Origin of the sequence: Mesorhizobium sp. BR1-1-3, from assembly GCF_020165455.1 — a bacterium.
Lineage (GTDB): Bacteria > Pseudomonadota > Alphaproteobacteria > Rhizobiales > Rhizobiaceae > Mesorhizobium > Mesorhizobium ciceri.
This window is the reverse complement of the sequence record NZ_JAIUIC010000007.1, coordinates 226576-283058: the sequence shown is the minus strand read 5'-3', so window position 1 is coordinate 283058 and position 56483 is coordinate 226576. Positions and strand designations below refer to the sequence as shown.

Annotated in this window: 54 protein-coding genes, 1 tRNA gene and 1 pseudogene (2 of these 56 only partly in view); 25 read left to right on the top strand and 31 right to left on the bottom strand. The window is 62.1% G+C overall.

The window, feature by feature from the left end; translation table 11 throughout:
• The 3 genes from LB559_RS18380 to LB559_RS18370 all read right to left on the bottom strand — a co-directional run.
• A protein-coding gene (locus LB559_RS18380; RefSeq protein WP_224674669.1) for an ABC transporter permease crosses the window boundary here: on the bottom strand, positions 1-142 show its start. The gene continues 653 nt to the left of window position 1, outside the view; only the first 142 of its 795 coding nucleotides appear in the window; the start codon lies at positions 140-142; its stop codon lies off the left edge, out of view.
• The gene (locus LB559_RS18375) at positions 135-977 is read right to left on the bottom strand and encodes an ABC transporter permease (RefSeq protein ID WP_027163033.1); all 843 of its coding nucleotides are present in this window, start codon (positions 975-977) and stop codon (positions 135-137) included. Before LB559_RS18375 ends, LB559_RS18380 begins: the two co-directional genes overlap by 8 nt.
• 103 nt (positions 978-1080) lie before the next feature.
• Positions 1081-2145 (bottom strand): spermidine/putrescine ABC transporter substrate-binding protein, encoded by a 1065-nt coding sequence (locus LB559_RS18370; RefSeq protein WP_224674668.1) that lies wholly within the window; start codon positions 2143-2145, stop codon positions 1081-1083.
• A 238-nt stretch (positions 2146-2383) separates the two neighbouring features.
• On the opposite strand from LB559_RS18370, the gene LB559_RS18365 reads away from it, so the two are divergent.
• From LB559_RS18365 to LB559_RS18350, 4 genes are read left to right on the top strand one after another with little or no spacing between them, the layout of a single operon-like run.
• Positions 2384-3322: a GntR family transcriptional regulator gene (locus LB559_RS18365; RefSeq protein WP_063169494.1), complete on the top strand. Its 939-nt coding sequence runs from the start codon at positions 2384-2386 to the stop codon at positions 3320-3322.
• A gap of 10 nt (positions 3323-3332) precedes the next feature.
• The gene (locus LB559_RS18360) at positions 3333-4616 is read left to right on the top strand and encodes a nucleotide disphospho-sugar-binding domain-containing protein (RefSeq protein WP_013528948.1); all 1284 of its coding nucleotides are present in this window, start codon (positions 3333-3335) and stop codon (positions 4614-4616) included.
• Positions 4617-4622: 6 nt separating this feature from the next.
• A complete protein-coding gene (locus LB559_RS18355) occupies positions 4623-6002 on the top strand; it encodes a glutamine synthetase family protein (protein ID WP_224674667.1) in 1380 nt (459 codons plus the stop codon).
• Between the two features lie 2 nt (positions 6003-6004).
• Positions 6005-7306, top strand: a complete 1302-nt coding sequence (locus LB559_RS18350; protein WP_224674666.1) for an NAD(P)/FAD-dependent oxidoreductase — start codon at positions 6005-6007, stop codon at positions 7304-7306.
• Positions 7307-7537: 231 nt separating this feature from the next.
• On the opposite strand, the gene LB559_RS18345 is transcribed toward LB559_RS18350, so the two are convergent.
• Positions 7538-8308, bottom strand: coding sequence for an IclR family transcriptional regulator C-terminal domain-containing protein (locus tag LB559_RS18345; RefSeq protein ID WP_127366787.1), 771 nt, complete (start codon positions 8306-8308; stop codon positions 7538-7540).
• Positions 8309-8427: 119 nt separating this feature from the next.
• Here LB559_RS18345 and LB559_RS18340 point away from each other — a divergent pair, with 119 nt between their 5' ends.
• The 7 genes from LB559_RS18340 to LB559_RS18310 all read left to right on the top strand — a co-directional run bounded on the left by LB559_RS18340 (position 8428) and on the right by LB559_RS18310 (position 16208).
• The gene (locus LB559_RS18340; protein ID WP_013528952.1) at positions 8428-9285 is read left to right on the top strand and encodes a CoA transferase subunit A; all 858 of its coding nucleotides are present in this window, start codon (positions 8428-8430) and stop codon (positions 9283-9285) included.
• On the top strand, positions 9282-10082 hold the full coding sequence (locus LB559_RS18335; RefSeq protein WP_224674665.1) for a CoA-transferase subunit beta: 801 nt from the start codon (positions 9282-9284) through the stop codon (positions 10080-10082). The genes LB559_RS18340 and LB559_RS18335 overlap by 4 nt, the downstream gene beginning before the upstream one ends.
• A 1-nt stretch (position 10083) precedes the next feature.
• The gene (gene pcaF, locus LB559_RS18330) at positions 10084-11289 is read left to right on the top strand and encodes a 3-oxoadipyl-CoA thiolase (protein WP_127371709.1); all 1206 of its coding nucleotides are present in this window, start codon (positions 10084-10086) and stop codon (positions 11287-11289) included.
• 143 nt (positions 11290-11432) lie between these two features.
• A complete protein-coding gene (locus tag LB559_RS18325) occupies positions 11433-12464 on the top strand; it encodes a BMP family protein (protein WP_224674664.1) in 1032 nt (343 codons plus the stop codon).
• A 236-nt stretch (positions 12465-12700) separates the two neighbouring features.
• Positions 12701-14212 carry an ABC transporter ATP-binding protein gene (locus LB559_RS18320; RefSeq protein ID WP_224674663.1) on the top strand — a complete coding sequence of 504 codons (1512 nt, stop codon included), beginning with the start codon at positions 12701-12703 and terminating at the stop codon, positions 14210-14212.
• Positions 14212-15267 (top strand): ABC transporter permease, encoded by a 1056-nt coding sequence (locus LB559_RS18315; protein WP_024504732.1) that lies wholly within the window; start codon positions 14212-14214, stop codon positions 15265-15267. The genes LB559_RS18320 and LB559_RS18315 overlap by 1 nt, the downstream gene beginning before the upstream one ends.
• Complete coding sequence (locus LB559_RS18310) at positions 15264-16208, top strand: ABC transporter permease (RefSeq protein WP_013528958.1); 945 nt, start codon at positions 15264-15266, stop codon at positions 16206-16208. The genes LB559_RS18315 and LB559_RS18310 overlap by 4 nt, the downstream gene beginning before the upstream one ends.
• Before the next feature lie 69 nt (positions 16209-16277).
• Here the strand turns inward: LB559_RS18310 and LB559_RS18305 are convergent, their stop codons facing one another.
• Positions 16278-17045: an SDR family NAD(P)-dependent oxidoreductase gene (locus LB559_RS18305; RefSeq protein ID WP_224674662.1), complete on the bottom strand. Its 768-nt coding sequence runs from the start codon at positions 17043-17045 to the stop codon at positions 16278-16280.
• A 288-nt stretch (positions 17046-17333) separates the two neighbouring features.
• On the opposite strand from LB559_RS18305, the gene LB559_RS18300 reads away from it, so the two are divergent.
• Both LB559_RS18300 and LB559_RS18295 read left to right on the top strand, forming a co-directional pair.
• Positions 17334-17489 (top strand): hypothetical protein, encoded by a 156-nt coding sequence (locus tag LB559_RS18300; RefSeq protein WP_013528960.1) that lies wholly within the window; start codon positions 17334-17336, stop codon positions 17487-17489.
• A 110-nt stretch (positions 17490-17599) separates the two neighbouring features.
• A complete protein-coding gene (locus LB559_RS18295) occupies positions 17600-18541 on the top strand; it encodes an LLM class flavin-dependent oxidoreductase (RefSeq protein WP_224674661.1) in 942 nt (313 codons plus the stop codon).
• A 6-nt stretch (positions 18542-18547) separates the two neighbouring features.
• Here the strand turns inward: LB559_RS18295 and LB559_RS18290 are convergent, their stop codons facing one another.
• The 5 genes from LB559_RS18290 to LB559_RS18270 all read right to left on the bottom strand — a co-directional run bounded on the left by LB559_RS18290 (position 18548) and on the right by LB559_RS18270 (position 26174).
• Positions 18548-19234, bottom strand: coding sequence for a cysteine hydrolase family protein (locus tag LB559_RS18290; protein WP_224674660.1), 687 nt, complete (start codon positions 19232-19234; stop codon positions 18548-18550).
• Between the two features lie 36 nt (positions 19235-19270).
• On the bottom strand, positions 19271-20995 hold the full coding sequence (locus LB559_RS18285; RefSeq protein ID WP_224674659.1) for an ABC transporter ATP-binding protein: 1725 nt from the start codon (positions 20993-20995) through the stop codon (positions 19271-19273).
• A 109-nt stretch (positions 20996-21104) separates the two neighbouring features.
• Entirely contained in the window at positions 21105-23108 is a 2004-nt protein-coding gene (fhuB, locus tag LB559_RS18280) for a Fe(3+)-hydroxamate ABC transporter permease FhuB (RefSeq protein ID WP_224674658.1), read from the bottom strand.
• Positions 23105-23965 (bottom strand): ABC transporter substrate-binding protein, encoded by an 861-nt coding sequence (locus LB559_RS18275; protein ID WP_224674657.1) that lies wholly within the window; start codon positions 23963-23965, stop codon positions 23105-23107. Before LB559_RS18275 ends, fhuB begins: the two co-directional genes overlap by 4 nt.
• 25 nt (positions 23966-23990) lie before the next feature.
• Positions 23991-26174: a TonB-dependent siderophore receptor gene (locus LB559_RS18270; RefSeq protein ID WP_224674656.1), complete on the bottom strand. Its 2184-nt coding sequence runs from the start codon at positions 26172-26174 to the stop codon at positions 23991-23993.
• Positions 26175-26386: 212 nt separating this feature from the next.
• Between LB559_RS18270 and LB559_RS18265 the strand changes: the two genes are divergently transcribed.
• The 4 genes from LB559_RS18265 to LB559_RS18250 all read left to right on the top strand — a co-directional run bounded on the left by LB559_RS18265 (position 26387) and on the right by LB559_RS18250 (position 29628).
• Positions 26387-27178 (top strand): ATP-binding cassette domain-containing protein, encoded by a 792-nt coding sequence (locus tag LB559_RS18265; RefSeq protein WP_164753497.1) that lies wholly within the window; start codon positions 26387-26389, stop codon positions 27176-27178.
• Between the two features lie 65 nt (positions 27179-27243).
• Positions 27244-28215, top strand: coding sequence for a tonB-system energizer ExbB (gene exbB / locus LB559_RS18260; RefSeq protein WP_027163014.1), 972 nt, complete (start codon positions 27244-27246; stop codon positions 28213-28215).
• Positions 28216-28219: 4 nt separating this feature from the next.
• The gene (gene exbD / locus LB559_RS18255; protein ID WP_013528969.1) at positions 28220-28687 is read left to right on the top strand and encodes a TonB system transport protein ExbD; all 468 of its coding nucleotides are present in this window, start codon (positions 28220-28222) and stop codon (positions 28685-28687) included.
• On the top strand, positions 28684-29628 hold the full coding sequence (locus LB559_RS18250; protein WP_224674655.1) for a TonB family protein: 945 nt from the start codon (positions 28684-28686) through the stop codon (positions 29626-29628). The genes exbD and LB559_RS18250 overlap by 4 nt, the downstream gene beginning before the upstream one ends.
• Positions 29629-29653: 25 nt before the next feature.
• Here LB559_RS18250 and LB559_RS18245 read toward each other — a convergent pair whose 3' ends face one another.
• The 9 genes from LB559_RS18245 to LB559_RS18205 all read right to left on the bottom strand — a co-directional run bounded on the left by LB559_RS18245 (position 29654) and on the right by LB559_RS18205 (position 39645).
• Positions 29654-29974, bottom strand: coding sequence for a hypothetical protein (locus LB559_RS18245; RefSeq protein ID WP_063173312.1), 321 nt, complete (start codon positions 29972-29974; stop codon positions 29654-29656).
• Between the two features lie 121 nt (positions 29975-30095).
• Positions 30096-30353 carry a LuxR family transcriptional regulator gene (locus LB559_RS18240; RefSeq protein WP_013528972.1) on the bottom strand — a complete coding sequence of 86 codons (258 nt, stop codon included), beginning with the start codon at positions 30351-30353 and terminating at the stop codon, positions 30096-30098.
• 4 nt (positions 30354-30357) lie between these two features.
• A complete protein-coding gene (locus LB559_RS18235) occupies positions 30358-30612 on the bottom strand; it encodes a hypothetical protein (protein WP_013528973.1) in 255 nt (84 codons plus the stop codon).
• 66 nt (positions 30613-30678) lie between these two features.
• On the bottom strand, positions 30679-31641 hold the full coding sequence (locus tag LB559_RS18230) for a SagB/ThcOx family dehydrogenase (protein WP_224674654.1): 963 nt from the start codon (positions 31639-31641) through the stop codon (positions 30679-30681).
• Between the two features lie 530 nt (positions 31642-32171).
• Positions 32172-32921 (bottom strand): helix-turn-helix domain-containing protein, encoded by a 750-nt coding sequence (locus LB559_RS18225; RefSeq protein WP_013528976.1) that lies wholly within the window; start codon positions 32919-32921, stop codon positions 32172-32174.
• Positions 32922-33524: 603 nt separating this feature from the next.
• Entirely contained in the window at positions 33525-36443 is a 2919-nt protein-coding gene (locus LB559_RS18220; protein ID WP_224674653.1) for a class I SAM-dependent DNA methyltransferase, read from the bottom strand.
• Between the two features lie 54 nt (positions 36444-36497).
• Complete coding sequence (locus tag LB559_RS18215) at positions 36498-37586, bottom strand: DUF262 domain-containing protein (RefSeq protein WP_224674652.1); 1089 nt, start codon at positions 37584-37586, stop codon at positions 36498-36500.
• Position 37587: 1 nt separating this feature from the next.
• Positions 37588-38208, bottom strand: coding sequence for a hypothetical protein (locus LB559_RS18210; RefSeq protein ID WP_224674651.1), 621 nt, complete (start codon positions 38206-38208; stop codon positions 37588-37590).
• A 1179-nt stretch (positions 38209-39387) separates the two neighbouring features.
• Positions 39388-39645 (bottom strand): hypothetical protein, encoded by a 258-nt coding sequence (locus LB559_RS18205; RefSeq protein ID WP_224674650.1) that lies wholly within the window; start codon positions 39643-39645, stop codon positions 39388-39390.
• Between the two features lie 189 nt (positions 39646-39834).
• Between LB559_RS18205 and LB559_RS18200 the strand changes: the two genes are divergently transcribed.
• Entirely contained in the window at positions 39835-40467 is a 633-nt protein-coding gene (locus LB559_RS18200; RefSeq protein ID WP_224674649.1) for a recombinase family protein, read from the top strand.
• Positions 40468-40607: 140 nt separating this feature from the next.
• On the opposite strand, the gene LB559_RS18195 is transcribed toward LB559_RS18200, so the two are convergent.
• Positions 40608-41234 carry a hypothetical protein gene (locus LB559_RS18195; protein WP_224674648.1) on the bottom strand — a complete coding sequence of 209 codons (627 nt, stop codon included), beginning with the start codon at positions 41232-41234 and terminating at the stop codon, positions 40608-40610.
• A 123-nt stretch (positions 41235-41357) separates the two neighbouring features.
• On the opposite strand from LB559_RS18195, the gene LB559_RS18190 reads away from it, so the two are divergent.
• Entirely contained in the window at positions 41358-41606 is a 249-nt protein-coding gene (locus LB559_RS18190) for a helix-turn-helix domain-containing protein (protein ID WP_224674647.1), read from the top strand.
• A 3-nt stretch (positions 41607-41609) separates the two neighbouring features.
• Here LB559_RS18190 and LB559_RS18185 read toward each other — a convergent pair whose 3' ends face one another.
• The 3 genes and pseudogenes from LB559_RS18185 to LB559_RS18180 all read right to left on the bottom strand — a co-directional run bounded on the left by LB559_RS18185 (position 41610) and on the right by LB559_RS18180 (position 43368).
• Complete coding sequence (locus LB559_RS18185) at positions 41610-43022, bottom strand: site-specific integrase (RefSeq protein WP_224674646.1); 1413 nt, start codon at positions 43020-43022, stop codon at positions 41610-41612.
• A 57-nt stretch (positions 43023-43079) separates the two neighbouring features.
• Positions 43080-43220: pseudogene (locus tag LB559_RS33185) on the bottom strand (DUF6538 domain-containing protein); the annotation flags it as partial.
• Positions 43221-43292: 72 nt separating this feature from the next.
• Positions 43293-43368 (bottom strand) — tRNA-Ala (locus LB559_RS18180).
• Between the two features lie 160 nt (positions 43369-43528).
• On the opposite strand from LB559_RS18180, the gene LB559_RS18175 reads away from it, so the two are divergent.
• A complete protein-coding gene (locus LB559_RS18175) occupies positions 43529-43819 on the top strand; it encodes a YggT family protein (protein ID WP_013528977.1) in 291 nt (96 codons plus the stop codon).
• A 13-nt stretch (positions 43820-43832) separates the two neighbouring features.
• Entirely contained in the window at positions 43833-44144 is a 312-nt protein-coding gene (locus LB559_RS18170; protein WP_127367801.1) for a DUF167 family protein, read from the top strand.
• 15 nt (positions 44145-44159) lie between these two features.
• On the opposite strand, the gene LB559_RS18165 is transcribed toward LB559_RS18170, so the two are convergent.
• The 3 genes from LB559_RS18165 to LB559_RS18155 are packed head-to-tail and all read right to left on the bottom strand — an operon-like array spanning position 44160 to position 46910.
• Positions 44160-45041: a MurR/RpiR family transcriptional regulator gene (locus LB559_RS18165; protein WP_013528979.1), complete on the bottom strand. Its 882-nt coding sequence runs from the start codon at positions 45039-45041 to the stop codon at positions 44160-44162.
• A gap of 10 nt (positions 45042-45051) precedes the next feature.
• The gene (locus tag LB559_RS18160) at positions 45052-46119 is read right to left on the bottom strand and encodes an ABC transporter ATP-binding protein (protein WP_127367716.1); all 1068 of its coding nucleotides are present in this window, start codon (positions 46117-46119) and stop codon (positions 45052-45054) included.
• Positions 46120-46121: 2 nt separating this feature from the next.
• On the bottom strand, positions 46122-46910 hold the full coding sequence (locus LB559_RS18155) for an SDR family oxidoreductase (RefSeq protein WP_027163007.1): 789 nt from the start codon (positions 46908-46910) through the stop codon (positions 46122-46124).
• A 183-nt stretch (positions 46911-47093) separates the two neighbouring features.
• Between LB559_RS18155 and LB559_RS18150 the strand changes: the two genes are divergently transcribed.
• The 4 genes from LB559_RS18150 to LB559_RS18135 all read left to right on the top strand — a co-directional run bounded on the left by LB559_RS18150 (position 47094) and on the right by LB559_RS18135 (position 52011).
• Entirely contained in the window at positions 47094-48326 is a 1233-nt protein-coding gene (locus LB559_RS18150) for an ABC transporter substrate-binding protein (RefSeq protein ID WP_013528982.1), read from the top strand.
• Between the two features lie 464 nt (positions 48327-48790).
• On the top strand, positions 48791-49660 hold the full coding sequence (locus tag LB559_RS18145; protein WP_024504714.1) for a carbohydrate ABC transporter permease: 870 nt from the start codon (positions 48791-48793) through the stop codon (positions 49658-49660).
• Complete coding sequence (locus LB559_RS18140; RefSeq protein ID WP_013528984.1) at positions 49657-50481, top strand: carbohydrate ABC transporter permease; 825 nt, start codon at positions 49657-49659, stop codon at positions 50479-50481. The genes LB559_RS18145 and LB559_RS18140 overlap by 4 nt, the downstream gene beginning before the upstream one ends.
• 24 nt (positions 50482-50505) lie before the next feature.
• Complete coding sequence (locus LB559_RS18135) at positions 50506-52011, top strand: M81 family metallopeptidase (RefSeq protein ID WP_224674645.1); 1506 nt, start codon at positions 50506-50508, stop codon at positions 52009-52011.
• Here the strand turns inward: LB559_RS18135 and LB559_RS18130 are convergent, their stop codons facing one another.
• From LB559_RS18130 to pdxY, 5 genes are all read right to left on the bottom strand, one after another.
• Positions 52012-54066 (bottom strand): M3 family metallopeptidase, encoded by a 2055-nt coding sequence (locus LB559_RS18130; RefSeq protein ID WP_224674644.1) that lies wholly within the window; start codon positions 54064-54066, stop codon positions 52012-52014.
• A gap of 96 nt (positions 54067-54162) precedes the next feature.
• Positions 54163-54597, bottom strand: a complete 435-nt coding sequence (locus LB559_RS18125) for a hypothetical protein (RefSeq protein WP_013528987.1) — start codon at positions 54595-54597, stop codon at positions 54163-54165.
• On the bottom strand, positions 54594-55238 hold the full coding sequence (locus tag LB559_RS18120) for a carbonic anhydrase (protein ID WP_023811712.1): 645 nt from the start codon (positions 55236-55238) through the stop codon (positions 54594-54596). Before LB559_RS18120 ends, LB559_RS18125 begins: the two co-directional genes overlap by 4 nt.
• A 148-nt stretch (positions 55239-55386) precedes the next feature.
• On the bottom strand, positions 55387-56157 hold the full coding sequence (locus LB559_RS18115) for a DUF429 domain-containing protein (RefSeq protein ID WP_127389866.1): 771 nt from the start codon (positions 56155-56157) through the stop codon (positions 55387-55389).
• On the bottom strand, positions 56154-56483 hold the 3' portion of the coding sequence (gene pdxY, locus LB559_RS18110) for a pyridoxal kinase PdxY (protein WP_063169475.1). 555 nt of this gene lie beyond the right edge of the window; 330 of the gene's 885 nt are visible here — the last part of the coding sequence; its start codon lies off the right edge, out of view — the gene reads right to left on this strand; its stop codon occupies positions 56154-56156. The genes LB559_RS18115 and pdxY overlap by 4 nt, the downstream gene beginning before the upstream one ends.

Genomic DNA, 56483 nt, shown 5'->3' with positions numbered 1-56483 from the left:
AGAATCCCGACCATGCCGTCGGCAACCCGCCTTCGTTGAAGGACAGCGCCACCAGCACGGCGATCGGGATGTAGAGGAAAGCGAAGACCAGGCTGAGCACGAGCCAGAGCGTGCGCCGCGTGGCAGGGGAGCGCTCAGCCATCGGTGTCTCCGCCGGCTTGCGTGACGTGACCCGAGGCGCGATTGGCGGCCAGCGCTTGCGCCATCAGTACCAGAAGCATGATGGCAATCAGCGCCATCGCCAGTGCCGCCCCGAAAGGCCAGTCGTTGGCGGTCAGGAACTGGTCGTAGACGAGGTTGCCGATCATCTGGAAGCGGCCGCCGCCGAGCAGCGCGGGCGTGACGAAATTACCGATCGACAGCACGAAGACGAAGACCGCGCCGGCGGCGATGCCCGGTACGGTCAGCGGCAGGATGACACGACGGAACGTGGTGGCTGCCGAAGCGCCGAGATCACGCGAGGCCTCGGCGAGTTCCGGGTTGAGCCGCGACAGCGGCGCGTAGCAGGCGAGGATGACGAAGGGCAGGTAGTTATAGACCAGGCCGGCGATGACGGCGCCTTCGGTGTAGAGCATCGACGGCGGCTCGCCGGTGTAGCCGAACCAGCGCAGCAGCTGGGTAATCAGGCCTTCGCGGTTGAGCAGCACGATCCAGGCATAGGTGCGGATCAGATAGTTGGACCAGAACGGCAGCACGGCGAAGAACAGGAACACTGGCTGCCACCGGCGCGGTGCCGCCGATATCGCGTAGGCGGCGGCATAGCCGATCACCACCGCGATCAGGGTCGCGGTGCCGGCGATGCGCGCCGAATTGAGAAAGATGCCGGCATAGAGCGGGTCGAAGACCAGGCCGAAATTCTCCAGCGTGAAGGTGTATTCGATGCCGCCATAGATGCCACGCCGGAAGAAGGCGAGCGCCAGTACCAGCGCGCACGGCACCACCATCAAGGCCGCGAGCCAGGCCAGCGCCGGGGCCATCAGCAAGGAGGAACGAAGTCTGGTTGAGGACACGATTGGGTACCGCATTCAGCGGCCGACGGCGGAAACCCGCCGTCGGCCGTGGTCTCTGATGTGCCGCCGCTTACTGCGCAGCCTTGATCTCGCTGACGATCTTCGAATAGTCGCGCTGGGCGTCGCCGACGTCACGCAACTGCTCGAACTTGACGAGATCGGCCACCGGCATCGCCATGTTGGGGAATTTTGCCAGAAAATCGGCCGGCAGGCTTTCCATGGCCGGCTTGTTCGGCACCTTGTAGTCGATGTTCTGCGCCGCCCAGGCGTGGTTCTTGGCGTCGAGCATGAAGTTGATGAACTGGAAGGCGGCGTCCTTGTTGGCGGAGGCCTTCATCACCACCATCGTGTCGACCCAGAGGTCCGAACCTTCCTTGGGAATGACGTATTTGATCTCCGGCTTTTCGGCGATGCCGTAATTGCACCAGCCGTCCCAGGCCTGCACCATCAGTGCCTCGCCGGACACCAGCTTGGAATAGAAGGTGGTGTCGTCATAGGCGAGCAGGGTCTTCTTGGCCGAGATCAGCAGATCCTTGACCTCGGCCATCTTGGCCGGATCGGTTTCGTTGACCGAATAGCCCTTGTCGAGCTGGCCGGCGGCCAGCAGCCAGCGGTCGGTCGCCAGCATGGTGGTCTTGCCCTTCAATTCGTCGGAGGGCGCGAGCAGGTCGCTCCAGCTGGCCGGCGCGACCTTCATCAGATCCGAGCGATAGCAGAGGCCGGTGGTGCCCCAGGTGTAGGGCACCGAGAAGGCATTGCCGACATCGTGCGGCAGCTTGGCTGCTTCCGGATAGAGGTTGGCGAGGTTGGGGATCTTGGCGTGGTCGATCGGCTCGGTGAGGCCGAGCTTGTTCAGCACCTCGGCGAAGGGTGAGGAGACAAAAACCACGTCATAGCCCTTGCCGCCGGCGGCGATCAGCTTGCCCATGATCTCTTCATTGGTGGCATGCACCACCACTTCGCCCGAAACGCCGGTTGCGGTCTTGAAGGCGGCCATGGCGTCGGGTGCCATGTAGCCGTCCCAGTTGGAAATGACGAGGTCGGCAGCCATCGCCGGTGCGGACAGCGCCAAGGCCATGCCAAGTGCGATCGAAGATGTTTTCAGCGCACGGCGCCGCAGGCTGGTAGCGGTCATGACAGACTCCCATTCGGTTGATCGTCGAATTTCATTCGCCGGACCAACGCTTGCGACCCTTGCCGCTGCCTCGATCCTGTTCCCTCGGTCTTTTTCTCGCCGATTATGTTGACAGTACTATTGCAGAAAAAAGTACGTCAATCCATAATTTGTCAAACGACCGAGGAAACTGGCCGATTGCGTCCGTTCGGGCGATCGGTCAAAGCAATGCGGTCATCCGTTTTCCGCTGGACCAGCCATGCAAGCCGCAGCCAGACGACCCCGCACCAACCATCTTGATCTGGCGCAGCGCATCCTGGATGTCGCGCGCCAGCGCGGCTTCGAGCCCGGTGCACGCTTGCCCGAGCAGCAGATCGCGTCGCTGTGCAATGTCTCGCGCACGCCGGTGCGGGCGGCACTCGGCCTGCTCGCGGAACGGGGCGTCGTGCGTTGGGAGGCGGAATCCGGTTATCATCTGGCCATCGACCTCACCGCGCAGGCTTCGGTCGCCACGGAATTGCCCGCTGCCGAGGAGGACGAGTTGGCCGAGGCGATCCTGCGCGACCGCTCGGCGCGGCGACTGGACCAGACGGTGACCGTCGCGGGATTGATGCGGCGCTACAGTGCCGAGCGCAAGACGGTATTAAAAGCGTTGAACAAACTGACCGAAGAGAATCTGCTGGATCGTGCGCCTGGCCAGTCCTGGCTGTTTCGGCGCACGCCCGACGATCCGGAAGCGCAAGGCGACAGCTACGAGTTCCGCTTGCTGCTCGAGCCCGCGGCCATCCTGACGCCCGGCTTCAGGCTGGACGGCGCGCGGGCGGCGACGTTGCGCCAGGCTATGGAAGCGCTGGTGACGCTGCCGGACGCCGCCTTCGACACACGCGAGTTCCAGCGATTGGACATCGATTTTCACGGCATGCTCGCCGAGGGCAGCGCCAACCGCTTCATCGCCGACGCGCTCGCCGATCACCTCAGGCTGCGCCGGCTGCCGGGCATCTATGCCGGCGTCAACGTCTTCCGATTGCGGCAATCGCTGCGCGAACACCTTGTCATACTCGACCATCTTGAAAGCCTGCAGTATGAGGTGGCTGCCGATCTGCTTCGCATTCATCTGCGGCTCTCCCGCAACCAGCGACCGCAAGCGGCCAGCCGCGGGGCTCCCGCGCTGTTCGGCACGATCAGCCGGCCGGAATGACGAGGATTAATTGACGCGTAAAGCCAGCCCGACCATCGCGCTGTTTCCCGAAGCAAGCTTCGGCGCGGCGTTGAATTGCGTCGGCATCGCGCAGGCGCTGCGTGCGAAAGGCGCCCGGCCCGTCTTCATCTGCCATGCCGGTTTCTCCGGCGTCTTTGCCGATTATGGTTTTCAGGAATACCAGCTGCCAACCGACGAGCCGCTGAGCGAGAGCCAACGCCAGAGCTACTGGCAGGCTTTCGTGCGCCGGCACCTGCCGCATTTCAGGCTGAGCCCGATCGACCAGCTTGAGACCTATGTCGCTCCGACCTGGCAAGCCATCGTCGACACCGCGGTCAATGCCGAGGCGCCGCTGCGCCAATTGCTGGCACGGCTCAAGCCGGATGCCGTGGTGCTCGACAATGTCATCATGTTCCCGGCGATCGCCGCCGCCGGCTGTCCGTGGGTGCGCGTCGTCTCCTGCGCCGAGACCGAGCTGCCGGACGCCAATGTGCCGCCCTATCTGTCGGGGCTTGGCGTGGACGACCCGCAACGCGCGGCGTTCGAGGCCAGGTATCTGGCGGCTTGCGCGCCGGCGCATGACCGCTTCAACCGCTTCCGGGCGGATGCCGGACTGGGGCCGCTGCCGAAGGGTCAGTTCCTCGAGACGTCGCCCGATCTCAACCTGCTGCTGACGCCGACGATCGTGCGCCGCGAGCGTGCCGAGCCGCTCGACCCCGCGCGCTTCGTCTATCTCGAGGGCTGCGTGCGTTCGGAAGGGCCGTTCGAGGTGCCGGTGTTCCCGCGCAATGGCGGGCCGCTGGTCTATGTCAGCTTCGGCAGCCTGGGCGCCATGGATGTCGGCCTGATCGAGCGCATGCTGGTGGTGTTCGACAGGCTGCCGGCCCGCTTTATCGTCAATGCCGGCGGCCTGCGCGACGCCTATCGCGCAGTGCCCGACAATGTCTATCTCGACGCCTGGTTTCCGCAGCCCTCGGTGGTGGCGAAGTCGGACCTGTTCATCCATCACGGCGGCAACAACAGTTTTTGCGAAGCGCTGCGCTTCGGCGTGCCGTCACTGATCATGCCCTATTGCTGGGATGGACACGACAACGCGCAACGCGCCGAAGAGACCGGCACCGGCGACCATATCGGCCGTGACGGCTGGACCGAAGGAGTGTTGGAGAAAGCCATTCTCGGCCTGCTGGCCGACGATGCCATGCGCGCCCGCCTCAAGGACAATGCAGCCCAAATGGCGCTGAAACCCGGAACGGATGCGGCCGCGCAAGCCATACTCTCTCTGATACGGATTTGAACGAAAATGCCTGACAACAACACGAACATCTCGCTCTCCAGCGGCAACGATGCCAAGGCCTGGCTGGCCCGGCACGGCATCAACGAAGTCGAGTGCCTGGTGCCCGACATGAACGGCGTCCTGCGCGGCAAGGCCTTGCCGACGGCCAAATTCCTCCAGGCGCTTGAAGACCGCGCGCTCTATCTGCCGAGCAGCGCTTTCCTGGTCAGCATCGACGGCCGCTATTCCGGCTCGATCGACGAGGGTTTTGCCTATTCGGATCCGGACATGCGCATGGTGCCTGATGTATCGACGCTCTGCCTGGCGCCGGGTGCCGCTCCCGGCAAGGCCTATGTCTTTGCCGATGCCTTCCATATGGACGGCCGGCCCTGGATGGCCTCGCCGCGCCATGTGCTGCGCGCCGTGCTCGATCTCTACGCCAAGCGCGGCTGGCGGGCGGTGGTGGCGCCCGAGGTGGAATTCTATCTCACCGCGCCCAATCCGGATCCGGACCGTCCGCTGACCGCCCCGGTCGGCGCCAATGGCCGCGCCGAGACCGTGCAGCATCCCTACGATATGGCGGGGCTCGAGGAGTTCGAGCCGGTGATCCGCCGCATTTACGATTATTCGGCGGCGGCCGGCCTGCCGCTCGACACGTTGATCCATGAGTCGGGAACCGCGCAGTTGGAGATCAACTTCCTGCATGGCGATGCGCTGCCGCTGGCCGACAAGGTGCTGCTGTTCAAGCGGCTGACGCGCCAGGCCGCGCAGCAAAGCGGCATGCACGCCACCTTCATGGCCAAGCCGATCGCCGCACAGGCCGGCAGCTCGATGCATCTGCACATGTCGGTCATCGACGAGGCCGGCAGGACTTTGTTTGCCGGCAGCGACGATGCCGACACCGCAATGTTTGGCCACTTCATCGGCGGCCTGCAGAAATATGTCCCCGAAATCATGCCGCTGTTCGCGCCCAACGTGAACTCGTTCCGCCGCATCAGGCCGAACCACAGCGCGCCGGCCAACATCGAATGGTCGCATGACAACCGCTCCTGCGGCCTGCGCGTGCCGGCCGGCGGCCGCGCCGCGCGGCGGGTGGAGAACCGGCTTCCGGGCGCGGATTCCAATCCTTACCTGGCGATTGCCGGCTCGCTGCTTGCCGGCTATCTCGGCGTGGAGCAGAAACTGGCGCGCTCGCCCGAGGCGTCGGGCAATGCCTACAAGATCAAGAGCACGCTGCCGAAGACGATGGAGGAGGCGCTCGATCGTTTCGAGGCTTGCGGCCCGGTGCGGGAACTGCTCGGCGAGGATTTCTTCCAGACCTATCTGCGCGTCAAGAGCGTCGAGCTCGACCTGTTCCAGGGCGTGGTGACGAGCTGGGAACGCGACCACCTGCTGCTGAAGGTGTGATCATGGCTTCCAGTTCAACGGGCTTCAATTCGGGCCTCGATATCGCAAAATCCTATTATGTCGCCACCGCCAATCCGGCGCCGGACCATCCGGCGCTGGTCGGCGACGTCGACACCGACCTGGTGGTCGTCGGCGGCGGCTGCACCGGCCTGTCGGCCGCCCTTCACGCCGCCGAGCGCGGGTTGAAGGTGGTCCTGCTCGAAGGCGGCAAGATCGGCTGGGGGGCGTCGGGCCGCAATGGCGGCCAGATGATCCCCGGCCTGCGCAAGGGCGCCAAGGGACTGGTCAAGCTCTACGGGCCTGAGCGGGCAAAGGTGCTGTTCGATCTTGCCTTCGAGGCGCGCGGGCTGGTGCTCGACATCATCGAGCGCCATGCCATCGATTGCGATCTCAGGCTGACCGGCCATCTGGTCGGCGCGGTCAACGGTTCCGACCTCAAGGATCTCGAGGAAGAGGTCGAGTGCCTGGCCACGGTGATGAAGTTCCCGCACGCCGAAATCCTGTCGGCGGCGGAAGCCCGAGCCAAGGTCGACACACCCTATCATGGCGCGATGTATGAGCCGCTCGGCGGCCACATGCATCCGCTGAACTACACGCTCGGCCTTGCCCGCGCGGCGATTGCTGCCGGCGTCGTCATCCATGAGAATTCGGTGGCGGTGAAGCTGGAGCGTGAGCCTTCGATCCGGATCTCGACGGCAAAGGGATCGGTGCATGCAAAACATGTCGTGCTGGCCGGTGACGCTCTGCTCGATGGGCTGGAGCCGCGCGTCAACAGCCGCATTATGCCGGTCGGCAACTACATCGTCGCCACCGAGCCGCTGGAGGGCAAGCGCAATGTCATCCCGGCCAATGTCGCGGTGTCCGACACACGCTTCGTCGTCAACTATTACCGGATGTCGGCGGACGGCCGGCTGCTGTTCGGCGGCGGCGAGCGCTACACGCCGTCACCGCCGGCCGATATCGCCGGCTTCGTGCGGCCGCATATGGAGGCCACCTTTCCGCAACTTCAGAGCTGCCGCATCGATCATGCCTGGGGCGGGCTGGTGTCGGTGACGACATCCAGGCTGCCGCATGTCGGGCACTATGGCGAGGTCTATTTCGCGCATGGCTATTCCGGCAAGGGCGTCATCCTGTCGACGCTGTCGGGCAAGCTCCTGGCCGAGGCGATCGCCGGCGACGCCTCGCGGCTCGATCTGTTCTCGGCGCTGACCCCAATGCCATTCCCCGGCGGCACGGCGCTGCGCGGTCCGCTCTACGTGCTCGGCATGCTGTGGTACGCGATGCGAGATCGCATCAAGCATTGAGGGTCGGCGGAGCGGTGCCGGGCGCTGGCGATCCTTGGCGCCCCCCTCTGTCCTGCCGGACATCTCCCCCTCAAGGGGGGAGATTGGCAGATTGGTGGCTTCGCCCATTCCTGCGTCGTTGGAGATTGGCGAAAGCCGGCGTGACGTCCGATCTCCCCCCAAGAGGGGGAGATGTCCGGCAGGACAGAGGGGGGCGCTGTCCCGCTGAGGTTGAAGGTTGGCAGCGGCCTCTTAGACGACAAAGAAATCCTCGATGCGCTGCCTGGCCTCCAGCAGCACCGGCAGAATCTCCCGTTCCATCTCCGCGACCGAAAACCGCGCCGACTGCGTCGAGACGTTGATGGCCGCGACCGTGCGTTCTGCGCGGTCGCGGATCGGCACGGCGATCGAGCGCAGGCCGAGTTCCAGTTCCTCGTCGACGATGGCAAAGCCGTCCGCTTTCGCCTTGCCGATGGCGTTGGCTAACAAACGCCTGTCGGTGATCGTCTTCGGCGTGCGTCTCTCGATCGTCGCCTGGCCGAGGAATGCGTCCAATTCCTGAGGCGTCAGACCGGCAAGCAGGATGCGTCCCATCGAAGTGCAATAGGCCGGCAGCCTGGTGCCGACATCGAGCGACACGCTGAGGATGCGGCGGCCGGGAATGCGGGCGACATAGACGACATCGGCACCCGACAGGATCGCCGCCGAACAGGCCTCGTTCAGCTGTGCGGCGACAGCGCGCATGATGGGTGCGGCGAAGGCCCAGAGCGAGGCGCCGCCGAGCCAGGTGCGAGCGATCGTCAGCAAGCGTGGCGACAGCGAGAACACGCGGCCGGCTTGCGTTGCATAGCCGGTGGCGGTGAGCGTCAGCAGAAAGCGGCGGGCGCCGGCGCGGGTCAGGCCCGCTTCCTCGGCCATTTCGGTCAGCGTCATGCCCGAGGGATGCCGAGCCAGGATCTCCATGACGGCAAGGCCGCGCTCGAGCGAGCCGACATGATCACGGGAAGCGGCTTCTTCGTCCATCTCAACTCCGCGGAACGACATCGACGCCAGGATTGACTCCGCGCCCTCGCCCAGCGTAGAGAGTATCGCATACAAAACATATATTCGCAATACGAACTTTTGAACCCGGAGCCGATGCGATGGTCAAGTTCCTGCCGCTCAAACAGGCCGTTGCGGAGAATTTGAACGATGATGACACGGTCGCCTTCGAGGGTTTCACCCATCTGATCCCGACGGCGGCGGCGCATGAGGCGATCCGTCAGGGTTTTCGCGACCTGACCCTGGTCCGCATGACGCCGGACCTGATCTACGACCAGATGATCGGTATGGGCATGGCGAAGAAAATCGTCTTCTCCTATGTCGGCAATCCCGGCGTCGGCCTGCTGCGGCGCGCCCGCGACGCCATCGAGAACGGTTTCCCCAGATCGATCGAGATCGAGGAGCACAGCCATGCCGGCATGGCCAATGCCTATGAGGCGGGCGCGGCCGGTCTGCCCTGCGCGGTGTTTCGCGGCTATCGCGGTGCTGGCCTCGCGGCGGTCAATCCGAACATCAAGTCTGTCACCTGTCCGTTCACCGGCGAGGTGCTGGCGGCTGTTCCTTCGATCAGGCCTGACGTCACCTTCATCCATGCGCAGAAGGCCGACAGACAAGGCAATGTGCTGGTCGAAGGCATCATCGGCATCCAGAAGGAAGCGGTGCTGGCGGCCAAGCGAGCGGTGGTGACGGTGGAGGAAGTGGTCGACAATTTCGACGATCTGCACCCCAATCTGACCGTGCTGCCGCGCTGGACGATCGCGGCGATATCCGTCGTGCCCGGCGGCTCGCATCCGTCCTATGCGCATGGCTATTATGCACGTGACAATGCGGCCTATCTGGAATGGGACGAGATCGCTGCCGACCGTGAAAAATTCCAGGCGTGGATGCAGGCCAATGTCTTGGAGAAGAGCGCCGGCGATTTCGCGGCCCGGGTCGAGCATTTGAGGAAAGCGGCATGAGCGACAATCCATTGGGTTTCACCCCCAACGAGATGATGACGATCGCCGCCAGCAGGGCGCTCAGGAATGACGATGTCTGCTTCGTCGGCATCGGCGCACCGTCCGCGGCCTGCAATGTGGCGCGGCTGACACATGCGCCTGACATCACGCTGATCTACGAGAGCGGCACGATCGGCACCGCGCCCGACGTGCTGCCGCTGTCGATCGGCGACGGCGAATTGTGCGAGACCGCCGTCACCACCGTCGCGGTGCCGGAGATGTTCCGCTACTGGCTGCAGGGCGGCCGCATCTCGATCGGTTTTTTGGGGGCGGCGCAGCTCGACAAGTTCGGCAACATCAACACCACGGTCATTGGCGACTATTTCCATCCCAAGACCAGGCTGCCCGGCGGCGGCGGCGCGCCGGAGATCGCGACCTCGTCGAAGCAGATCTACATCACAATGGCGCAGACCAAGCGCGGCATGGTCGAGAAGATCGACTTCTTCACCTCCTTCGGCCATGGCGAGGGCGGCGACCATCGCAAGCGGCTTGGCATCGACACATCAGGTCCGACCTTGCTGATCACCGATCTCGCCATCTGGAAGCCGGATCCGGTGACCAAGGAATTCACCGTCGTGTCGTTGCATCCGGGCATCACGCGCCAGCAGGTGCAGGAGACCTGTGGCTGGGTGGTAAAGTTCGCGGAGGCGCTTGACGAAACACCGGCGCCAAGCGAACTCGAATTGAAGACATTGCGCGACCTGCAGGCCCGCACCAAGGCGGCGCATGAGGGAACCGGAAAAGCAAAGGCTGCATGACATGGCCGAGGCCTATATCTGCGACTACATCCGCACGCCGATCGGCCGCTTCGGTGGCTCGCTGTCTTCGGTGCGATCAGACGATCTTGGCGCGATACCGCTGAGGGCGCTGGCCGAGCGCAATCCGGGCATCGACTGGCAGGCGATCGACGATGTCGTCTATGGCTGCGCCAACCAGGCCGGCGAGGACAATCGCAACGTAGCGCGCATGGCGCTGCTGCTGGCCGGGCTGCCAAAGGAGGTCCCGGGCTCCACCGTCAATCGCCTGTGCGGCTCCGGCATGGATGCGCTGACCATTGCCGCCCGAGCCATCAAGGCCGGCGAGGCGGAGCTGATGATCGCGGGCGGCGTCGAATCGATGAGCCGGGCACCCTTCGTCATGCCCAAGGCCGACACGGCGTTCTCGCGCAATGCCGAGATTTACGACACCACCATCGGCTGGCGCTTCGTCAACCCGCTGATGAAGAAGCAGTATGGCGTCGATTCCATGCCGGAAACCGGCGAGAACGTTGCCGAGGATTTTTCGGTGTCGCGGGCCGACCAGGACGCCTTCGCAGTGCGCAGCCAGAACAAGGCCGTCGCCGCACAAGCCAATGGAAGATTGGCGAAGGAGATCACCCCAGTGACCATCCTGCAGCGCAAGGGCGATGCGCTCATTGTCAGCAAGGATGAACACCCCCGCGCGGGCTCAACGGTCGAGGCGCTGGCCAAGCTGCCGACGCCGTTCCGGCAGGGCGGCACGGTGACGGCCGGCAACGCCTCCGGCGTCAATGATGGCGCGGCGGTGCTGATCGTTGCCTCCGAGGCGGCGGTGAAAAAGTATGGGCTGACGCCGATCGCCCGCATCGTCGGCGGAGCCGCCGCAGGTGTGGCGCCGCGCATCATGGGCATCGGCCCGGTGCCGGCGACGCAAAAACTCTGCGCGCGGCTTGGCCTGACGCCAAAACAGTTCGACGTCATCGAGCTCAACGAAGCCTTTGCCTCGCAAGGCATCGCCGTGCTGCGCCAGCTCGGCATTGCCGAGGACGCCGAACACGTCAACCCGAATGGCGGCGCCATCGCGCTCGGCCATCCCCTGGGCATGTCGGGCGCCCGCATATCCGGCACGGCGGCGCTGGAGCTTCGCGAGCGCGGCGGCCGGTATGCGCTTGCCACCATGTGCATCGGCGTCGGCCAGGGCATCGCGATCGCACTGGAACGGGTCTGATCGGCAAGTCTCTCCGGCTGACTTCGAGAATCCGGTGCGGTCAAATTTGACCACGTGGACAAAAGTCCGGACCCGTTCCATAGTTCCTCGTCTGATTTTTAGAACAGCCGGCTCGACACGGCTGTCGAACAGAGGGGAATGCAATGGAAAACCGAAAGAACAGATTTCAATCCGCACGCGAAGGGCTTTCGCGACGCAATGTGCTGGAGTTGGGCGCGCTTGGCCTGGCTGCGGCAGTGCTGCCGGGTGCAGCCTTCGGCAAGGACAAGAAACTGAAGGTGGCGGCGATCTTCGCCACGCCGATCGAGGAGCCATGGGACAACCAGATCCATGTCGCCCTGCAGAAAGCCGAGAAGGAACTCGGCATCGAATACAAATGGTCGGAGAAGGTGCAGACCGCCGATTTCAGCCGCGTCATGCGCGAATACGCGCAAGGCGGCTACCAGCTGGTGCTGGGTGATGCCTTCGCCGCCGAGCGTGAATCGCGCCGCACCGCCAAGCAGTTCCCGAAGACCGCCTGGCTGTTCGGCTCCGGTGCTGGGCCCGCAGAACCGAATTTTGGCGTGTTCGACAACTGGATTCACGAACCCGCCTATCTCTCAGGCATGATCGCCGGCAAGGTGTCGAAGTCGGGCACGATCGGCGCTGTCGCGGCGATGGGCATTCCGGAAGTGAACCGGCTGGTCAACGCCTTCTTCGCCGGTGCCAAGGAGGTCAACCCGAACATCAAGAAGAAGGTCGCCTTCATCGGCTCTTTCTTCGATCCGCCCAAGGCCAAGGAAGCGGCGGTCGCGCAGATCGACGCCGGTGTCGACGTCATCTATGCCGAGCGCTTCGGTGTCATCGAAGCGGCGGTCGACAAGAAGATCCTTGCCATCTCCAACATGTCCGACCAATCGAGTCTCGGCCCGGATACGGTCATCACCGGCCCGGTCTGGGACATGTATCCGACGGTCGAACAGGCGATCAAGCTGGTCAAGGCCGGCGTCTTCACCGCGCAGGACTATGGCGACTTCTCGCGCATGGCCAAGGGCGGCTCGCATCTGGCGCCTTACCACAAGTTCGACAAGACGCTGCCGGCTGATGTGAAGGAGCTGGTCGAAAAGAAGAAAGCCGAGATCCTCGAAGGCAATTTCCGCGTCGACGTGGACGAGAACACGCCGGTTTCGGATTGAGTTCTGGTTTGAGGGGCTGGCGCTAGGCGCCCCCCTCTGTCCTGCCGGACATCTCCCCCTCAAGGAGGGAGATTAGCAGTTTCGGCGACGCGCTGTTCTTTCAAGAAAATTGGCGAAAGCCGATATGACATCCAATCTCCCCCTTGAGGGGGAGATGGCCGGCAGGCCAGAGGGGGGTGCAGCGTATTCCTCTCAATCAAAGCTGAATCGCAAAGCCCGTCCGTTCAGGAGCCCCCTTGTCCGCCCCCCTCATCGAAATGCGCGGCATCACCAAGAGCTTCGGCGCCGTCAAGGCGAACGAGGCCGTTGATCTCAGCGTCGCGCCCGGCGAAATCCTCGGGTTGCTGGGCGAGAACGGCGCCGGCAAGACGACGCTGATGAATGTGCTGTTCGGCGCCTATGCGCCCGACGCCGGCGAGATTCTCATCCAGGGCAGGCCGGTGCGGATCACAAGTTCCGCCGATGCGCTAGCCGCCGGCATCGGCATGGTGCACCAGCATTTTCATCTGGCGCCAAGGCTGACGGTGCTGGAGAACCTGCTGATAGGCATTCCCGGCAAGACAGGGCGGATCGACCGCGCCGGCGGGCTGGCGCGGCTGGCCGAGATCGGCCGCCAGCATGGGCTGACGCTTGATCCCGATCTTCCGGTCTCGGCGCTGTCGGTCGGCGAGCAGCAGCGGCTCGAAATCGTCAAGGCACTGTTTCGCGGCGCCAGGCTCTTGATCCTCGACGAGCCGACGGCGGTGCTGGCGCCGAGCGAGGTCGACGGGCTGTTTTCGGCGTTGCGGTCGATGGCGGCGCAAGGGCTCGGCATCATCTTCATCTCGCACAAGCTCAACGAGGTGCGGGCACTGACGCATCGCTGCACCGTGCTGCGGCATGGGCGCGTCGCCGGCCGCGTCGACGATCCCGCCAACACGACATCGTCCGCAATGGCGCAACTGATGTGCGGCCATGAGATCGTGCCGCCGGCGCGGGGACCATCGACGCCGGGTGCCGCTGTGCTCACCCTCAATGGCATTTCCACCTCGCGTCATTCGGGTACGGCGCTGCGCGACGTGTCGCTTGCCGTGCGTGCAGGCGAAATCCTCGGCATTGCCGGCGTGTCGGGCAATGGCCAGCGCGCGCTGGCGGAGGTCATCTCCGGCGTGCGCGTACCTGACGCCGGCCGGATGACGATCGCCGGCCACAAAGTCTCACGCTTTTCGCCCCGCGAGGTGCAGGCGCTCGGTCTCGGCCGTATCCCGGAAGACCGTATGACGACGGGGCTGGTTACCAACCTGCCGCTCGCGGATTCGATGGTGTTGCCGCGCATCGGCACCGCCGCGTTCAGCAGCAGAGGCCTGCTCAAGCCGGATGCGATCCGCGCCTTCGCGGAAGAGCAGATCAAGGCCTATGATATCAGGTGCCCTGGGCCGATGACCCGCGCGGGAGCGCTGTCCGGCGGCAATCTGCAGAAGGCCCTTCTGGCGCGCGAACTCGCTTTCGACCCGAAGGTTCTGATCGTCTCGCAACCGACGCGCGGGCTCGATATCGGCGCGGCGCGTTTCATCCACGAAAAGTTCCTCGACATGCGGGCCAAGGGCTGCGGCATCATCGTCATCGGCGAGGATCTGGAAGAGCTGCTGGTGCTCTGCGATCGCATCGCGGTGATGTATGAGGGCCGCATTGTCGGCACGCTCGACAGCGCCGATGCAACGATCGCACAGCTCGGCCTGATGATGACCGGGGCGGAGGGGCACAGCTGATGTTTCGCCTGGAAGTCCGCACCTCTACGCCGGCCTGGTTCAACCTCGCTTTGCCGCTGCTGGCTATCGGCGCGACGCTTGTCCTGTGCAGTGGCCTGATCGCGCTGGCCGGCGCCGGCGTGCTCAATGCGTATGGCGTGATGTTCACGGCCTCGCTGGGCGACAGCTATGCGATCACCGAAACGATGGTGCGCGCCGCGCCGATGATCTTCACCGGACTGGCGGTGGCGGTCGCCTTCCGGGCAAAATTCTGGAACATCGGCGCCGAGGGTCAATTGCTGGCCGGCGCGGTGGCCAGCTGCTTTGTCGGCGCCATCCCGATGCCGGGACCGCTCGCCATGGTGTTGATGGCGGTCGCAGGCGCTGCGGCCGGGGCCGCGGTCGCGCTGGTGCCGGCGACCCTCAGGGTAAAATTCAAGGTCGACGATGTCGTCAGTTCGCTGCTGCTCAACTCGGTCATCTACTACGCGCTGATGGCGCTGATCGAAGGACCGTGGAAGGACTCCTTCAGCGGCTATCCGATCTCGCCGCCGATAGAGGATTCGGCCAATTTCCCTGTGCTGATCGAAGGTACAAGGCTGCATCTCGGCGTTATCGTGGCGCTGCTGGCGGCACCGCTGATCTGGTTCCTGATCGTGCGCACCACGCTCGGCTTCAGGATAAGGGTCACCGGCGAAAACCCGGAAGCGGCCAGATATGGCGGCATCCATGTCGAGCGCGTGCTGATCTCGACAGCGCTGCTGTCCGGCGCGCTGGCCGGACTGGCCGGCGTCGGCGAGGTCGGCGGCGTGCATTTCCAGGTGATGAGCGACATCTCGCCGGGCTACGGCTATTCCGGCATCGTCGTTGCCATGCTGGCGCGGCTCAACCCGCTTGGCGTCGTGCCGGCGGCGATCTTCCTTGCCGCCGTGATGACCGGCGCCGAGGCGATGTCGCGGGCGACCGGCGTGCCGGCCTTCCTCAGCGATGTCATCCAGGGCACTGCACTGCTCGCCATGCTGGTGGCGCTGCTGTTCACCGCCTATCGCATCCGCCGCGTCGGGGTTGCCCGATGAGCGCGGTGTTCGAACAGATCTTCCAGGTCGGTTTTCTGGCCGCGATCATTCGTATCGCCACGCCGCTGGCTTTTGCAACGCTGGGCGAAATGTTCTCGGAACGGGCCGGCGTGCTCAATCTCGGCATCGAAGGCATCATGCTTTTGTCGGCGATGACAGGCTTCACCGCTGCCAGCCTCAGCGGCAGCCTGTGGCTCGGCGTGCTGGCGGCGGTGCTGACCGGCATGCTGATGGGTGCGCTGCATGCGTTGTTCACGGTGGTGCTCGGCCTCAGCCAGCATGTCTGCGGCATCGGCGTGACGCTGTTCTCGTCGGGCCTTGCCTATTTCCTCTACCGGCTGATCTTCGGCCAGCAGTCTGTGCCGCCCAACATCAATGGTTTTCAGACGCTGCCGATCCCGATCCTGTCCGACATTCCGGTGCTCGGGCCGGCGGTGTTCAACCAGTTCGCGCTGGTCTACATGGCGATCCTGGCCATTCCCTTGGCCGCTTTCATACTCTACCGCACGCCATGGGGCCTGTCGGTGCGCATGGTCGGTGAAAATCCGCGTGCCGCGGATTCGGCCGGTGTCAGTGTCATCGCCACACGCTTCCAGGCGGTTGTCCTCGGCGGCGCGCTGATGGGGCTGGCCGGCGCCTTCCTGTCGATGGCGCAGTTCAACGCCTTCACCTTCGGCGTCGTCTCCGGGCGCGGCTGGGTGGCCATCGCGCTGGTCGTCTTCGGCCGCTGGGATCCATGGCGCTCGGCGGGTGCGGCACTTCTGTTCGCCTTCGTCGATGCCTTGCAGCTGCGCATGCAGGCGAGCGGGCTCGGACACATCCCCTACGAGGCGTTCCTGATGCTGCCGTTCATCTTCACCATCGTCGCCATGGCTGTGATGTCGCGCAACGCGGTGGCGCCGTCGGCGCTGCTCAAGCCATTTCGCAGGGAGGAGCGTTAGCAAGCAGGGCTTGGTGCCATTTCCTCTCCCCCGATCGACGGGGGGAGAGGAAGGGCGCCAGGCGTCGCCTCACATCGCGGTAAAACCGTTGTCGACGAACAGATGCGTGCCGTTGACGAAGCTCGACTCGTCGCTGGCCAGGTAAAGCGCCGCCCTCGCCACCTCTTCCGGCTCGCCGATGCGGCCCTGCTGCGCGGCCAGCGCTGCGTCCGAGACATCGACGCCGAGCCTGCCGAGGTCGGTAACCTCGCGCAGGCCGTGCGGCGTGCGGATGAAGCCCGGGCAGACGGCGTTGCAGCGGATGTTGCGGTCGCGGAACTCGACGGCGATGGCGCGGGCGAACATGTGGCAAGCGCCCTTGGTGGTGTCATAGAGCACTTCGTTGGGAGTAGCCGCCACCGCCGAGATCGACGAGGTGCAGACGATCGAGCCGCCGCCCGCCGCAATCATGCCGGGCAAAACGGCGCGCGTCATCAGGAACATCGAGCGCACATTGACGGCATGCAGCCAATCCCATTCCTGCACCGTGGTCTCCAGGAAGGGCTTTATCACGATGGTGCCGGCGTGGTTGAACAGCACGGTGATGGGCCCGAGTTTTTCGATAGCACCCTTCACGGCGGCTTCGACCTGTGCCTCGTCGGAGACGTCGGCGACAAAATGCTCGGCGACATGGCCGCGTGCCCTGATTGTCGCTGCGGTTGCGGCGGCCGCCTCGCCGTTGCGGTCGATGATCGCCACCTTGGCGCCTTCGGCGGCGAACAACTCCGAGGCTGCTCCACCCATTCCCGTCGCGCCGCCCGAAATGATGGCGACCTTGCCGGCCAGTCTTGTGCCCATTTTTTCTGCCCCTATGTGACGATTTCGCCTTGCTGGTTGGCGATGCTACCGCGCCGGCGACGGGCGGCCAATCCACGAATTGAATGCCGCGAGGGCAAGGCCATAGGTCCATTCGGACGCAGACCCGAAAACGGACGCGCCATACGGATCGGCCGCCCGAGTGCCCCTGTAAGCAAGTGGCTACCAACTTCCCATCACCTAAGAGAAAATTATTCTAGATTTGACCGAAAAATAGCAATCGACAAAGTCTACAAGTTTTATAGATTAACCGACGAGACGGAGGTCGATATGTCCTATATCCAGAACGCCCAGACGGATCGCAGTGGTCAGCGGGCGGCCAATGCCCAGACCTTCCGCCCGGCCTATGCCGGGGCTTTCGCCTATCTCGTCTTTGCCCTTGCGTTCGTGTTCACCGGGGCCGTTGTTCTGGGTCTTATTCCCTGAGTCGTCAGATCGACCGGGGTTAGCTGCCCCACCACTTACAGGCAATTGGAGTTGAATGAACCGAATCCTCGGCGTGCTTTCGCGCGCCCGACACCACGGAGGACATGGCAATGCCGATCGAGTTCACGCATATTCCCGGCAAGACCGCCGATGCCGCGGTTCCCTTTTTCTACGACTTTGCCGAGACCGCGACCAAGCTCGGGCTGATCGAGGACGGCGGCTTCCGCAAGATCGTCGTCGACGATTCGGCCGGACTGCTGACCAACATGGATCTTGCGGCCCAGGTGCTCGATCGCACCTCGTCGCTGGAAGTCGTGCTCACCCATTGGGCGGGCGTGGTCGAACCGACTGTGGCGGCCCGTCAACTGGCGTCGATCGACAGGCAAAGCGGCGGACGCCTGGCGCTGAGAATGATCAGCGAGCCGCTGAGCGATGCCGACGCCGAAACACGGCCGGTCGGGCACACCGTCATCTGGCAGCGAATAGACGAATATCTGGTGCTGCTGAAGCGGCTGTGGTCGAACGACCGGCCCTTCGACCACGAAGGAACGTTCTACAGCATCAAGGGCGGCTACGTGGCGCGCAAGGGACCGCATGGCGCCGACCTGGTCATCCGCATGGGCGGGCAGTCCGGAACGGCGCTCAAGGTGGCCGGCCGGCATGCCGATGTCTTTGAACTGGCGCCGGGCTCGATCGACGAGATCCGGCAATTGATGGAGCGGGTGCGTCGCTCCGCCGCCGAACATGGCCGGGCCGGCAAGCTGCGCTTCGCGCTTCCGGTCGGGATTCACCAGGGTGCTTCCGCCTCCGGCCACAAGGCGGTCGATGTTGCCGGGCCGCCAGCCCAGGCCGCCCTGTCGCTGCTTGCCTATGCAGCCCTCGGGATCGATGAATTCATGATTGTCGGCGTCGACACGCCACGCGAGATCGCAACGCTCGGCCGGGAAACGATCGCCCTGCTGCGCAATTCGCTGGCGCGTCGCGAACACGAGGCATTCCAGCCTGGAGCATATGCGTCTCGTGCAGGATTGGAGACGCGCGCAACGGGCTGAAGTCCTTCAGCCTTTTGTTGCCTCGGGCCTGTCGCCAAGCCGCGACAGGCCTTCAATGACAGCGCCCGAATCCGCCAGCGCGCCGAAGACGCCATCTTCGACCGTCACCATATGAAGCGCGGCCTCGTGGGCTTGTTTGTCGCCGCTGGCGCAGGCGTCGGAAATCGTCAGGCATTGAAAGTTGCGGTCGCAGGCTTCGCGCAGCGTGGTGTGGACGCAGACATCCGTCGTGCATCCGGAAAACATGAGATGCGTGATGCCTTGCGCGCGGAGCACAAGCTCGAAATCCGTATAAATGAAGGCGCTGTTGCAGGTCTTGTCGACGATGATGTCGTGCGGTGCCACGTCGATCTCCGGAACGATCTGGAACCCCGTGCCCAAGCGCAGCAGGATATCGGTGCCGTCGAGACCGGAGCGCTTGCGGCGCCATTTTTCGTAAGGCGTCATATCGGCCATGTCGGCCCTATAGCCCTGCCTGGTATGGATGACCCTGACGCCGCCCTTGCGCGCGGCCGCGATCAGCCGGCTCACCGTCGGCAGGATCGCCCTCAGAGGCGACGGGTCATAGCCCTGCCTGGCGAAGTAGCCCGTCGTCGACAGGAAATCCTGCTGCAGGTCGATGACGATCAGCGCGGTGTTTTCGGCCACCAGCCTGCCGTCAAAGGGAAAGTCGAAGGGCGTTGCCTTGATCATCCGGGCGCTCCCTGCTTTGGCGGCTACCATAGTGGATCAACGCGATGACACCAGATGCTGGGCGTCGTGCAGGCGTCGATAGATGCCGCCGGCACGGATCAGTTCGCTGTGCGACCCCTGCTCGACGACGCCCGACTCCGAGACGACGACGATGCGGTCGGCGCCGCGGATCGTTGCCAGCCGGTGTGCGATGACCAGCGTGGTTCGGCCTTCGGCAAGTTCGGCCAGCGACTTCTGGATTTCGCGCTCGGTCTCGGTGTCGAGCGCCGACGTCGCCTCGTCGAGGATCAGGATCGGCGGGTTCTTCAAGAACATACGGGCGATCGCCAGCCGCTGCTTCTGGCCGCCGGACAGTTTTACGCCGCGCTCGCCGATGATCGTGTCATAACCGGCCGGCAGGCCTGATATCATGCCGTCGAGCTGCGCCCGCCGCGCGGCATCGGCGATGGCGTCGTCGGAGGCGCCGAGACGGCCATAGGCAATGTTTTCGCGGATCGAGCCGCCGAACAGGAAGACATCCTGCTGGACGATGCCGATCTGGCCGCGCAGCGAAGCGAGCGTCATGTCCCTGATATCGATGCCGTCGATGCTGATCCGCCCGGCGCTGACTTCGTAGAACCGCGGCAGCAGCGAGCATATGGTGGTCTTGCCGGCACCTGACGGCCCGACGAAGGCGATGGTTTCGCCGGCGCGGATGGTGAGATCGATATCCCTGAGCACCGGCTTGCCGTCGCCGTAGCCGAAGCTCACACCGCGATATTCGATGGAGCCCTTGAGGCCGCTGGCGGTAACGGCACCGGGCCGGTCGGCGATGTCGGGTTCGGTGTCGAGCAACTCTGTGTAGCGGCGGAAGCCGGCAATGCCTTTTGGATAGGTCTCGATCACCGAATTGATCTTCTCGATCGGCCGCACGAAGACGCCGACCAAAAGCAGGAAGCCGACGAAGCCGCCATTGCTCAGGCCTCCCGTGATGACGAGGTAGCTGCCGGCAATCATGACCACGAGCTGGATCAGCCTTATGCCCATGTAGTTCAGCGAATTGCTGGCCGACATGATGCGGTAGGCGTCGAGCTTGGTCTGGCGGTAGCGCTGGTTGTCATGTGCGAACAGCGTGCGCTCATGCTCCTCGTTGGCGAAGGCCTGGACGACGCGCATGCCGCCGACATTCTCCTCGATGCGGACGTTGAAATCGCCGACACGCCGGTAGAGCGCCTGCCAGTTGCGCTCCATGCGGTCGCCGTAGCGCATCGTCACCCAGGCGATCAGAGGCACGATCACCGCCGTGATCAGCGCCAGATGCATGTTGACCGTGAACATCAGCACGAAGGCGCCGGCGAACGTCATGATGGCGATGAACAGGTCCTCGGGGCCATGATGCGCGATCTCGCCGATCTCCTCGAGATCCTTGGTGACGCGACCGACGAGATGGCCGGTCTTGTGGTTGTCGTAGAAGCGGAACGACAGTTTCTGCAGATGATCGAAGCTCTTGCGCCGCATCTCGGTCTCGATGTTGATGCCAAGCATGTGGCCCCAATAGGTGACGACCGCCATCAGCACCGTGTTGAGCAGATAGATTACCAGCAGCCCGGCCGAGGCGATGATGATCAGCGTCCAGTCCTGCCGTGGCAGGAGCTGGTCGACGAAGGTGCGGACCGCCATGGGAAAGCCAAGTTCGAGCAGGCCGGCCAGCACCGCGCAGGAGAAGTCGAGCGCGAACAGCCCCTTCCAGGGCGCGTAATAGGACAGGAAACGTCTGATCATCGAGGTGAACCGCAAGCTGTCTTGATGGACGCGGCGAGGGCACCGGCCGCCATCGATGGGCGCTGCTTACAATCGGCAGGGCAGGGCCGGCAATATGCCAGGGCCGACTTCATTGCCTGCCTTTCCACATCAGCGCCATGAAATAGGGGCCGCCGACGAAGGCGGCGATGAGCCCGGCCGGCACCTGCCAGGGAAAGATCAGCGTCCGGCCGGCCCAGTCGGCGGCAACGAGGATCAGCCCGCCTGTCATGGCCGAGGCCAGAAGCTGCGGCACGGCACGGCGGAAGCCGAGCATGCGCGCGAGATGCGGCGCCATCAGGCCGACGAAGCTCAGCGGGCCGATGACCAATGTCGCGGTTGCGGTGGCCAGCGCGGTAAGTGCCAGCAGAATGGCGCGAACCCGTCCAAGCCGCAGGCCAAGGCCACGCGCGGCAGTTTCGCCGAGCGGCACTATATCGAGCCAGCGCGCCGTCAGCGGCGCCAGCGCGAGGACGGCGACCGCGACCGCAGCGGCAGTGAAGGCATCATTGGGCGTTGCGCGATAGGTCGATCCCGATAGCCAGGCGAGCAGGAAGCCCGTGCGCGGATCGCCGCTGGCCAGAAGCAGCGCGGCGAAGGCCGACGCGACCGTCGCCACGGCGACGCCGGCAAGCAGCAGCCGCGCCGGCGACAGTGCATTGCGCCGCCCGACCAGCACGACGATCGTCAGCGCCAGCAAGGCGCCCGCGAGTGCGGCGCCGAGCATTGCCGCGCGGTCGAAGCCGTCGCTGAGCAACAGCAGCGCCAGCACGCCGAAAGAGGCGCCGCCGGAAATGCCGAGCACTTCGGGTGCTGCCATCGGGTTGCCGGTCATGCGCTGCATCAGCGTGCCAGCGACCGCGAGCAGGACGCCCGCCGACAGGGCTACGACGACGCGAGGCGCGCGCAGGGCAAGCAGCTCGGTCAAATCCTCGGATGCGATCCAGTGCCAACCGCCTGCGCCACGGCCAAAGCCGATGGCGAGGACAACCGCGAGGATGAGCGCCAGCAGGCCGGCGATCAACGGCAGGCCGTTTGTCGGCAGGCGTATCGACGACACCATGTCGGCCTGCCTTTCGGGGGTGGTTCGCATTCGCGGCAACAGGAACAGCAGCAGCGGCGCGCCGAGCAAAGCGGTCGCGGTGCCGGCGGGGATTTCGCCGGTGAACGGCAAATGCTGCACCAGACGGTCGGTGAGCCAGAGCAGGGCACCGCCGACCAGCGGCGACCAGACCAGGCGGCGGCCAAGCGTGCGCGCTCCGGCCAGCCGCACCAGCGCCGGGGCGGCGAGCGCCACGAACCCGATGACGCCCACCTCGGCGACGACCAGCGCGCCAAGCGAGACGGCGACTGCCATGCCGGCAAGGCGGATGACGGCCGGGCGGGTGCCGAGCGATGCCGCGCCGTCGTCGCTGAGATCGAGCAGGCGTAGCGGTCGCCAGAGCAGGAACGCGGCGCAGATGCCGGCCAGCAGCCACGGCGCCAGAGCAACGACGGCCGCATCGCCATTCTGCACCAGCGAGCCGCTCTGCCAGATGAACAGCTCCTCGGTGTATTCGCGGTTGAGCGCCATCAGCAGCGCGCCGGCCGAACCGAAAGTGAGGCTGACGACGAGGCCGGCGATGATGATCGACACTGGCGAAAAGCTGCGCCCGCGCGCCAGTGCGAAAACGGCTGATGTGGCGAGAGCGCCGCCAGCCAGCGCCACCCCTTCACGGCCGCCTTCCAGCAGCCATGGTGCGTAGAGGGTGGCGGCCGCCAAAGCGAGGCTTGCTCCGGCATTGGTGCCGATCGTGGTCGGCTCGGCCAGCGGGTTGCGCAGCACATGCTGCATGACGACACCGGCGAGACCGAGCGCCGCGCCGGCCAGCACGCTGGCGGCGACACGTGGCAGGAAAGCATAGCGATACAGCAACTGCACTGGATCGGATGTGTCGGGGGCGGTGAGCGCCTGCCACCACAGGTGCGCCGGCAGAAGGTGGATGAGATCGATGACGCTCAGCACCAGCGCCAGACCCGCGGGCACGGCAACTAGCAGGATGAGCGCGCCGATGCCGTCGCGCTGTCGCGGCAGGGACATTGCCTGAGCGATCATGCCGCTGCCACGAATTCGGCGAAGCGCGCGGCGGCAGTGAGACCGCCGAACGGCCAGACCGGCGGAATGGTCCGCACTTGGCCGTTCCGGACGCAGGGCAGGTTGGCCCAGAGCGAGTTGCGGGCGATCCTGATCCTGACGTGCGGCGGGATCGGATCGAGCGAGATCAGTTGCGCCTCGCCGACGGCGACCAGTTCCTCGATGCCGACCGTCGAAAAACCCCATTCATTGGTGGCGCCGGTCCAGGCATTGACGAGGCCGAGCCGGTCGAGGACGTCCTGCAGCAGGCTGCCGGCGCCGTAGACGCGGACATGGCGATCGTCGAACATGCTGACGACGCAGACCGGTTTTTGCACCGCCCGCTCCAGCCTGGCACGCGCTTGGGCGATCGAGGCTTCGGTGCGCCCGACAAGGTTTTCTGCTTCCGTCCCACGGCCAAGCATGTTGCCAAGCTGCAGCGTCACCTGCTGCGCCTGCGCGTAAGGTGGAGCCTTGCCGCTGTAGAACGGCACATTGAAGGTCGGCGCCAATCTGGTGAAGCTGTTCTCGTCCAAGCCATAGCCATAGGCGCCGACGATCAGGTCGGGCCGCAATTCCCGAAGCAGTTCGAGATTGGGCTCGCTGCGCGACCCCAGGTCGATGGTGGCCTGCGGCAGCGCCGGGCCCTCGACCCAGTCGCCATAACCCCTGGTGTCGCCGACGGCGAGCGGCGACACGCCGAGCGAGACCACCATTTCGGCCGATGTCCATTCCAGGCAGACGACGCGGGCAGGTGCCGCGCGTGCCGTGCCGCCCGGCAAAGCGAGACCGGTCGCGGCGAGGCCGGCAAGATACTGGCGCCGTGTCAGCGCCGCCATTTTGGGCCGGCCCGCCACATTGCTTCTACCATGTGTATTTCACCGAACCGTTGATCCTGCGGCCCTCGCCGTAGAAGCAGCCGAAGCCCGAGGAGAAGCAGGAGGCGACGTAGCGTTTGTCGAACAGATTGCTGGCATTGAGGCTGAGCGTGGCGTTCTGCCAGGCGTAATACACCGCCGCGTCGGCGAGCACGACCGACGGAACCTTGAAGCTGTTGGCGTCGTCGCCATAGGTCGAGCCGACATAGCGGACACCGGCGCCCAGGCCGAGACCTTCGAGCTTGCCGCTCATGAAGGTGTAATTGGCCCAAAGCGATGCGGAATGGGCCGGCACGCCGAAGGGCGTGTTGCCCTCGTTGCTGACCCAGACGCCGTTGACGTCTTCGACAGCGGTCGCCCTGGTGATCTTCGTGTCGAGGTAGGTGTAGGCCGCTCTCAGATCGAGGCCCGCATCCAGGCTCGCCACAGCTTCCAGTTCCACGCCGCGCGAACGGATCTCACCGGTCTGGAACAGATCGTTGGGTGAGCCCTCATTGCCGGAACGCACGACATTCTGTCGGGTCAGGTCGAAAACCGATGCCGTAATGAAGGAGTTCCAGCCGGTCGGCTGGTATTTCAGCCCGATCTCGTACTGCCTGCCGGTCTCGGGCACGAACAGATTGCCGTCGCTGTCGGCGCCGGCCACCGGCTGGAACGATTCGGAGTAGCTGACATAGGGCGCAAGCCCGTTGTCGGCGAGATAGACGAGCCCCGCCCGGCTGGTGAAGGCGTTGTCCTTCTGCTCGGGAATGTAGCCGCCGGCCAGATTGTCGTAGACCTTGGCGTCCGACCAATCCTGGCGGCCGCCAAGGGTCAGCCGCCAGTTGCCGAACTTGACCTGGTCCTGGGCATAGAGACCGACCTGCTGCTGGGTGGTGTCGGTATCGGTGTAGGGCGTCAGATCGGTGATCGGGTACCCGTAAACCGGATCGAAGATGTTGAAACCGTCCTCGACGGTCCCTTCCGAGGCATAGTCGCGGTAAGTGTAGCGTTTGTAGTCGAGGCCGACGAGCAGCGTGTGGGCAAGCGGCCCGGTGTCGAAATCGGCTTGTGCCTGGTTGTCGATGGTGACGCCGCTGAGTTTGGTGCCGCCGGCATCTGCATAACGGTAGTAGTCGCCGCTTGAAGGTTCCAGGCCGTTCGAGTCCGTCAGTCCGCCACCAAAGACGCCCTCCTCGGTGTGGGTGAGGTGGACGTAGCGGGCATGCTGTCGCACCTGCCAGGTTTCGTTGAAACGGTGATCGAATTCGTAGCCGATCGAGGCCTGGTCGTTGTTGTAGGAGTCGAAGCCGGGTTCGCCGACGAACATGCTGTTCGGCAGGTACTTGCCGTCCTTGCCCGGTACGACCGTGCCGTAGGCAGGCAGGTACTGCATCGCCCATCCCGAGCGATCGCGCTGATAGTTGGCGAGGATGGTCAGGCTGGTGTCGGCATCGGGCTGCCAGGTGATCGCCGGCGCGATGAAGATGCGATCGTCCTTGACGAAATCGGTCTGCGTGTCGCCCATATGAGCGGCACCGGTGAGGCGAAACAGCAGCGACTTGTCGGCGTTCACGGCACCGCTGAAATCGAACTTGCCTTCATAGCGATTGAAGCTGCCGCCACCGAGTTCGATCTCGCGCAGGTTTTCCTCGGTCGGCCGCTTGCTGACATAGTTGATGATGCCGCCGGGGCTAGCCTGGCCGTAGAGCACCGACGCTGGTCCGCGCAGCACCTCGTAGCGTTCCGCGCCATAGGAATCGAGTGCGGTGAACAGGGTGAAATTGCTCTCCTTGAGCTGCAGCCCGTCCCTGTAGAAGACGCCGCTGGCGTTCGAAATGCCGCGCAATTGCAGACCGAGGCCGCGATTGTCGGTGCCGTAGAGATCGCCGGTGGCGCCGGGCGTGTAGCGCAGAACGCCGCCGAGGTTGTCGATCGCCTGTGCTTCCATCTGGTCCTTGGTGATCACCGATATCGACTGTGGCGTCTCGATCAGCGGCGTGTCGGTCTTGGTGCCGGTGGAGCCCTTGGTGGCCACGTAGCCCTTGACCGGCCCGAAGGCGCTTTCGACACGTTCCTGGACGTTGATCGGGTCCAGGGTGGTGGTGACCGTCTCCTGGGCCAGGGCATGGCCGCAGCCAAGCAGGGCCGGCACCGACACCGCTGCGATCAGCAGGCGCTTTCGCGCCATCCGGTCCTGCCAAATCAGTCCACGTCCCGAGATCATCCTGCGCCCCCTTTTCCAAATTTCATGTCGATATTGCCGGTCGCGACGATTTGTTGATCGTTGCAGTCATCTTCAATGTTGACTAGTAAGGTCATGTTTCATAGTCAACCGGGCATGAGCCGTCGAAAGCCGGAATCTGGAAATGCGGGCGGCCGCACTGGAGAAAAGCCATGAGCATGGCTGGAATTGATGCCCAGACTGCCTTCCATATCGACGCGGTGCGCTTTGCCGTCGGCGAGCGGACGCTGCTCGGTCCGGTCTCGCTCGAACTGGAGCGCTCGCGCGTCTATGGGCTGATCGGCCACAATGGTTCGGGCAAGTCGACGCTGATCAAGCTCATGGCGCGCCAGCAGCCGGCGAGTTCAGGCGCCATCACTTTCGCCAAGCGTCCGCTGCCGCAATGGGGCGCCCGCGAATTTGCCCGCGCGCTTGCCTATCTGCCGCAGACGACACCGGCGGCGACCGGCCTGACCGTGCGCGAACTGGCGACGTTGGGACGCTATCCCTGGCACGGCGCGCTTGGCCGTTTCCGCGCGCAGGACAGGCAGCATGTCGAAGAGGCGCTGGCCCTGACCGACATGGAAGGTTTTGCCGACCGGCTGGTGGACGAATTGTCGGGCGGCGAGCGCCAGCGCGCCTGGCTCGCCATGCTGGTGGCGCAGAACGCCGGCGTCATGCTGCTCGACGAGCCGATCTCGGCACTCGACATCGCCCATCAGGTCGAGGTGCTCGGGCTGGTCAAGGAGCTCAGCCGCAAACGCGACCTGTGCGTCGTCGTCGTGCTGCACGATCCCAACATGGCGGCGCGCTACTGCGACGAGCTGATCGCGCTCAAGGACGGCAAGCTGCTGACGCGCGGCACACCAGGCGAGATCATGCGCAGCGATGTGCTGAAAGGCATTTTCGGCGTGGAGATGGGCGTGTTCGCGCACCCCGTCACCGGCCAGCCTGTCGGCTATGTGCAGTGACGAGATCTGGTGCGGCGGCGGGAAATAGAAGGCGGCTGGCCGCTGTGAGAACAAGGAAGAAGCTGTTGTCGAGAACTGGTTTGTTGGCGGCGTTGGTCGCATCCGTCATCCTGTCGGCCGGCAGCGCGATGGCCCAGGAGCAACCGGCCGGTGCCGCGCCGGCGATTGATGCCCCCACCCCGGCTGCTCCCACGGCCCCAGCGCCGATTGCGCCGGCGCCCGCCGCACCGGCAGTCGCTCCGCCGGCCACGATGGCGCCTTCGCAGCCGGGCACCCAGCCGAACACGGCCGCGCCAGCCGAGGCCGGACCTTCGACGGCGATGGAATTGACCTTGCCGCATGACCTGTCGCCATGGGGCATGTTCATGGCGGCCGATATCGTCGTCAAGGCGGTGATGATCGGGCTGGCCTTTGCCTCCCTCGTCACCTGGACGATATGGCTGGCCAAGTCGCTGGAGCTTTTCGGCGGCAAGCTGCGCATCCGTCGCGCCGTGCGGGCGATCGGCAAGGCCGCCACGCTGAAGCAGGCCAGCAGTACCCTCGACCGCAGCGGCGGCCCGGGCGCGCTGCTGGTGCGGGCGGCCGAGGAGGAGACCGCACTCTCAGCCGGCGCCCTCGATCATGTCTCAGGCGATGGCCTCAAGGAACGGGTTACGTCGCGCCTGTCGCGCATCGAGGCGGCGGCGGCGCGGCGCATGTCACGCGGCACCGGCGTGCTGGCGACGATCGGCTCGACCGCGCCCTTCGTCGGCCTGTTCGGCACGGTCTGGGGCATCATGAACGCCTTCATCGGCATCTCGCAGGCGCAGACCACCAATCTCGCCGTGGTCGCGCCGGGCATCGCCGAAGCGCTGCTGGCCACCGCGATGGGCCTGGTCGCGGCCATACCGGCCGTCGTCATCTACAACGTCTTCGCCCGCTCGATAGCCGGCTATCGGCAGATCCTCGCCGATGCCTCGGCAGGGGTCGAACGACTGGTCAGCCGCGACCTCGACTTCCGCACCGTCGCGCCGGCCGCGCCACTGGCGGCGGAGTAGCGCCATGGGAAGCAGAATCCGACAGACCATGGATGACGATCTCGAGGAAAGCCACGAGATCAACGTCACCCCGTTCATCGATGTCATCCTGGTGTTGTTGATTATCTTCATGGTCGCGGCACCGCTGGCCACGGTGGATGTCAATGTCGACCTGCCGGGTTCGACCGCAACGCCCGCGCCGAGGCCCGAGACACCGCTGTTCCTGACGCTGAAGGACGATCTGACGCTGGCGATCGGCAATGACGGCGTGCCACGCCCGGCTTTCGCCGCGACGCTGGACGCCAAGACCAAGGGTGACAAGCAGACGCGCATCTTCCTGCGCGCCGACAAGGCGGTCGCCTATGGCGACCTGATGGAAGCGATGAACCTGTTGCGCGGCGCCGGCTATCTGAAGATCGCGCTGGTCGGCCTGGAGACGGCTCCCGCGTCCAATGCCCCCGCGCCCACAGCCACCGGTGCGGCGGCGCCATGACGCAAGCGGTCGCCGTGCCCTCGGTCCAGATGTCGCGCTTCGGCTGGCGCGACCTTGGCTTGTGGGCCGGTGCTGCCGCGCTGGTCCTCGGAGCCCATGTCGCGGTCGCCTATGCAGTTCAGAATCTCACCATGGTCACCGAAGCGGACGGCGGCCCGCCGCCGGCCCAGGTGATCGAGATGGCGCCGATGGTGGTGATGCCGGCCGTACAAGAACAGGTCGCCGCGCTGGACGCGGTGACGCCAGATCAGACCGAACCGACACCGACGACCGAGCCGACACCTGAAGAACCGGTCGAAAAGGCGGAGCCGGTTGTCGAGCCGCCGGAAGCGGTCGCGCCCGACGAGGCCGAACCCAACCGGACCGAAACGGCTGAAGAGGCCGATCAGCCGCCGCCGGATGAGGCCATCCCGGATGTTGTCGAGGCTGTCACGCCAGACGTCGTCATTCCCTTGCCGCAGCCGAAACCGGTCGAAATTGTCAAAGACAAGAAACCGGTCGAGGCCAAGGCGAAAAAACCTGTCGAGAAGCCCAAGCCGCGGCTTAAGAAGGAGAAGGCGGCTCCGCCGAAGACGGCAACCGTCGCCAGCGCCGACGCACGGCCCGCGGCCAGGACCGCCGCGCCGAAGGCAGCGGAATCGACGTCGCGCTCCGGCGACTCCAGCAAATGGGACTCCCGTCTGGGTGCCTGGATCAAGCGGCACACGCGCTATCCCAGTTCTGCCAAGGCCCGAGGCGTGGAAGGCAGGCCGTATGTCGCCTTCACGGTCGACTCGTCCGGCCGGGTCCTGTCTGCCAGGCTCTCTCGTTCCTCCGGGGATGCGGATCTGGACCGTGCGGCGCTCGCCGTGCTGCAAGGCGCCACGGTGCCGGCACCCCCGCCGGAACTCGGTTCGCGTCTGAGCCGTACAGCGCCGTTCGTGTTCAGCCTGCGCAACTAGGACCGAATTTGGTCGAAGCGGCCTGTCAGTAGGCCAGCGACAGGCTCAGGGCCTCGACCTGTTCGAGATAGAAACGGCATTTCGTGCGCAACAGCCCGAGGCTCGGGTCATCGGCGCCGTTGATTTCGATGGTCTGCATCATGAAGTCGAAATGGGCGTGGAAGGCGTCCACTGTACCCCAGAGACTGTCGGCCTGGCAGCTGTCGGCAATCGCCATCGAGACGAGTTGGCGGGCCTCGATCCGCGCGGCGTCAGGCGATGGCGGCCGCCTGACGATCAAGACGTCGAGCCGGCTGAAAATGCTTTCCCTGGCATCGACGCTTCTGATGTTGGCTATCATGTTCATGTGCAGGTCCCCCTTGGCATTCCAGACGCGCAATAGGTTCCGGTCTGAAATTGAAAAACTGGTGAGCAGAGCATTTTCAGCGGCGCCAATAAGCGCGTGGCGTTTTGGCGGGCGACATGCATCAAGCTAGCGCGACCGGATGCCGGTCCTGCGGGCAGGATGCAATCAGGGCCGGGATTGCGGTTGCATCGGAGGGGTGGCCCCTGATGATGTTGGCGACCTCGGCATCTGCCTGCTCGAACCAGTAGACCATGTCGGCGCGGCGCAGGTCCGTCGCGGCTTTCTTCAGCAGCGGCAGCAGGCTTTGCAATGCGCACAGCGTCTCCCAGCGGTTTGGCCGCGAGGTCGAGCCGGCCACCGCGCATGCTGACGATTGCATCTCGTTAGGCTCTCCGTGGCTGGGCGGCGCGATTGTCTTTTGCCTGCGCCTTGGGGTGCAGCGGGTTGCCGCTGAGCTGCGCGTGCCTGGCTGGCCGTGCGCCGCGAAGAACGTCGAAGGCCTCTGCATAGGCCATGCCCAGCAGATAGGAGATCATCGGAAAACGGCTTGCTTCGGCCATTTGCACGAGCTCATTGGTCATCGACGAAATATATTGAAGACTATCGATTTCAGACTGGCGTAAGGATTGATTTGGCACGTGCTGCTCCTGTCTCCGGTTATACCCTGGGAACGCGTTACTGGCCGAATACACATTGTTGGTCGACTAATTGATGGATTGGCCCGCGGTGGAGGGATCTCTTTCCGGGGTCGAGAGGGTCAAGGCATAGATCGGTGCGTCGGTGAGGCTGTCGAGACCAAGCAGCCGCTTGATCGCGGAATGACTGAGCGCGGCTGTCGGGCATGCCGACAGGCCATGATTGGTCGCTGCCAGCATGATGTTCTGGCCGATATGGCCGGCCTCGATCAGCACGACACGATAGGCGTTGGCGTCCTCATATTTCCACATCGTGCGGTCGAGCCTGGCGCAAAGCAGGATCAGGCACGGCATGGCGTCAGCCCACTCCTGTCCGCCGACCAGTTCGGAGATCTTCGGCAGATGGTTCGCGGAAATCCTGCCAAGGTCGTGATCGGCGGCGGAATAGTGATAGACACCGGGTTCGAGGCCATCGACGCCGAGCGCGACCACATAGGCCTCATAGGGATTTCGCGCGCCGCCGGAAGGGGTCATGCCAAGCGGCAGGGTGCCGACGCAATTGGCGGTCTCACCGATGATGCCGAGCCCTGCGAACAGGCAATCGGAAAGCTGTTTGGCCGTGATGGTGGGCTGAGCCGCCGTGCGGTTGGTGCGGCGCCGCGCCATCAAGCCAAGAAGTTCGTTGTCTTCCAGTGCATTCGGCAGCTGGATGGCGCCGGCGGAATTCTTGAGCAGGAGGTCCGGCTGCGGCGTATGGCCGGCGCGTTCCATCTGCCGCTCTTCCGCTTGCTCGATGGTCATGTATTCGCTGTCCTGGACGCAGAAATGCATCAGCGCCGTCGGAAGCCCCCAACTCCATTGTCCTGAAAACTGTTCCTCCTGCTCGGCGAGAGGCGATCCGGCGGTGACCAGGGCGGAAAAATCGAGCAACCGGGGAACGACAGCTTTCAGCTCGGACTTCGACCAGCCATGGGCGCGGGCAATGTCCGCCGTCGATGCCCATTTGTCCCACGATGCGAGAAGGCCGACCATATCAGGGCTGCATTCAAATACGCTTCTGGTCAGGAAGTTGCATGCCGTGACCTTGTTCGGGCCAGGGTAGAAAACAAGCGTTTTCGAAGAGCGCATTTTCATGAAGCTGGATGCCATCTGCGGAGCCGAAGCGCCGACAAGCGAACCGCTCGTCGGCGCAGAACGGCTTCAGCGCTTGTTGTAGTGCATGCCCTGCGAAAAGAAGACGGTCTGCGTGCCGGCGGCAATCGTCAGCTTCGGAGTATTGGTCACTTTCTTGGCCATTTTTATCCCTTTCCTGACCCCAATCTGGGATCCGTTGAAGGACCCCCGGAACGGGATCCGCGCGAAGAAAGGTAAGGTCGGAAGAGTTAATGGTTTGTTAAAATTATAGTAAAACCACGAGTCGAAGGCGGATGCGTGGATTATCTTTCTTGGTACCAAAGTGTAAAATATCGATTTTATTCAGATACAGAGTAGACAATCGTTGGCGTACGCTTTATCGGCGTACGCTTATTCTTAATTGGCGTAAGACACGGCGATCCGAGGGATTAGCCCAACCCGTCCCGGGTGAGGCTGACAACCAGTTGGTCGACGCCCGGATCGTCGAGACTGATGACATGCGCCATGCTGATGGCATCCCTTGCGTGGATGTTGGCAATGTCGCGCCGCATGATGACGGACACGAATGCCGGGCCGGCCTCCGTCAGAAGCATGGCCTTGCCCATCAGCACCGGTTCGGAGATGGGAGCCCATTGCACGGAGATCAGCGACGGCTCTCCGGTCTGGCGGCGATTGATGCCGCTGAAATAAATCCAGTTCAGCCGCGAGATCGCCACGCCATAGTGATTGCCGCGCGCTCGTGCCCAGGTCGATCCCCGGCGCTCCGACCACCCGGTGACCCGTCGAAAGGTGACCAATTCGGCTTCGCGCCGCACGAAGGTCACCGAGCGCACCAGGAGGTCGAGGCGGCCCGGGATCGAGAAATAGGTGAAATAGGTGCCGCCCGCGATCGAAGGGCTGGGAGGGCGGATCATCTGGTTGAACAGGCTCTCGGACACCGGCGGCAGGCCGCGCATCACTGGCTCGGGTGTGCCGGGATCCTGGTACAGTTCCGCCTCGTCGATGCGAAAGTAGTCGCATATCAGCTTGGCTGTGGCCTTGTTGGGAACGGTCTGCCCTTGCAGGTAGCGTTCGAACTGGGTGCGATTGATGTGCAGCTCACGGCATACCGCGCTTACGGAGGCATGGTCCTTGCACAGCCGTCTAAGGTTTGCAGCGAGATTCTCGCGAATTGACACGTCTTTGCTTCCGCAGGCGGATTTTTCATTTCGACTCGAAATCCATATAGCGTCTCCGGTCGCCCCCGCCGAAACGCCTTGGCCACAACGCACAGAAAAAACTGATTTGGTAACGTCAATTTAGTGGGGCGGTTTGCAAAAAAAACGGAAACAATCGACGAGCGCTTCCGCCATAAGTCCAATTGACAAAAGTCTTGCCGGAGATTGCGAAAACAGACGGCGCGGCGCGCGGCCTTTTAGGCGCGCCGGCACGGCAAATGCCAGCCGTGGAGGCAAGCCCGGACGAGCGTCGCGGAGTGCATATGGCGCGGAGAGCGAGGAATTAATCCGCTGGTGGAGCTGAGGAGGGCGTCCACCACGATCTGCAAAGCCTTGCGTACAAAGGGTCTGTAGCGGGAAGCGGAACGAAATGTCCCACCTATGTGTCTCACCTAATAGCAGCAGGATGTTTTTGCAAGTTGGTGGGAATGACAGGGCTACCCACCATCGTCTCAAAGCAATATGCCGCTTGGCTCTTGGCGAGGTAGGGAGACACAATGCCTCCCTTCGATGCATCACTACATACTAGGAGAGGTATTTGGGCAAATAGCGCTAGGGTCGCTATCAGCCATCCCCATTCCCAGTGTCTGTCGCCGCCAGCAGTGTGCGATCTTGGTTGAGCGCAAAGAGCCGGCTGAGCACTTCGTCGTCTGACAAATCTGCGGGCCAGCCATAGGCAGCCGCCACGGCTTTATCTAGCTCGTCGTGGGCGTATTGAAGCCACGCAGGACGCAGGTTGTAGAGATTGGTCAGGGTCCGCTCTCTGAGCTTGCAAGCGGCTTCTTCGCTGACAGGGGTAAGACGTTCAGGGTAGCCGGTCGCTACCTCCGGTTCACGTTTCAAGAGGTCGGCAGGATTAAGCCAGTTTTCACGAAGCTTGTGCAGGCGCTCTGCAGCCCTTGCTATTGCTACCGCTCGAAGTTCAGACTCGTATAGATGTCTGTCGCTTGGTGTCAGTCCATCAGGAAATGGAAATGTCTCAAAGCACGTAATGTTGTTGTACCGACGTTGGTTACCCGCACCGATTCGGTTGCCGATAGCCGTAACCCACAACTCATGTATTCTTGATTGCAATATGCCAAACATCGTCTCGTCGTCATGCGGAAATACGATGAGATTTTTGTCCGGTAGAACCGGATATGATAGCCAGATGAAGATACGATGCTCAGCGGTCTCTGCTGTGACGATGTATCTCGAAAGCCTTTCGATACGCTTCCGCATCTCAGGTCTCGGCCAGTAGGGCTTCCACCATCCTATGCGTGCATGTTCATCTCGGGCCAGCTGTCTAACCTGCCTGAGTGTTCCTGCTTTGGGTTCATTTTCGTCGTACAATGCGGTGCTGAGGTAATGGTAGGGCAACTCCCAAAGCGACGCCTCGTGTTCTGTTTCGTCCTTAGGGATATCGATAAGCCAGATATCGCGAGGACGGCCCGTTAGGTCATCGCCATTCCAATATGGCTTCAACACCTCATTGTTTTTACGCCCGTTTGGGTTAGCCGGCGCAAGCAACCACTCTCGTGCCAGCACGCCGGTAATATCTAGCGGACCGCTCTTTTGAATACCGAGCATGCTTTGACCTCGATTGTCGACAAGACGACTAGCCGTGCTGTAGTCCAGACTTGATGTGAGGCTAGCGTTGATCTCGGTAACATCATGGCCGTTCAATTTCGGATGGCGCCACACGTTTGCGCTCCTGGCAAAGCATATCAGTGCAACCCTAACAGCGGCCCCCTCTACGACCCAGGGTTCATCCGGATATGCGTCAACTATCGTCAGGTCCCCTGTAATTCGGCGCATGACCGGGAGATTGGTGTTCTTGGCAATTGAGTTCGTAGCTACAAGACCGGCTAGCTCTGTACGCCCCTCAATGATTGCTGCGCGCGCCTTTTCGAACCAGTAACAGACAAGGTCAGTAAACCCGGGTAGGCGGTCTGCGAAGATAGCTCGAATGCGCTCCGTCTCTTCTACGCCGAGGGACCTCTTCATCGACTTTGCACCAAGAAACGGCGGGTTCCCGATGATCGCGTTTGCTCGAGGCCACTCGGCCTCGGTCCACGAGCCGTCTGCGCCGTGTGTCAGTAGCGCATCTCGGCATTCGATCGTTTCCAACGGCTTCAGGACAGGGTTCTGACCAGCCGCGAAGCCGTTCTTCAGCATCCACTGTATCTCGCCGATCCACACCGAGACCCTAGCAAGCTCCGCTGCATAGGGGTTGAGTTCGATGCCTCGGACGACTTCTGGGCCGATCTGCGGAAAGCCGCGAGGCAACCCCAATGCCTCGGCCTCGACCTGGGCCTTGTGCTCGAGGTCCTTCAATGACCGTAGCGCGAGGTACAGGAAGTTCCCTGAGCCGCATGCAGGGTCGAGTACCCGGAAGTCCTTCAACCGCTTCAGATGGACTTCCAAGAGGCTTTGCGCTTGATTGCGAGCGCGCGTGTATGCTGATCCCTTCGAGCTGGCGGCCTTTGCCATTAGACCCTCTATCTGGGCCTTGGCGCGCTCCCATTCAGCGGTCAGAGGCTCCACAATAACCGGATTGATGATCATCATGATCTTGTCCCGGTCGGTGTAGTGCGCTCCGAGTTGACCGCGCTTGTCAGGGTCTAGTCCACGCTCAAACAGTGTTCCAAGAATGGAAGGGTCAACGTCGCCCCAGTACTGAGACGCGGCGCGATGGACGAGCTTGATTTCATCCTTGGTAAGCGCGAACACAAGGTCATCGTCGAACAGTCCGCCATTGAACCACGCGACCTTCTCAAACCCGATGCGCCCGCCCGACTTCATTGCAACGAACAGATCGCGGGCGAAGCTCTCAAACTCGTTAGAGTCCTCTATTGCCCGGTCCAGCATACGAGTGAACATCATGTCAGGCAGGAGTTTAACGTCCTCCGCAAACATGCAGAACACCAGCCGGTTGATAAAGTGTGCTACTTGCTCAGGGACATGACCGCGATCACGTAAAGAGCGGGCAAGGTTAGCGAACTCGCCGGCAACCTCTTCTGTGAGCTCCTGCCGGGTCTTCTGTGGGCGCAATGCCTCTGGGTCGGATAGTGCCGACTTTAGCCAACCCCGTTTTTCTGGGTCACTAAGGTCGGCAATGTAGATTTCGTAGGTTTTGGAGACGGAGTTTGTCCAGTTCGTATGGATACGGATGGTCGTACCGATGTCTGAGACAATCAACAGTGGCGGGTTGTCGAGCGCAACGGCGTAACGCTGAAGCTGGGCGTAGGCAGTATCTAGGTTCCCTTGTGTCCCCTTATATTCCCACCCAAAGTGGCCGCGCTTGAAGACATCCGCGAATCCGTTTCCGCCTGTCGACTTGGAAGCGCCAACTTCGAAACCGTAGTCCTTGCCTGTGGGATCAACCTCGGCTGGCGTTGGCTCGCCGAGCATGTGGCAAAGGTCGAGGAAGTGCTCCTGTGCAGCCGCACGTTCTTTAAGCTGTGAGTTCTGCCACTTGGATATGAATGTCTGCGGCGTCATCTGTGCTACTCAGTCCCCATTGGCCGCTTGCGTGACATCTGCAGTGATTGGTCATCACAGCAGACGCAGTGTCTCCTCCTCGTTTGGCAACGCTGCTTCGGGAAATGCATAGTTGCGTAGCGCCTTGGTCCGAGCCACGCGACTTCCCCTATCTGATGCCGCTCGTGACACGTTTCTGGCATAGTTGACAGTGTCGTCGTTTACGTCTTTCCACGTATCTTCGTCGAGTGTCAGCAGCTCTGTAACGCGATCACCAAAATCAGTGATCCGCATCGCGAGATTATCGCGCATGTCTCGAGCCCAAGGAAGCTGGTCTGCTCTGGCAGCTACCTCTAGAAACAGCGTGTAAAAGTCAGACTTCTTTCTCCACCGTGTGCTCTTCAGTCTCGGAAGCATCTGAGCGATCTCGTCGGTAGCTTTCCTAAAGGCGCTCTCAACTCGTTCGCGATCTTCATAGGACTCCTCGTAAATCCTATAGTAATCGTCTAGCTTGTCCTTCTTGTTCTGAGGTCCGTGCAAGAATGCTATGGCAAGCTCGCTTATGAATTCATGGTCTATCATCCGTCGATGGTCGTTAGCAGAAAAGATCCCTGCGTCTGCCCAAAATTCGTTCTGATCCGCCATCAATTGGATGGACTTGATAAACGGTCCCCAGTATGTCGCGTTTCGTAGCTCTTGATCATTGAGAGCCACAACATTGCGATTAAGTCTGGCGAATATCTTTCGTACTTCTTCTTCACTCATGTTTGGTAAAATTCTTACGACAAACTTGTAGTTAAATATAGTCTTCTTCTCTATCGCGCCTAACTGGTCGAATTTTAGGCCGCGCCATGATCGAGAGACTTCCTCTCCGTCCAAAGGTACGGTGCCACCCAAGAAGTCTAGGACGGCGCGTATGCGTTGCTGCCCATCCACCACTATGTGCTTCTCTTCTCCGTGCTCGTTTCCGACGTCCTGCATGTACAGTTCGGGTATTGGAAGACCGAGAAGGATCGTATCGATCAAGTAAGCTTGTTGGATCGGTGTCCACACCGGATTTCTTTGATAGGGCGCGGATAGCTCCAGCTCCCCGTTCGTATAAGTCTTATTGAACCATGACACGGTACGATGCGTTGTATGCAGGAAATGATCAGCGTCGTTCATCTCAACCCTCAGTCGCAATAGCCGTTTGTTCTTCGGTGTCGGACAATATCTTTGCTCTTAGATTACCAATGTTAAAAGCTTGGTACTGGCGCAGCGCATCATAGTCCTTGTAGATTCTTAGCTTCACATCGCGACCTTCCGTTGGAATTTGTCCTGCCATAGTCTCCAAGGCGCCCTGCCAAATCGCGCCGAATGGCAGGATCGGTAGGATGCTATCGGTCGCGATTGTGCCGGTGAACACATAGTTTGTTCGATGCCTTTCGATGGCTCTCCTGCTGGCGCTTGGCAACGACAACCACGAGGGTCTGAGTTGCCGTAAGTGACGCCATGCAAGGTCAAAGTGGTATGGACTTATAACACCGCAGTCGATGTCGGATTCGTTGCTGAAGGCCGAGAAATGCTTGTAGGGATTCAAGCTGAATCCTATTGCTGCACTACCGGTCAAGACGATGTCGTGGGGGTCCACATCCAAACCCCTAGCGAGCAGTGTTTTCCAACTCACCCACACTTCCATGTCCGACGCGAAGGCAAACGGAATAGGCTCGAATATGTAGTGAGATACGAACTCAGTTGGATTGCGGCTTAGGATCGCAGACTGAAGCGCAGCAACATCTGGGAACAAGTCGCTAACCTCTCTCGCGGCTTCTGAGCCCTGGAGGGCTACCTCTAACTATTCCATAGCGGCGCGTTTGTCAGCCGATCATCAAGGTGTCCGTAGTCAATCGACTTTTCCACTCTTTGGCGAGCTATTTGGTAAACAATTCTTCGCAGGGGTATCAAACCAGGCTCAGGCGTTCGGGTCCCCCATAGGCGGCACCTCAGTGTCCCAAAGGCCATCCCACGCGACCCGAGACCTGTACCTATTGGTGTGCCTTTGTAGGACTTCGCTATCGGCGTACCTTTGCGTCCATCTATCCCCGTGTCCGTAATAGCCTAAGGCAAGGGCTAGCTGGCATGGGCAGCATAGTGGTACGCAAACGCACTCGAAAGGACAGCAAGACGGCAGTTGCAGGTTGACCCACTGACGGTGGCAGGTGCCAAATGGTCTGTTTCGAGAAGCGTTTCGGCCTTGATGGCGGAAGGGTCAGAGCCGACGCCGGTTGGCGTGGATGTTGTCTCTAAAAGCCACAAACGACGAAATTTTTCACGGGCCTATCAATACAACCAAGGAAGCGTATTTCCCCCATGGGGTGCCTAGTCGCTCTCTTAGACGCGGTGCCTCACTTGGAAATCTTAGATCGTCAGCCACAGGCTGATTGGACGCGTATGGGGGGCCGATACCCTTGAACAATTGCCTTGTATATGAGCCACTGGCTTGTACTCCCTATATGGACCTAAAGCGAAGCCGGCATGATCTGGCTCAGATATCTGGTGTAAGAGCCGGATACTAAGTCGGCCTGGTATCAGTTGACAGTAGTAAGATAGCTGAACCATCTAGATATGATACAGGATAGTATGATCATATATAATCCAATGATACACTAATAGTTATCATACCAAGAGGTCATGATAATATATGGAAACCTATGATACCAATACATATGATAGGTAGTATAATCATAAATATAACAGTAAATACTAACATAATATAGTACTAGAAGTCCGCATAACATATTAATATAATACCAATAGATATTATAAGCTATCATAGCATCCATGCTAGCAGTCCGCTTCGGCTTGGGCCTACGCTGCCAGCTAGAACATGGTGGTAACTAGATAGATATATCATAGGCGAGCTAACAGGGTATGGCTCGTGAGCTGCAGGCCCCGCTTGAGCCGCTAGGCTATGCTAACGAGACGCCTACTCAAGGTTCTGCTTTCTGAGTTCGGCCTTCACTGCAACCGATCGGCTTATCTCGGCCACTATGCCCAGAGCGACGCCAATCAAGAGATACAGCAGGCCCTGATCGATAACCTCACCTGTGGTTTTTGATCCGAAGTATCTGGGAGCTGTAGCTTGACCTGTCGTGTAGGCGATGGAGAAGGCGGCAACCACTCTAAGGCCGCTAACGACCACTAACAGCCATGCAATGGCCAGCCCTAACTTTGTGAAGATCATGACCCCTCCCTTTCAACTTACCCGTTGTAGCTACCCTGCGCCCAGGACAATCGCAACTAGGTCAGCTCGTTAGGGTATAGTCTAGCGTACAGACATTGGCTTCACGGATTCTATGTACGTAAGGGTTGACAATGATCAACGGACAGGCGTATCAACGGACAGTACCCTTACGGACAATGGAGCTTAACCGTGACGACGTTCCTCTATGCTCGCGTATCCACAGCTGATCAAGCTCTTGCGCATCAGGAGGAGCATGCTCGCAAGCAGGGCTTCCAGATCGATGAGGTGATAGCAGATCATGGGGTGTCTGGTGTGACGTCACGACTGCGAGACAGGCCCGAAGGAAGGCGGCTCTATGACCTTCTACGCAGCGGAGACCAGCTTGTTGTGCGATGGGTCGATAGGCTGGGGAGAAATTACCAAGACGTATCCGATGCCATCCGAGAATTCATGCGCAGAGGTGTCGTGATACGCACCGTTATCAACAACATGACTTTTGATGGCTCCACAACCGACCCTATGCAGCAAGCTGTACGAGACGCATTGATTGGGTTTATGGCCGCTACCGCGCAAGCGCAAGCTGAAGCAACAAAAGAAGCGCAACGAGCTGGCATTGATCATGCCAAGGCGGCGACTGACCGCTACAAGGGTAGGAAGCCCAGCTATGACCGAGCGCAGTTTCTGAGTGTACGGGATCTGCTCTCTCAAGGAACTGGAACGAGTGCGATTGCAAACATCGTCGGGATCACAAGGCAATCGGTCTTGCGAATTAGGGCCGCGCCCGACCAGGCGGAGTTCGCGTTGCAAGCTTGGGGACTGTAGGGGCGCGGAACCTGCCGTCACGCCGCCACACAGGCTCGCTGAGCGGTTTTGCAGCCCCCAAGCTCCAACCGGACCCTGTAGGGCGCAAGGCCTCTCCTTGGGGCTCCCTGCAAAAAAGGGAGCGGGAATTTGTATGGTGACTAAGAACAAACTGAATCTTCGTAATGTTTGTACACAGCTTCAGTGAATTCATCTAGAGTTCTGTTGTGTGATTCTGCGAAGAGTCTTTGAAACCGTACGTTTAAAACCGAAGAATATATCTTAGTGCCGCCATCTTCGCTAGCCTTTATTGCTTGTAGAAGCTGATCCGTGATCTGTTTGCTTTCGACGTCGGAGAGTTCCGATCCTGTAGCTCGCCTGTGATCGTCGCGAACGTATGCCTCTATAGCCTCCCGACTGCGCACCCTGCGAAATTCTGATCGTAGGACACTGCGGAGCGCCTGCAGAGCCTTGTTATAGTCACTTGGCACTTTGTCTCTCTGGGCATCGTAGGACAGATACAGGTTGAGAGACACCAGGAGACTTTGCTGCAGGCTTGAGGGAACAGCTCCTTCTAGGATTTGCATTATTGACGAAGGCATGCTCATGCCGCCTGACATGCGCAGTTCCTTGGCCACGAAATAAATGGCGAACCGATCAAACCAATCTGAGTAGTCAGCGGCGGTACCAGTAGCTGTAACTGGCTGTCGATTTGGACGCTTTGCGATCCTAGTGAACACAAAGTATGCCACGGCAGCGACTGCCATCAGCGTGAGCAAGGTATCCATCATTTCTCCCTCTGCGCCCTGCCGACCGCAGCGACGGCGTATGCGTCAGTCCGCAATGATATCCGATTTTTGGATAATCTGATTTTCGGATTACCCGCCTGTTGAACGTGTCGTCAACGGGCCATGCCGAAGTCGTTGCACTCCAAACGTCATTTGATGATTGCGACGGCTCTGTCTGAGCAGCGGCGTTCGAAGGGCTTGTCTCAAGCGCAGGTAGCCAAGGCCTTCGGACGGCATCAGCCTTTCATAGCAAACATTGAGAGCGGTGAGCGCCGTATCGACCTAGTCGAGCTGCTGGATATTGCCGCTATCATCGACCTTGATGTGGAGGCGCTGTTGTGCAGGTTGCGACAGCTACCCCCTTCGGATTGATCCCTAGAGAACCTTCTCCAATGCAGATAGAAGCTGGCTCGGCGGGAACCCACTGCGATTATACGTACTGAGAGTGGTGGTGCCAGGTTCGTGTCCGACTATCGCCATGATGTGTGCCTGACTTACCTCAGCTGCAATAAGCTGCCCAACGACTGAATGCCTCAAGCTGTGAAACGTTAGCTGCTTCGTTTTGAGTTCGAGGTCTGGGAGGAAGGTTTCATTGAACCATCTGCCCAGATTCCGGCCATAACCGTCCGACTTGGTGTAGCTGAATTGAGGAAACAAACGGGTGTTTCCTGGCTTGGAGCGCACTGCATCTATGTATGTCTGAAGCCCGTATTCGATCAGGCGAGGATGGACCGGAACGACCCTCTTGGAGGCTGCGTTCTTGAGTTTCTTGGTTGGCCCAGAGCCGTTGATGTCAAAGCACAGCACACCATCTACGGTTTTGATGTCTTCAAGGTGGAGTTGTGCAACCTCGTTCAGCCGCGCACCCGAGTGCATGGCAATCAGAGACCCCCACTTATGGTGATCCTGTAGGTTTCTGCGTTTGTCCAAAAGGGCGTCGCGTATCGTCTCTAACAAGGCTGTGGGGAATGGGAGCCGAGGGGCTTCTGCATTCAGCTTCCTGTTTCGGATGGAAAGCCCCGAGAACGGGTTCTCCTTGCTATATCCGTTCTGCTTCGCCCAATTGAAAAGCGCCTTGTAAGTTTGCATGTACTTGTTGATGGTCAATGTGTGCAAGGTGCGGAGCCCCGACATCGAGGCCAATTCGTCTAACGTTTTGCCTTTGGTCTCGCGAAGCTTGTTCCGGTTGACGGGGTAGCGGGTGAGAATGTCCCGAACTATGCGCGCCTCTGCATGACCTACGCCTGCAACGTCTCGGTCACTTCCCAATGCCTCATACAACAGGTCTATATGTTCCTGCTTCTCCCCCTCTGTTTTGGGTATCCAGCGCTCTTCGAGCTTGGCGTATTTCCAAAAATCAGTGACCAATTGCGCGAGTGAAATGCGAGCAGGTGAAGCTGGCGTCACGGAAGGTGCTGAGACCTTATCGTCTCGTGTCTCAAAATCGTAGGCATTGATCGTGGCGTCATAGTCTAGGACGGCTTGGCAGTACGCGCCGTTCGCGCGCCGGTATTCCTTAATGAGCATTTGTTTTGTCTCATTCGGCAAATCTGTGGACTGCCCAAACTCCTGTAGAATCTGATCCAGCATAAAGTTGTCGAGAAAATTTACCTCCGCTGCTTCCTTGAGGGTCTCGGCGGTCGGAACGCGCGCGCCTGCAACAGCGTGCTGGAAACTCGATATCACAAGCGGGGATAGGTGCCCGTTCTCCCTGATGGCTTGTTTCTGAGCCTCTAGTACTCCCTTGAAATGGGCAGAAAGGATGCTGCGGAACTCAGCATAGTCCATCTGTGTCTTTGCCCCTTTGCGCCCTGGCTGAGGGGCTAGGTAGCTGAGACCGTGCGCTATTAGCAATGCTTCACGACGATCCGTAGTACCAAGAGAGAACCGAATAGCTGTCGCAACCCCCTTGGGGTGCAACGATCTAGGTATGGGGCAACGATAATAATAGATTCCGTGCCGGGACCGTGACAGGTAGGCGGGCATGCGCATAGCAATGGCTCACTTGGTTGTCCCACCAGCGAAATCCCATTGCTAAGGCTATGATTTTAAATCCGTTGGTGGAGCTGAGGAGGATCGAACTCCTGACCTCGTCATTGCGAACGACGCGCTCTCCCAGCTGAGCTACAGCCCCGTCCAGCGGATGGGCGCATTTATCGGGCGCCGCGGTTTCCTGTCAAGGCGGAGGTTTGCCGAAATCCAGTGGCCTGGCAGCCGTACCGGCGCACCGTGGCAGGCGGCCCTTGCCGGTTTCGCGTGCAATGGCTACATGTCGGCAACAATTGGAGACCGGCATGCTCGCCCTCATTCAGACAATCGTCATGGCGCTCGACCTCTACTGGTGGATCATCATCGCATCGGCGATCTTTTCCTGGCTTTACGCCTTCAACGTCGTCAACTCGCGCAATCAGTTCGTCGGTTCCATCGGCAACATGCTCTATCGGCTGACCGAACCGGCGTTGCGGCCGATCCGCCGTTTCATGCCGGACCTTGGCGGCATCGACATCTCGCCGATCATCCTGCTTCTGATCCTGTTCTTCCTGCGGCAGTTCATATTGACCAGTGTGGCGCCTCTGGTCCTGTGAGGCCGATGATCGTATGAGCGCGCCGTTTCGCCTGCGCGATGATGGCGTCGAGCTGTTTGTCCGGCTGACGCCGAAGGCTGCGCTGGACAGGCTCGAAGGCATCGAGACCACGGCGGACGAGCGAAGCCATCTGAAAGCGCGCGTCCGCGCCGTGCCGGAAAACGGCGCCGCCAATCATGCGCTCGAAAAGCTGATTGCCAAGGCGATTGGCGTGCCGGGGTCCGCCGTCTCGGTTGTCGCCGGCGGCACCTCCCGGCTGAAAACCGTGCGCGTTTCTGGCGATCCGGCGATGTTGGCGACGAGCATCGAGGGGCTCGGCTCCTGATGCCTCGCAATGGGGTCAATCCCCCAGCGGCAAACGCGGATCGTCAACTTTCAACGTGTTGACGCTCTGCTTGATGCGGCGCAGATTTTCCAGAACCCTTGGTCCGCGCGTCTCGGCGACCGAGGTGACGATCATGTCGACGATCGACAGCAGCGCATAGCGCGACGATGTCGGCTTGTAGATATTGCCGTCTTCCAGCGACTGGAAATGGATGACCGTGTCGGCGACCTTGGCGAGCGCGGAGTCCGGCGGGGTGATGGCGATCGTCGTGGCGCCATATTGCTGGGCGACCTGCACCGCATCGATGACCGATCGTGCATAGCCGGAGACGGAGAAGGCGATCAGCGTGGTGTCGGGGGTGGCGACGGCGGCGTACATGCGCTGCAACTGTCCGTCGATTTGCGCCAGCACGGACACGCCAAGCCTGAACAGCCGGTTCTGCATTTCGGTCGCCATCATCGACGAAATGCCACCGGAGCCGATGCACAGCACATTGCCGGAAACCGCGATGCGTGCGGCGACGGCGACCAGCGTCGTCATGTCGAGGTTTTCGCTGGCGCGCTGGATGGCCGATATCGCCGCTTCGGTGATGGCGGAAGCGATGCGCTGTTCGCGGGCATCGCGGCTCAACGGCTCCGGCGACAGATACTGGCCGCCGATGGCGATGGCTTGCGCCAGATAGAATTTGAAGTCGCGCAGGCCCTCGCAGCCGAGGTTGCGGCAGAACCGCGTCACCGTCGGCTCGCTGACACCGACGCGCGCGGCAATTTCCGAAATCGCCGCCTTGGAAACGAAGTCGAGGTCTGCCAGCACGAAGCCGGCCAGCTTGCGATCCGACTTCGTTCCGTCCTGCGACATCAGCTGCAGGCGCGTGATGATGTCGGCCGGCGTCTTCATGCTGATATTTTCATAGAGGCAGGCCCGTCGCCTTGTCGAACAGATGGATGTTGCCGGGGTCGACCGAGACCGGCAGCAGGTCTCCCGGCCTGACCGGCACCCTGTCACGGAACACGGCGCGTACCGTATCAGCACCGATAGCGCCATAGACATGTGTTTCGGAGCCGGTGGGCTCGACGACATCCACCCTGATCGCCATCGCGTCGACAGCCTCGCCGATGACAAAATGCTCGGGGCGGATGCCGGCCTCCACCGCGCTGTCCGCCGGCACCTGTTTGCCGGCAAGCGCCAGCCGCCCGCCGCCGGCCGATTCGAACCAGGTTTTCTCAAGCGTCGTCTTGAGCGAACCCGAGACGAAACTCATCGACGGCGAGCCGAGGAAGGAAGCGACGAACTTGTTGGCCGGCCTGTCATAGAGCTCCAGCGGCGCCCCGACCTGCTGGATCCTGCCGCGGTCCATCACGACGATGCGATCGGCCATGGTCATAGCCTCGATCTGGTCGTGGGTGACGTAGACGATCGTCGATTTCAGCCGCTGGTGCAGAGCCTTGATCTCGACGCGCATCTGCACGCGCAGTTGCGCGTCGAGATTGGACAGCGGTTCGTCAAACAGGAACACAGACGGTTCGCGCACGATGGCGCGGCCCATGGCGACGCGCTGGCGCTGGCCGCCCGACAGCTGGCGGGGATAGCGGTCGAGATAGGAGAAGAGATTGAGGACCCCGGACGCCTTCTTGACCTTCTCATCGATTGCCGTGCGCGTCTCGCCGCGTATCTTCGGGCCGAAACCGATATTGTCCGATGCCTTCAGATGCGGAAACAGCGCATAGGACTGGAACACCATGGCGATGTTGCGCTGCTGCGGCGGTAGCGCGTTGGCGCGCACGCCGCCGATCAACAGATCGCCGGAAGTGATCGTCTCCAGGCCGGCGAGCATGCGCAGCAAGGTCGACTTGCCGCAGCCGGACGGGCCGACCAGGACGACGAACTCGCCGCTCTTGATATCGAGGCTGATGTTCTCGAGGATCTTGTGCTGCCCGAAGGATTTCGACAGGTCGCGGAACTCGACGTCGGTCATGCTCACGCTCCCAATATGTCGTCGATGAAGGGCAGGCAACCGGCGGTCAGTCCCGCGTCCACGGGCATCACCACGCCTGTTACTCCCGATGCGCGATCGGACGCAAGGAAAGCGACGGCTTCCGCCACTTCCGCAGCGTTGACGATGCGGCCGAGCGGATAGAGCCGCTGCAATTTGCCGAGGATTTCGGGATCCTTGGCAAGGCGGTGGTCCCAGGCGGCGGTGCGGATCGATCCGGGGCAGACGACATTGGCGCGCAGGCCGCTGCGGCCGAGCTCGACGGCGATCGCCTTGGCATAGGCGTTGATGCCGGCCTTGGCCGCGGCATAGGCGGGATTGCCGAAATGCGCGATGGCGTTGACCGAGGAGATGAAGACGACGCTGCCGGAGCCACGGCTGGCCATCGCCTTGACCAGCGGATCGGCGAAATTCATCACGCCGGTCAGGTTGAGGTCGAGTTCCTGCTCAATCCTGTCGGGGTTGAGCGCGGGGAGCGTCTCGGCGCGCGTCCAGCCGGCATTGTTGATGAGAATGTCGGGCACACCGTCCCGGTCGAGGATGGCGGCGATCGCCGTGGCTATCGACGCCTTGTCGAGAAGATCGAAGACGTGGCGGGCGGCAAAATACGGGCTCTTCAACGCCTCGCTCGACTGGTCGCAGCCTACGACCCTGGCGCCCCTTTGCGCCATCAGCGCCACGATGGCCGTGCCGAGGCCGCCGCCCGCACCCGTCACAACGACAGTTTTGCCCTCGAATTCGGCCCTGCCTTCGAGTTCCGTTTGCGAAACCACCGTGCGTCATCCTCCGGGATCTTCGACAGGTCGGATCAGGCCTAGTCCACAAAATGTAATTAAGCAACAGAATAATCTGCTTGCAAGCCTTCAAATCCTCGATAATGTAGGAAAGTCACATAAATCTTCTGCTTGGGTAACGAAGAGGCGCGCAGGCGCAAAAATCAAAATGGGAGAGTTCAAATGAGTCTTGCAAAATGGACTGTCGGCCTGATGGCCGGAATGAGCATGCTGGCAATTGCGGCGCAGGCGGATGCGGGCGAGGTGCGGGTCACCGTGGCCGAGTACAGCGCCAAGACTGGCCCTTATTTCGATAGCGTCAAGAAGGAATTCGAGGCGGCGAACCCTGGCATCACGGTCAAGTTCGAAGTGGTGCCGTGGGATGTGCTGCTGCAGAAGCTGACCACCGACATCACCGCCGGCACTAATGCCGATCTGTCGATCATCGGTACGCGCTGGCTGATCGACTTCGTCCAGCAGGATGTCGCCGAACCGCTCGACGGCTACATCAAGCCCGACTTCAAGGACCGCTTCATCGACACCTTCCTGTCGCCCTCGATCATGGATGGCAAGACCTACGGCCTGCCGATCGCTGCCTCGGCGCGCGCCATGTATTACAACAAGGAGCTGTTCGAGAAGGCCGGCATCGCCAAGCCACCGGCAAACTGGACCGAGTTGCAGGAAGATGCGCGCAAGATCAAGGCTCTGGGGTCCGGCACGTTCGGCTTCGGCCTGCAGGGCAAGGAGATCGAGACCGACGTCTATTACTACTATGCGATGTGGTCCTACGGCACGGAAATCCTCAACAAGGACGGCACTTCGGGCCTGAGCACGCCCGGCGCGCTTGAAGCCGCCAAACTCTACAAGTCGATGATCGACGAAGGCCTGACCGAACCCGGCGTCACCTCCAACAACCGCGAGGACGTGCAGAACCTGTTCAAGCAGGGCAAGGTCGGCATGATGATCACCGCACCCTTCCTGTCCAACCAGATCAAGGACGAGGCGCCGAACCTGAAATACGGCGTTGCGGCCATTCCCGCCGGACCGACCGGCGCGCGCGGCACCTATGGCGTCACCGATTCCATCATCATGTTCAAGAACTCCAAGAACAAGGACGAGGCCTGGAAGCTGCTCGATTTCCTGTTCACCACGGAGCAGCGTGCCAAGTTCACACAGGGCGAAGGCTTCCTGCCGGTGAACAAGGAAGAGGCCAAGATGGACTACTACGTCAACAATGCCGATCTGGCCGCGTTCACCGCTCTGCTGCCCGACGCCCGCTTCGCGCCGGTCATCCCGGGCTGGGAAGAGGTCGCCCAGATCACGTCGGACGCCATGCAGAAGATCTATCTCGGCGGCGACCCCGAGGCAGGCCTGAAGGACGCGGCGGCCAAGGCCAATGCGGTGCTGAAGAAGTAGGGGCAGTGCGCCCGTGGCGCGCCCCAGATTCAGGCGGGGCGCGCCACATCTTGCAGCCTCGAGCAGAAAGATAGTTCGTCGATGTCAACGCCGCCCAGCCGGGCTCCTTTCCTCTCCCACCGGAGGGGGGAGAGGTGGCTCGGCGAAGCCGAGACGGAGTGGGGGAACCACCTGGCAGCCACCGCGAACGGATATAGGAAGAGCACCAGGCGCAAGCCTCGCCTTGCGCCCAAGGGGTCGACCCCCACTCCGTCGAGCGTCGCTCGCCACCTCTCCCCCGATCGACGGGCGAGAGGAAAGGGGCCCTTCCGCAACTGCTGCGGAGAACGGACGAGCAGGTGAGGGCAGCGCCGACGGTTGCAAGGAATCCTGAAGCGGTGCCCTGAGAAGAATGAGGCCGGACCAAGTCAATCTGTTAAGCCAGCGAAATCCAATCTCCCCGCAACGCGGTACAAAGCCAGCCGATGCAAAATCGTTTCTTGCCCTATCTCCTGACCTTGCCCAGCCTGTTTCTGGCGGCGGTGGTCATCTTCTGGCCGGTCTGGGACCTGATCCAGATCTCGACGCATGACGTCAGCCGCTTCGGCCAGCTTCGTGACTTCAACGACTTCGCCAATTTCGCGGCACTCGCTGCCGATCCCGATTTCACGGCCGCGCTTTGGCGCACCGGCCAATGGACGGTGATGGTGGTCGGCGGCGCGCTTCTCTTGTCGATCCCGGTGGCGATGATCCTCAACACCGATTTCTATGGCCGCGGCATTGCCCGCGTCATCATCATGCTGCCCTGGGCGGTGTCGCTGACCATGACTGCGGTGGTCTGGCGCTGGGCGCTGAGCGGCGAAAGTGGCATGCTCAATTCGGCGCTGATCGGCCTCGGCCTCATCGATCACAACATCCAGTGGCTGGCGAGTGCCGAAACCGCCTTTCCGATGCAAGTGCTGATCGGCATCCTGGTGACAGTGCCGTTCACGACGACGATCTTCCTCGGCGGGCTGTCGTCGATCCCGGACGATCTCTACGAGGCGGCGGCGCTTGAAGGGGCGACGCCGCTGCAGCAGTTCCGCGAAATTACCTTTCCGCTCCTGAAACCGTTCATCAACATCGCCATCGTGCTCAACACCATCTACGTCTTCAATTCCTTCCCGATCATCTGGGTGATGACGCAGGGCGGGCCGGCCAACTCGACCGACATCCTGGTCACCCATCTCTACAAGCTGGCCTTCCGCATCGGCAAGCTGGGCGAAGCATCGGCGGTGTCGCTGGTGATGTTCGCCATCTTGCTGGTCTTCACCATGATCTATGTGCGGCTGGCGATGCGGGAGCAACGCGCATGACGAGCAAGCTCAAGCGTTCGATCATCGCCTGGCTGCTGCTGGCGCCGCTGATTGTGGTGACGCTCTTTCCCTTCGCCGTGATGTTCCTGACCGCAGTCAAGCCGAGACAGGAAGTGCTGTCGCCGACCTGGTGGCCGAGCGAATTCCGCTGGTCGAATTTTTCCGACATGTGGGTGGCGACGGGCTTCGGCCAGGCGCTGCTCAATTCGCTCTACGTGTCTGTGATCGCCACCGTCGGCGCCATCCTGATCTCGGTTCCGGCGGCCTATGCGATGTCGCGCTTCCGCTTTGCCGGCTACGGCGCCTTGCGCCAGTTCCTGCTGATTTCGCAGATGATCTCGCCGATCGTGCTGGTGCTCGGCCTGTTCCGGCTGATGGCCGCCTGGGGCCTGGTCGAGAGCACGACGGCGCTCGGCTTCATCTACATGGCCTTCAACGTCGCCTTCACGGTGTGGATGCTGCAGAGCTATTTCGACACCATCCCGCGCGATCTCGAGGAAGCCGCCTGGATGGAGGGCGCCGGCCGCTGGCTGACCTTGCGCAAGGTGTTCCTGCCGCTCTGCCTGCCGGCGATCGCGGTGACGGCGATCTTCACCTTCATCAACGCCTGGAACGAGTTCGTCGTGGCGCTCACCATGCTGCGCAGCCAGGAAAGCTACACGCTGCCGATCCAGGTGTTTTCGCTGGTCGCCGGCCGCTACACCATCGAATGGCATCACGTCATGGCCGCGACGCTGCTGGCGACCTTGCCGGTGGCCATCCTGTTCATCTGGCTGCAGCGCTACCTCGTCAGAGGCCTGGCGCTCGGGGCGGTCAAATAGCGCCTATTCACGGACGGAGCTTTCATGCGCATTTTCACCGCCTCGCTGGCGACGGAAACCAACACCTTCTCGCCGGTGCCGACCGATAGGGCTTCGTTCGAGATGGCCTTCTATGCCGGGCCCGGCAAGCATCCGGAAACGCCGACGCTGTGCTCCTCGCCGATGGTGGCGCTACGCCGGCGTGCGGTGGCCGAAGGCCTCTACGTCATCGAAGGCACCGCCACCTGGGCGGAGCCGGGCGGCCTGGTGCAGCGGCAGACCTATGAGGCTCTGCGCGACGAGATTCTGGGCCAGCTCAAGGCGGCGCTGCCGGTCGATGCTGTCATCCTCGGCCTGCATGGCGCCATGGTGGCGCAAGGCTATGACGATTGCGAAGGCGATCTGCTCGAACGGGTTCGCGCAATGGTCGGGCCGGAGGTGGTGATCGCCGTGGAACTCGATCCGCACAGCCATCTGACACCGAAGCGCGTCGCGGCCTCCGACATTCTCGCCTATTTCCTCGAATTTCCGCACACCGATTTCTACGAGCGCGGCGAACATGTCGTCGAGCTTGGCCTGGCAGCAGTGCGTGGTGAGATCAACCCTGTCATTTCGACCTTCGACTGCCGCATGATCCAGGTGCTGCCGACCAGCCGCGAGCCGATGCGGTCCTTCGTCGATCGCATCAAGGCGTTGCACGGCAAGGACGGCGTGCTGTCGGTCTCCGTCATCCACGGCTTCATGGCGGCCGATGTGCCCGAGATGGGCACGCGCATCCTGGTCGTCACCGACAATGACAAGGCCAAGGGCGACGCGCTGGCGGAACGGCTCGGGCGGGAACTCTACGCGCTGCGCGAAAAGACGGCGATGACGATGCTGAGTGCTGCCGACGGCATCGATCGGGCGCTGGCCGTGCGCACAGAAAATCCGGGCAAGCCGGTGGTCATCGCCGATATCTGGGACAATCCCGGCGGCGGTGTGCCCGGCGACGGCACCTTCGTGCTGCGCCAGATGCTGGCGCGTGGCCTGGACAGGTTCGCCGTCGCGACCATCTGGGATCCGATCGCGGTCACCTTCTGCCTGGCGGCGGGCGAGGGCGCAGTCATCGACCTGCGCTTCGGCGGCAAGGCCGGGCCGCAAGCCGGCGAGCCGATCGATGCGCGCGTGCGCGTGCTGAAGGCGGTTGCGGAGGGCTGGCAGAGTTTCGGGCCAAGCCGGGTGACGCTTGGGCCGACGGCGCTGGTCCGCCTCGAAGGCACCGAGGTCGACATCATCCTCAACACCAACCGCACGCAGACCTTCGAGCCGGATATCTTTTCCAACATCGGCGTCGATCCGCTAGCCAAGGACATGCTGCTGATCAAGTCGACCAATCATTTCTACGCCGGCTTCGAGCCGATCGCCGCCGAGATCATCTATGTCTCGGCGCCGAGTTCGTATCCCAGCAATCCGGCGGTGACCGATTACAAGAAGCTGACAAGGCCGGTGTGGCCGAGGGTGACGGATCCTTGGAAGCTGCCAATCTCCCCCACGAGGGGGGAGATTGGCTAATCACACCAACCCGCGCTTGGCCATCATCGCTTCCGGCGACGGCATCTTGCCGCGGAAGGCGGTGTAGAGTTCTTCCGGATCCTTCGAGCCGCCGGCGGCGTATATGTTCTTGCGCAGCCGCTCGGCGAGCGCCGGGTTGAAGGGGTCGCCGGTTTCCTCGAAGGCGGCAAAAGCATCGGCATCGAGCACTTCCGACCACATGTAGGAATAGTAGCCGGCCGAATAGCCTTCGCCGGAAAAGACGTGGCCGAAATGCGGCGTGCGGTGACGCATGGCTATGGTGTCCGGCATATGCAGTTCTGCAAGCGTTTCGGCTTCGAAACGAAGCGGCGCTTCAGGCGCATCCGCCCGCGCGTGATAAGCCATGTCCATCAAGGCGGAGGCGGTGAATTCGACCGTGGCGAAGCCGGCGCCGAAGGTGCGCGCGGCCAGCATGTTGTCGAGCAGCGCCTTGGGCATCGGCTTGCCGGTCTTGACGTGCAGAGCGTGCTTTTCCAGCACCGCCGGCACGGTCAGCCAGTGCTCGTAGAGCTGCGAGGGCAATTCGACGAAATCACGGCTGACCGAAGTGCCCGAAACCGAGGGCCAGGTGACGTCGGTCAGCATGCCGTGCAAAGCATGGCCGAACTCGTGGAACAGCGTCTTCGCCTCGTCGACCGACAGCAGAGCCGGCTCGCCCACCGGCGGCTTGGCGAAGTTCATGATGTTGTAGATGACCGGGCTCGCACCGTGGCCGAGCCTGTAGCCGGACTGCAGCGCGCTCATCCAGGCGCCGGAGCGCTTTGACGGCCGGGCGAAATAGTCGGCCAGGAACAGGCCGCGCTCGCTGCCGTCGGCATTCTTCACCACGAAGACGCGGGCGTCCGGATGCCAGGCCGCGATGCCCTTTTTCTCTTCGAAGGTGATGCCGAACAGCCGTGTCGCCACGTCGAAGCAAGCGTCGATGATCCGGTCGAGCTGTAAATAAGGTTTCAGTTCCGCCTCGTCGAAGGCGAATTTCTCCGCGCGCAGCTTCTCCTGGTAGAAGCGCCAGTCCCAGGCAGCGAATTTTTCGTTGCTGCCGGCTGCGGTGGCCAGCCGTTGCAATTCGATCTGGTCGCTTGCTGCCTTCTCAAGCGCCTTTTCCCACACCGGATCGAGCAGCGCGTGCACGGCCTTCGGCGTCTTGGCCATGGTGTCGTCGAGCTTCAGCGCGGCGAAAGAGGCGTAGCCGAGCAGCTTTGCCTTTTCGGCCCGCAGGCGCAGCATGTCGCGCACCACGTTCGTGTTGTCGGTGGCGCCGCCATTCTGCCCGCGCATGGTGAAGGCGCGGAAGGCGATCTCGCGCAGATCGCGGCGTTCGGAGAAGGTCGAGAACGGCTCATAGATCGAGCGCGACAGAGTGACGGCATAGCGGCCCTTCTGGCCACGCATTTCGGCGGCCTCGGCCATGGAGCTTTTCACGAAGTCCGGCAGGCCGGCAAGGTCGGCTTCATCGAGGAACAGCGCCCAGTCGCGCTCGTCGGCCAGAACATTCTGGCCGAAAGCTGTGCCGAGCGAGGACAATTCCTCGCTGATGCTTGCCAGCCGCTTCTTGCCGTCGGCGTCGAGCTTGGCGCCGGAACGGACGAAGCCCTTCCAGGTCTTTTCCAGCACCCGCAAGGTCTCGGCGTCGAGCTTCAGGCTCTCACGGCGCTGGTAGAGATCGTCGATGCGGGCAAACAGCCGCTCATTCATTGAAATCGCCGAGAAATGCCTGGACATTTTCGGCGAGATGTCGCGCTCCAGCGCCTGGATCGTCTCATTGGTGTAGGCGCCGGCGCGGCACCAGAAGATCGACGAGACACGATCGAGCGCTTCGCCGCCGAGTTCCAGCGCGGCAAGCGTGTTCTCGACGGTCGGCGCATCCTTGTTGCCGGCGATCGCCTCGATCTCGGCCTCGTGCGCCTTCAGCGCCGCGTCGAAGACCGGGGAGAAGTCGCCGTCGCCAATGCGCGTGAAATCGGGCAGGCCGAGCGGCCCCTGCCACGCGGTCAGCGGATGGGCGGCGAGGTCGACGGCTTTCGTGGAAGGCATGGACAGTCTTTCGTTGGTGGGGCAGGCAGGCGGGTCGTACCCGATGTAGGGCGCCGCCGGCGGACCCGCAATATGCGGATTTGGCCGATATCGCCCTCAAAAGCCGTCGCAGTTTTCGGCGATCGCCGCTTGTGAACTGGCGGTGATGCGGTTGTCGGTGACCGCGAAAGTTTCCTGCATCAGCATGTCGTTGTTGGGGAAATCGTAGCAGGCGACCACCGTGGTGACGCCGCCTTCGCTTTTCTCGATCCGGTGCCGGATCGCAGCACCGGCAACGGCACCTTTCCATTCGTCGATCGAAGCGATGAATTCCTGCTTGCTTTGCACGATGCCGAGGTCGTCCAGCTTGATGCGGACATCGTCGGCGAGCAGGTCGGACAGTTCCGTGCGGTCGGCGACCAGCAGCGCCGAATACCAGCGGCTGATGAGGGCACGATCATCGGCGCGGGCGGCAATAATCGCCAGCAGCAGTGCGGCCGCCACAAAAGCGACCGACCTGATGTTCACCAGCTTGCGCGCCGCCGCGTTCATCCCAGCTCCGGCCGTTCGAAATCGCCAGTCTCCTTGTTCATCGTCCAGAGTTCGCCGGTCGAGATATCGAACCAGGCCCCATGCAGCGACAGCCGTCCCTTGCCTTCGAGAATCGAGACGCAGGGAAAGGTTCTGAGGTTGGCGATGGAATAGCGGATCGAGATGCGCTCCAGCGCGGTCTGGCGCTCCGAAGCGGTCATGAAGGTGCTGGAGGAGACGGTTTCGGCCGCCGGCGCGATCAGGCTCATCCACTTGCCGATGAAGTCGCCCGGCGACAGCGGCGCGGAATTGGTGTCGAGCGCCGCCCGGATGCCGCCGCAGCGGCCATGGCCCATGACGACGATGTTCTTGACCTTGAGGCTCTGCACGGCGAATTCAAGCGCCGCCGAGGTCGAATGGAATTCGCCGTCGGGTGCATAGGGCGGCACCAGATTGCCGACATTGCGCAGAACGAAGAGTTCGCCCGGCCCAGCGTCGAAGATCGCCTCGGGCGCCGAACGCGAATCGCAGCAGGCGACGATCATCGTCTCCGGCGCCTGGCCTTCGCGAGCGAGATCGCGATAGCGCCCGCTCTCGGTGAGATAGCGGCCATTCATGAAATTGCGATAGCCGGCGAGAAGATGTTCAGGGAGATGGGACATGGGCGGCGTCTGGAGCCTTTCCGGGTTGGATGCGGCAGCTCGTTGCGGTCTAGAGAGGCTCTAGCGGCAAAAGCCGGTCGCGAGCAATGCAGAATTATGAGGGCTGGCTAGAAATGCCATGCATCGAGCGCAACCGTGGCCAACAGCGTCACGCCCAGATGGCGACGGGAATGCCAAAGCTGTCGCGGCCCGGCGGGTCGGGAAACGGCCGCGCCTCACCGCCGACGATGCGACCGGCAATCAGCGTCATCGCGGCTGCGTCGAGGAAGTCATCAGCGGCGGCACCGCGGGGCGGCGGCTGGTCGAGAAAGCCCTTATCATAGCCGAGCCGGCAGAGCAGCGCCTTGCGTTCCGCCATGCCGGCCGGATTGATGCTGCCCTTGATCTTCTTCGGCAGTTGCATGGCTTGATCGCCGTTCAAGCGGCAGAAAGCGACTTCCGGATGGGATTCGAACACGCGGCCGCGCAAATCGGGCCGCGCGATCAGCAGGGCGTCGATCTCGCGGATCTTGGCAAAAATGCCGAACGCCTGGATCGAGACGCCGCGCGGCGGATCGGATGTGGTCAGGGCCACCGCGCTTGCCCTGATGTGCGCGGCATACCAGGCTTCGATGGTGGTGAAGCCGTTGGTGTCGGCATAGAGCGCGGCACGGGACGGGATCGAGAAGACACTGGACTGGCGTGCCCCGAGCAGCGGCCGCACCAGGGCTTCGGGGCCGCGCCCGCCCTTGCCCGAAAAGCCGGGCAGGCCGATCGGCATGTCGACGGCGATGACAGCGTCTTCGGGAAGGGATGCGAGCAGGGCAGTGAAGGTTGCAAAGACACCGACCGACGGTGCCATGCCAAAAGTTCGTCGGACGGCGATCCAGCCGGCCTTGCAGCCATCGACGCCGACAAGTACGGCCTCAGTCGATGTCACGCCCGGCGGCCCCGCCCTGGATGTGTGAGGTGGCGAAGCTGGACCATCGCCATCGGATGCGACAGGCTCTGCGCATCGGTTTCGAGCTGCAGTTCGTCGCCGCCGCGCTTGGCGGTGCGTGCCAGGATCTCGTAGACCGCCGCCGTCGTCGATTGCAGCGCCTTGATCGGCGGCTGGCCGGACAGGATGCGTGCCAGGTAAACGGCCGCCGTCAGATCGCCCAGGCCATTCGGCGGCTTGTCGATCAGGCGATGTTCGGCGAGCAGCGCCTGGCTGTTATCGAGCAGGAGGTTGCCGGTGCCGCCCGTCATCATCGACGGCGCCGA

Excerpts from the sequence above, each read along its gene's own strand:
- LB559_RS18375 (WP_027163033.1), bottom strand. The coding sequence starts at position 977 with ATGGCCCCGGCGCTGGCCTGGCTCGCGGCCTTGATGGTGGTGCCGTGC.
- LB559_RS18370 (WP_224674668.1), bottom strand. The coding sequence starts at position 2,145 with ATGACCGCTACCAGCCTGCGGCGCCGTGCGCTGAAAACATCTTCGATC.
- LB559_RS18365 (WP_063169494.1), top strand. The coding sequence starts at position 2,384 with ATGCAAGCCGCAGCCAGACGACCCCGCACCAACCATCTTGATCTGGCG.
- LB559_RS18355 (WP_224674667.1), top strand. The coding sequence starts at position 4,623 with ATGCCTGACAACAACACGAACATCTCGCTCTCCAGCGGCAACGATGCC.
- LB559_RS18350 (WP_224674666.1), top strand. The coding sequence starts at position 6,005 with ATGGCTTCCAGTTCAACGGGCTTCAATTCGGGCCTCGATATCGCAAAA.
- LB559_RS18345 (WP_127366787.1), bottom strand. The coding sequence starts at position 8,308 with ATGGACGAAGAAGCCGCTTCCCGTGATCATGTCGGCTCGCTCGAGCGC.
- LB559_RS18340 (WP_013528952.1), top strand. The coding sequence starts at position 8,428 with ATGGTCAAGTTCCTGCCGCTCAAACAGGCCGTTGCGGAGAATTTGAAC.
- LB559_RS18335 (WP_224674665.1), top strand. The coding sequence starts at position 9,282 with ATGAGCGACAATCCATTGGGTTTCACCCCCAACGAGATGATGACGATC.
- pcaF (WP_127371709.1), top strand. The coding sequence starts at position 10,084 with ATGGCCGAGGCCTATATCTGCGACTACATCCGCACGCCGATCGGCCGC.
- LB559_RS18325 (WP_224674664.1), top strand. The coding sequence starts at position 11,433 with ATGGAAAACCGAAAGAACAGATTTCAATCCGCACGCGAAGGGCTTTCG.
- LB559_RS18315 (WP_024504732.1), top strand. The coding sequence starts at position 14,212 with ATGTTTCGCCTGGAAGTCCGCACCTCTACGCCGGCCTGGTTCAACCTC.
- LB559_RS18310 (WP_013528958.1), top strand. The coding sequence starts at position 15,264 with ATGAGCGCGGTGTTCGAACAGATCTTCCAGGTCGGTTTTCTGGCCGCG.
- LB559_RS18305 (WP_224674662.1), bottom strand. The coding sequence starts at position 17,045 with ATGGGCACAAGACTGGCCGGCAAGGTCGCCATCATTTCGGGCGGCGCG.
- LB559_RS18300 (WP_013528960.1), top strand. The coding sequence starts at position 17,334 with ATGTCCTATATCCAGAACGCCCAGACGGATCGCAGTGGTCAGCGGGCG.
- LB559_RS18295 (WP_224674661.1), top strand. The coding sequence starts at position 17,600 with ATGCCGATCGAGTTCACGCATATTCCCGGCAAGACCGCCGATGCCGCG.
- LB559_RS18290 (WP_224674660.1), bottom strand. The coding sequence starts at position 19,234 with ATGATCAAGGCAACGCCCTTCGACTTTCCCTTTGACGGCAGGCTGGTG.
- LB559_RS18285 (WP_224674659.1), bottom strand. The coding sequence starts at position 20,995 with ATGATCAGACGTTTCCTGTCCTATTACGCGCCCTGGAAGGGGCTGTTC.
- fhuB (WP_224674658.1), bottom strand. The coding sequence starts at position 23,108 with ATGATCGCTCAGGCAATGTCCCTGCCGCGACAGCGCGACGGCATCGGC.
- LB559_RS18275 (WP_224674657.1), bottom strand. The coding sequence starts at position 23,965 with ATGGCGGCGCTGACACGGCGCCAGTATCTTGCCGGCCTCGCCGCGACC.
- LB559_RS18270 (WP_224674656.1), bottom strand. The coding sequence starts at position 26,174 with ATGGCGCGAAAGCGCCTGCTGATCGCAGCGGTGTCGGTGCCGGCCCTG.
- LB559_RS18265 (WP_164753497.1), top strand. The coding sequence starts at position 26,387 with ATGGCTGGAATTGATGCCCAGACTGCCTTCCATATCGACGCGGTGCGC.
- exbD (WP_013528969.1), top strand. The coding sequence starts at position 28,220 with ATGGGAAGCAGAATCCGACAGACCATGGATGACGATCTCGAGGAAAGC.
- LB559_RS18250 (WP_224674655.1), top strand. The coding sequence starts at position 28,684 with ATGACGCAAGCGGTCGCCGTGCCCTCGGTCCAGATGTCGCGCTTCGGC.
- LB559_RS18245 (WP_063173312.1), bottom strand. The coding sequence starts at position 29,974 with ATGAACATGATAGCCAACATCAGAAGCGTCGATGCCAGGGAAAGCATT.
- LB559_RS18240 (WP_013528972.1), bottom strand. The coding sequence starts at position 30,353 with ATGCAATCGTCAGCATGCGCGGTGGCCGGCTCGACCTCGCGGCCAAAC.
- LB559_RS18230 (WP_224674654.1), bottom strand. The coding sequence starts at position 31,641 with ATGGTCGGCCTTCTCGCATCGTGGGACAAATGGGCATCGACGGCGGAC.
- LB559_RS18220 (WP_224674653.1), bottom strand. The coding sequence starts at position 36,443 with ATGACGCCGCAGACATTCATATCCAAGTGGCAGAACTCACAGCTTAAA.
- LB559_RS18215 (WP_224674652.1), bottom strand. The coding sequence starts at position 37,586 with ATGAACGACGCTGATCATTTCCTGCATACAACGCATCGTACCGTGTCA.
- LB559_RS18205 (WP_224674650.1), bottom strand. The coding sequence starts at position 39,645 with ATGATCTTCACAAAGTTAGGGCTGGCCATTGCATGGCTGTTAGTGGTC.
- LB559_RS18195 (WP_224674648.1), bottom strand. The coding sequence starts at position 41,234 with ATGGATACCTTGCTCACGCTGATGGCAGTCGCTGCCGTGGCATACTTT.
- LB559_RS18190 (WP_224674647.1), top strand. The coding sequence starts at position 41,358 with ATGCCGAAGTCGTTGCACTCCAAACGTCATTTGATGATTGCGACGGCT.
- LB559_RS18185 (WP_224674646.1), bottom strand. The coding sequence starts at position 43,022 with ATGGACTATGCTGAGTTCCGCAGCATCCTTTCTGCCCATTTCAAGGGA.
- LB559_RS18175 (WP_013528977.1), top strand. The coding sequence starts at position 43,529 with ATGCTCGCCCTCATTCAGACAATCGTCATGGCGCTCGACCTCTACTGG.
- LB559_RS18170 (WP_127367801.1), top strand. The coding sequence starts at position 43,833 with ATGAGCGCGCCGTTTCGCCTGCGCGATGATGGCGTCGAGCTGTTTGTC.
- LB559_RS18165 (WP_013528979.1), bottom strand. The coding sequence starts at position 45,041 with ATGAAGACGCCGGCCGACATCATCACGCGCCTGCAGCTGATGTCGCAG.
- LB559_RS18160 (WP_127367716.1), bottom strand. The coding sequence starts at position 46,119 with ATGACCGACGTCGAGTTCCGCGACCTGTCGAAATCCTTCGGGCAGCAC.
- LB559_RS18150 (WP_013528982.1), top strand. The coding sequence starts at position 47,094 with ATGAGTCTTGCAAAATGGACTGTCGGCCTGATGGCCGGAATGAGCATG.
- LB559_RS18145 (WP_024504714.1), top strand. The coding sequence starts at position 48,791 with ATGCAAAATCGTTTCTTGCCCTATCTCCTGACCTTGCCCAGCCTGTTT.
- LB559_RS18140 (WP_013528984.1), top strand. The coding sequence starts at position 49,657 with ATGACGAGCAAGCTCAAGCGTTCGATCATCGCCTGGCTGCTGCTGGCG.
- LB559_RS18135 (WP_224674645.1), top strand. The coding sequence starts at position 50,506 with ATGCGCATTTTCACCGCCTCGCTGGCGACGGAAACCAACACCTTCTCG.
- LB559_RS18130 (WP_224674644.1), bottom strand. The coding sequence starts at position 54,066 with ATGCCTTCCACGAAAGCCGTCGACCTCGCCGCCCATCCGCTGACCGCG.
- LB559_RS18125 (WP_013528987.1), bottom strand. The coding sequence starts at position 54,597 with ATGAACGCGGCGGCGCGCAAGCTGGTGAACATCAGGTCGGTCGCTTTT.
- LB559_RS18120 (WP_023811712.1), bottom strand. The coding sequence starts at position 55,238 with ATGTCCCATCTCCCTGAACATCTTCTCGCCGGCTATCGCAATTTCATG.